The sequence below is a fragment of the Frankia torreyi genome (genome assembly GCF_000948395.1).
GTDB classification, from domain to species: domain Bacteria; phylum Actinomycetota; class Actinomycetes; order Frankiales; family Frankiaceae; genus Frankia; species Frankia torreyi.
This window is the reverse complement of record NZ_JYFN01000004.1, coordinates 57,672-115,342: the sequence shown is the minus strand read 5'-3', so window position 1 is coordinate 115,342 and position 57,671 is coordinate 57,672. Positions and strand designations below refer to the sequence as shown.

44 protein-coding genes and 5 pseudogenes (2 of these 49 cut by a window edge) are annotated in these 57,671 nt (G+C 74.3%); 19 read left to right on the top strand and 30 right to left on the bottom strand.

The window, feature by feature from the left end; genetic code table 11:
• From FF36_RS04015 to mraZ, 6 genes are all read right to left on the bottom strand, one after another.
• On the bottom strand, nucleotides 1-191 hold the 5' portion of the coding sequence (locus tag FF36_RS04015; protein ID WP_044883601.1) for a UDP-N-acetylmuramoyl-tripeptide--D-alanyl-D-alanine ligase. Its footprint begins 1,213 nt before the window's first position; the window shows 191 of its 1,404 coding nt (coding positions 1-191); the start codon lies at nucleotides 189-191; its stop codon lies beyond the left edge, outside the window.
• Entirely contained in the window at nucleotides 188-1,777 is a 1,590-nt protein-coding gene (locus FF36_RS04010) for a UDP-N-acetylmuramoyl-L-alanyl-D-glutamate--2,6-diaminopimelate ligase (RefSeq protein ID WP_370657159.1), read from the bottom strand. The genes FF36_RS04015 and FF36_RS04010 overlap by 4 nt, the downstream gene beginning before the upstream one ends.
• 136 nt (nucleotides 1,778-1,913) lie before the next feature.
• On the bottom strand, nucleotides 1,914-4,136 hold the full coding sequence (locus tag FF36_RS04005; protein WP_044883599.1) for a peptidoglycan D,D-transpeptidase FtsI family protein: 2,223 nt from the start codon (nucleotides 4,134-4,136) through the stop codon (nucleotides 1,914-1,916).
• Nucleotides 4,133-5,047 (bottom strand): cell division protein FtsL, encoded by a 915-nt coding sequence (ftsL, locus tag FF36_RS31375; protein ID WP_052680934.1) that lies wholly within the window; start codon nucleotides 5,045-5,047, stop codon nucleotides 4,133-4,135. The genes FF36_RS04005 and ftsL overlap by 4 nt, the downstream gene beginning before the upstream one ends.
• A complete protein-coding gene (rsmH, locus tag FF36_RS03995; RefSeq protein WP_044883598.1) occupies nucleotides 5,044-6,021 on the bottom strand; it encodes a 16S rRNA (cytosine(1402)-N(4))-methyltransferase RsmH in 978 nt (325 codons plus the stop codon). Before rsmH ends, ftsL begins: the two co-directional genes overlap by 4 nt.
• Before the next feature lie 265 nt (nucleotides 6,022-6,286).
• Entirely contained in the window at nucleotides 6,287-6,718 is a 432-nt protein-coding gene (mraZ, locus tag FF36_RS03990; RefSeq protein ID WP_044883597.1) for a division/cell wall cluster transcriptional repressor MraZ, read from the bottom strand.
• Nucleotides 6,719-7,165: 447 nt separating this feature from the next.
• Between mraZ and FF36_RS03985 the strand changes: the two are divergent.
• From FF36_RS03985 to FF36_RS03975, 3 genes and pseudogenes are all read left to right on the top strand, one after another.
• A pseudogene (locus tag FF36_RS03985) lies at nucleotides 7,166-8,113 on the top strand (AAA family ATPase); the annotation flags it as partial.
• 89 nt (nucleotides 8,114-8,202) lie between these two features.
• Entirely contained in the window at nucleotides 8,203-9,546 is a 1,344-nt protein-coding gene (locus FF36_RS03980) for a DUF58 domain-containing protein (protein ID WP_044883595.1), read from the top strand.
• Nucleotides 9,543-12,191, top strand: a complete 2,649-nt coding sequence (locus tag FF36_RS03975; protein WP_044883681.1) for a transglutaminase TgpA family protein — start codon at nucleotides 9,543-9,545, stop codon at nucleotides 12,189-12,191. Before FF36_RS03980 ends, FF36_RS03975 begins: the two co-directional genes overlap by 4 nt.
• Before the next feature lie 33 nt (nucleotides 12,192-12,224).
• Here FF36_RS03975 and FF36_RS03970 read toward each other — a convergent pair whose 3' ends face one another.
• The 10 genes and pseudogenes from FF36_RS03970 to FF36_RS03935 form a co-directional block, all read right to left on the bottom strand.
• On the bottom strand, nucleotides 12,225-12,632 hold the full coding sequence (locus FF36_RS03970) for a DUF3040 domain-containing protein (protein ID WP_044883594.1): 408 nt from the start codon (nucleotides 12,630-12,632) through the stop codon (nucleotides 12,225-12,227).
• Nucleotides 12,633-12,800: 168 nt separating this feature from the next.
• Nucleotides 12,801-13,896, bottom strand: a pseudogene (gene dinB, locus FF36_RS03965) (DNA polymerase IV); the annotation flags it as partial.
• 15 nt (nucleotides 13,897-13,911) lie between these two features.
• Nucleotides 13,912-14,021 (bottom strand): Y-family DNA polymerase (locus FF36_RS37050; protein ID WP_255354251.1); only part of this gene is annotated, 110 nt, incomplete at its 3' end.
• The gene (locus FF36_RS03960) at nucleotides 14,011-14,901 is read right to left on the bottom strand and encodes a methyltransferase domain-containing protein (protein WP_236705562.1); all 891 of its coding nucleotides are present in this window, start codon (nucleotides 14,899-14,901) and stop codon (nucleotides 14,011-14,013) included. The genes FF36_RS37050 and FF36_RS03960, both read right to left, overlap by 11 nt.
• A gap of 53 nt (nucleotides 14,902-14,954) precedes the next feature.
• Complete coding sequence (locus FF36_RS35335; RefSeq protein WP_157866929.1) at nucleotides 14,955-15,122, bottom strand: hypothetical protein; 168 nt, start codon at nucleotides 15,120-15,122, stop codon at nucleotides 14,955-14,957.
• A gap of 90 nt (nucleotides 15,123-15,212) precedes the next feature.
• On the bottom strand, nucleotides 15,213-15,875 hold the full coding sequence (locus tag FF36_RS03955; RefSeq protein ID WP_236705561.1) for a helix-hairpin-helix domain-containing protein: 663 nt from the start codon (nucleotides 15,873-15,875) through the stop codon (nucleotides 15,213-15,215).
• Complete coding sequence (locus FF36_RS03950) at nucleotides 15,872-17,134, bottom strand: RNA-guided endonuclease InsQ/TnpB family protein (RefSeq protein ID WP_044883591.1); 1,263 nt, start codon at nucleotides 17,132-17,134, stop codon at nucleotides 15,872-15,874. Before FF36_RS03950 ends, FF36_RS03955 begins: the two co-directional genes overlap by 4 nt.
• An 8-nt stretch (nucleotides 17,135-17,142) precedes the next feature.
• Nucleotides 17,143-17,931 carry a PHP domain-containing protein gene (locus tag FF36_RS37045; RefSeq protein ID WP_044883590.1) on the bottom strand — a complete coding sequence of 263 codons (789 nt, stop codon included), beginning with the start codon at nucleotides 17,929-17,931 and terminating at the stop codon, nucleotides 17,143-17,145.
• Nucleotides 17,932-17,937: 6 nt separating this feature from the next.
• The gene (locus tag FF36_RS03940) at nucleotides 17,938-18,510 is read right to left on the bottom strand and encodes an SAV_6107 family HEPN domain-containing protein (protein ID WP_173667240.1); all 573 of its coding nucleotides are present in this window, start codon (nucleotides 18,508-18,510) and stop codon (nucleotides 17,938-17,940) included.
• Between the two features lie 65 nt (nucleotides 18,511-18,575).
• On the bottom strand, nucleotides 18,576-19,361 hold the full coding sequence (locus FF36_RS03935; RefSeq protein WP_044883588.1) for a hypothetical protein: 786 nt from the start codon (nucleotides 19,359-19,361) through the stop codon (nucleotides 18,576-18,578).
• A 285-nt stretch (nucleotides 19,362-19,646) separates the two neighbouring features.
• Between FF36_RS03935 and FF36_RS03930 the strand changes: the two genes are divergently transcribed.
• The 7 genes from FF36_RS03930 to FF36_RS03900 all read left to right on the top strand — a co-directional run bounded on the left by FF36_RS03930 (nucleotide 19,647) and on the right by FF36_RS03900 (nucleotide 31,716).
• Nucleotides 19,647-23,612, top strand: a complete 3,966-nt coding sequence (locus FF36_RS03930) for a BTAD domain-containing putative transcriptional regulator (RefSeq protein ID WP_044883587.1) — start codon at nucleotides 19,647-19,649, stop codon at nucleotides 23,610-23,612.
• 5 nt (nucleotides 23,613-23,617) lie between these two features.
• Nucleotides 23,618-24,415, top strand: coding sequence for a spheroidene monooxygenase (locus FF36_RS03925; protein WP_082121658.1), 798 nt, complete (start codon nucleotides 23,618-23,620; stop codon nucleotides 24,413-24,415).
• A gap of 292 nt (nucleotides 24,416-24,707) precedes the next feature.
• Complete coding sequence (locus FF36_RS03920; RefSeq protein ID WP_242422278.1) at nucleotides 24,708-27,371, top strand: FAD-dependent oxidoreductase; 2,664 nt, start codon at nucleotides 24,708-24,710, stop codon at nucleotides 27,369-27,371.
• 206 nt (nucleotides 27,372-27,577) lie between these two features.
• Complete coding sequence (locus tag FF36_RS03915) at nucleotides 27,578-28,165, top strand: GNAT family N-acetyltransferase (RefSeq protein WP_044883679.1); 588 nt, start codon at nucleotides 27,578-27,580, stop codon at nucleotides 28,163-28,165.
• Nucleotides 28,162-29,019 carry a bisanhydrobacterioruberin hydratase CruF gene (gene cruF / locus FF36_RS03910; protein WP_242418215.1) on the top strand — a complete coding sequence of 286 codons (858 nt, stop codon included), beginning with the start codon at nucleotides 28,162-28,164 and terminating at the stop codon, nucleotides 29,017-29,019. Before FF36_RS03915 ends, cruF begins: the two co-directional genes overlap by 4 nt.
• Nucleotides 29,020-29,024: 5 nt before the next feature.
• On the top strand, nucleotides 29,025-30,176 hold the full coding sequence (locus FF36_RS03905; protein ID WP_242418216.1) for a glycosyltransferase family 2 protein: 1,152 nt from the start codon (nucleotides 29,025-29,027) through the stop codon (nucleotides 30,174-30,176).
• A 10-nt stretch (nucleotides 30,177-30,186) separates the two neighbouring features.
• A complete protein-coding gene (locus FF36_RS03900) occupies nucleotides 30,187-31,716 on the top strand; it encodes a phytoene desaturase family protein (RefSeq protein ID WP_044883676.1) in 1,530 nt (509 codons plus the stop codon).
• A gap of 28 nt (nucleotides 31,717-31,744) precedes the next feature.
• On the opposite strand, the gene FF36_RS03895 is transcribed toward FF36_RS03900, so the two are convergent.
• A complete protein-coding gene (locus tag FF36_RS03895) occupies nucleotides 31,745-32,368 on the bottom strand; it encodes a molybdopterin-binding protein (RefSeq protein ID WP_220386538.1) in 624 nt (207 codons plus the stop codon).
• A 525-nt stretch (nucleotides 32,369-32,893) separates the two neighbouring features.
• Nucleotides 32,894-33,592, bottom strand: coding sequence for a CDP-alcohol phosphatidyltransferase family protein (locus tag FF36_RS03890; RefSeq protein WP_044883584.1), 699 nt, complete (start codon nucleotides 33,590-33,592; stop codon nucleotides 32,894-32,896).
• 142 nt (nucleotides 33,593-33,734) lie between these two features.
• Here FF36_RS03890 and FF36_RS37040 point away from each other — a divergent pair.
• A pseudogene (locus FF36_RS37040) lies at nucleotides 33,735-33,935 on the top strand (hypothetical protein); the annotation flags it as partial.
• Nucleotides 33,936-34,029: 94 nt separating this feature from the next.
• On the opposite strand, the gene metF reads toward FF36_RS37040, so the two are convergent.
• Both metF and FF36_RS03875 read right to left on the bottom strand, forming a co-directional pair.
• On the bottom strand, nucleotides 34,030-34,926 hold the full coding sequence (gene metF, locus FF36_RS03880) for a methylenetetrahydrofolate reductase [NAD(P)H] (protein WP_044883582.1): 897 nt from the start codon (nucleotides 34,924-34,926) through the stop codon (nucleotides 34,030-34,032).
• A 111-nt stretch (nucleotides 34,927-35,037) separates the two neighbouring features.
• Complete coding sequence (locus tag FF36_RS03875) at nucleotides 35,038-35,751, bottom strand: DUF4097 family beta strand repeat-containing protein (RefSeq protein WP_044883581.1); 714 nt, start codon at nucleotides 35,749-35,751, stop codon at nucleotides 35,038-35,040.
• 2 nt (nucleotides 35,752-35,753) lie between these two features.
• Between FF36_RS03875 and FF36_RS03870 the strand changes: the two genes are divergently transcribed.
• The 6 genes from FF36_RS03870 (at nucleotide 35,754) to FF36_RS03845 (ending at nucleotide 44,187) form a co-directional block, all read left to right on the top strand.
• Complete coding sequence (locus tag FF36_RS03870; protein ID WP_044883580.1) at nucleotides 35,754-36,878, top strand: polyprenyl synthetase family protein; 1,125 nt, start codon at nucleotides 35,754-35,756, stop codon at nucleotides 36,876-36,878.
• Nucleotides 36,879-36,940: 62 nt separating this feature from the next.
• Nucleotides 36,941-38,467: a phytoene desaturase family protein gene (crtI, locus tag FF36_RS03865; RefSeq protein WP_044883579.1), complete on the top strand. Its 1,527-nt coding sequence runs from the start codon at nucleotides 36,941-36,943 to the stop codon at nucleotides 38,465-38,467.
• Nucleotides 38,468-38,566: 99 nt separating this feature from the next.
• Nucleotides 38,567-39,682 carry an AAA family ATPase gene (locus tag FF36_RS03860; RefSeq protein ID WP_044883578.1) on the top strand — a complete coding sequence of 372 codons (1,116 nt, stop codon included), beginning with the start codon at nucleotides 38,567-38,569 and terminating at the stop codon, nucleotides 39,680-39,682.
• A complete protein-coding gene (locus FF36_RS03855; RefSeq protein WP_044883577.1) occupies nucleotides 39,679-40,689 on the top strand; it encodes a DUF58 domain-containing protein in 1,011 nt (336 codons plus the stop codon). The genes FF36_RS03860 and FF36_RS03855 overlap by 4 nt, the downstream gene beginning before the upstream one ends.
• Nucleotides 40,686-41,645: a VWA domain-containing protein gene (locus FF36_RS03850; protein WP_044883576.1), complete on the top strand. Its 960-nt coding sequence runs from the start codon at nucleotides 40,686-40,688 to the stop codon at nucleotides 41,643-41,645. The genes FF36_RS03855 and FF36_RS03850 overlap by 4 nt, the downstream gene beginning before the upstream one ends.
• A gap of 1,546 nt (nucleotides 41,646-43,191) precedes the next feature.
• Nucleotides 43,192-44,187: a phytoene/squalene synthase family protein gene (locus tag FF36_RS03845; RefSeq protein WP_095212015.1), complete on the top strand. Its 996-nt coding sequence runs from the start codon at nucleotides 43,192-43,194 to the stop codon at nucleotides 44,185-44,187.
• Here FF36_RS03845 and serS read toward each other — a convergent pair.
• On the bottom strand, nucleotides 44,160-45,422 hold the full coding sequence (gene serS / locus FF36_RS03840; protein ID WP_044883575.1) for a serine--tRNA ligase: 1,263 nt from the start codon (nucleotides 45,420-45,422) through the stop codon (nucleotides 44,160-44,162). The genes FF36_RS03845 and serS overlap by 28 nt on opposite strands.
• Nucleotides 45,423-45,680: 258 nt before the next feature.
• Here serS and FF36_RS03835 point away from each other — a divergent pair, with 258 nt between their 5' ends.
• Nucleotides 45,681-46,529, top strand: a complete 849-nt coding sequence (locus FF36_RS03835; protein WP_044883574.1) for a peptidylprolyl isomerase — start codon at nucleotides 45,681-45,683, stop codon at nucleotides 46,527-46,529.
• A gap of 28 nt (nucleotides 46,530-46,557) precedes the next feature.
• Here FF36_RS03835 and FF36_RS03830 read toward each other — a convergent pair whose 3' ends face one another.
• On the bottom strand, nucleotides 46,558-48,354 hold the full coding sequence (locus FF36_RS03830; protein ID WP_044883573.1) for a DEAD/DEAH box helicase: 1,797 nt from the start codon (nucleotides 48,352-48,354) through the stop codon (nucleotides 46,558-46,560).
• A 168-nt stretch (nucleotides 48,355-48,522) separates the two neighbouring features.
• On the opposite strand from FF36_RS03830, the gene FF36_RS03825 reads away from it, so the two are divergent.
• Complete coding sequence (locus tag FF36_RS03825; protein WP_044883572.1) at nucleotides 48,523-50,031, top strand: helix-turn-helix domain-containing protein; 1,509 nt, start codon at nucleotides 48,523-48,525, stop codon at nucleotides 50,029-50,031.
• 82 nt (nucleotides 50,032-50,113) lie between these two features.
• On the opposite strand, the gene cutA is transcribed toward FF36_RS03825, so the two are convergent.
• The 8 genes and pseudogenes from cutA to secF form a co-directional block, all read right to left on the bottom strand.
• Complete coding sequence (gene cutA / locus FF36_RS03820) at nucleotides 50,114-50,443, bottom strand: divalent-cation tolerance protein CutA (protein WP_044883673.1); 330 nt, start codon at nucleotides 50,441-50,443, stop codon at nucleotides 50,114-50,116.
• 362 nt (nucleotides 50,444-50,805) lie between these two features.
• Nucleotides 50,806-51,075, bottom strand: a complete 270-nt coding sequence (locus FF36_RS37035) for an ACT domain-containing protein (RefSeq protein WP_479686775.1) — start codon at nucleotides 51,073-51,075, stop codon at nucleotides 50,806-50,808.
• Between the two features lie 11 nt (nucleotides 51,076-51,086).
• Nucleotides 51,087-51,631 (bottom strand): annotated as a pseudogene (locus tag FF36_RS37030) (RelA/SpoT family protein); the annotation flags it as partial.
• Nucleotide 51,632: 1 nt separating this feature from the next.
• Nucleotides 51,633-53,082 (bottom strand): RelA/SpoT family protein (locus FF36_RS37025; RefSeq protein ID WP_242422276.1); only part of this gene is annotated, 1,450 nt, incomplete at its 3' end.
• A 19-nt stretch (nucleotides 53,083-53,101) separates the two neighbouring features.
• Nucleotides 53,102-55,696, bottom strand: coding sequence for a RelA/SpoT family protein (locus FF36_RS03810; RefSeq protein WP_044883570.1), 2,595 nt, complete (start codon nucleotides 55,694-55,696; stop codon nucleotides 53,102-53,104).
• A gap of 82 nt (nucleotides 55,697-55,778) precedes the next feature.
• Entirely contained in the window at nucleotides 55,779-56,348 is a 570-nt protein-coding gene (locus FF36_RS03805) for an adenine phosphoribosyltransferase (protein WP_044883569.1), read from the bottom strand.
• Nucleotides 56,349-56,441: 93 nt separating this feature from the next.
• Nucleotides 56,442-57,028 (bottom strand): annotated as a pseudogene (locus FF36_RS37020) (protein translocase subunit SecF); the annotation flags it as partial.
• 1 nt (nucleotide 57,029) lies between these two features.
• Nucleotides 57,030-57,671, bottom strand: part of the annotated coding region (gene secF, locus FF36_RS37015) for a protein translocase subunit SecF (RefSeq protein WP_242422274.1) (this coding region is incomplete at its 3' end). The annotated region continues 33 nt past the right edge of the window; 642 of its 675 annotated nt are in view.

Here is a 57,671-nt window from a genome sequence, read left to right as displayed (position 1 = left end):
CCCGCGGCCACCGCCGCGGCGGCGAAGTCGTGCCCGTCGGAGCGGGCGCCGACCAGGGCGACGAACAGCGTGCCGGGGCCGACCTGGCGGGAGTCCACGGCAACGGCGCCGACCACGGCGGCCGGGTCGGGGACCGCGTCGAGGCGTCCGCCGGTCGCCGCGGCGACCTCGGCGAGGGTCAGCGGGATCATCCGCGCGCCGCCGCGTCCAGCGCCGCCCGCAGCACCGCCCGGTCGTCGAACGGGGTCACCAGCCCGGCCTGCTCCTGCCCGGACTCGTGCCCCTTGCCGGCGACGACGACGGCGTCCTGCGGGCCGGCGGCGGCGACGGCCGCGGCGATCGCGGCGGCCCGGTCCGGCTCGACCAGCACCCGGCCCGCCGCGCGCGCGGTGGCCGGCACCCCGGCGAGCATCGCGGCGATGATGTCCGCCGGGTCCTCCGAGCGCGGGTTGTCGTTGGTGAGGATCGCGAGGTCGGCGAGCGTGGCGGCGGCGGCGCCCATGAGCGGGCGCTTGCCGCGGTCACGATCCCCGCCGCAGCCGAGCACGATGATGATCCTGCCCTTCACCAGGGGACGGACGGTCGCCAGCAGCGTCGTGACCGCGTCCGGGGTGTGCGCGAAGTCGACCAGGGCCAGGAACGGCTGGCCGGCATCGACCCGCTCCATCCGTCCCGGCACGCCGGGCAGCGAACCGATCCCGGCGGCCGCGACGGCCGGATCCACCCCGACCGCCACGAGCAGCGCCAGCGCGCCCAGCGCGTTGGCGATGTTGAACAGCCCGGGCAGCGGGACGGACAGCTCCACCCGCTCGCCGCCCGGCCCGGCGGCCAGCAGTTCGCTGCCGGTGGGGCCGGCGGTGATGTCGCGGGCCGTCCAGTCGGCGGGGCCGTCGACGGCGAAGGTGACCGCGTCCGGGCGGCGGGCCGCCAGCCGCCGGCCCCACTCGTCGCCCACGCCGATCACCGCGGCCGCCGCCCGGCCGGGCGTGAACAGCGACGCCTTCGCCTCGAAGTAGTCCGCCATCGTGGGGTGGAAGTCGAGATGGTCCTGGCTGAGATTGGTGAACAGCGCCCCGGCGAAGTGCAGCGCGTCCGCCCGGTGCTGGGCCAGCGCGTGGCTGGAGACCTCCATGGTGGCGGCGTCCACGCCCCGTTCGACCATGGTCGCCAGCAGCGCCTGCAGGTCGCTGGCCTCCGGGGTGGTGTGGACGCTGGCCAGGCGGTCCCCGGCGATGCGGGTCTCCACCGTGCCGACCAGCCCGGTGGTGTGGCCCGCCGCGCGCAGCCCGGCGTCGAGGAGGAACGCGGTCGTCGTCTTGCCGTTGGTCCCGGTGACGCCGAGCAGGCGCAGCGCCGCCGACGGGTCGCCGTGGACGCGGGCCGCCACCGGGGCGAGGTCGCGGCGCGGGTCCGCGCTGACGAGCACCGGCAGCGCGGCCGCCGGCCCGCCCGCGGCGGCGATCCGCCGCGCGCCCTCGGCGTCGGTGAGCACCGCCACCGCGCCGCGGGCGATCGCGGCGGCGGCGAAGTCGGCCCCGTGCACGTGCGCGCCCGGCAGCGCCGCGTAGAGGTCGCCGGGCGCCACCCGGCGGGAGTCGTGGGTGACGCCGCGCACCACCGCGTCCAGGCCGGGTCCGGCGGGCGCCGCGGCGTCCGGACCAGGGCCGACGGGCGGCGGGGCCGGCGGGAGTGGGAGTTCCGCGGCCGTGAGCACCGCGCGCAGATCAGCCAGGCCGCACGCCGTCGGGGCGGCCGGTCGGGGTGCCGGTGGGGTCACGCTGACGACCTTAGTGGGAGCAAGCTCGGCCATCGGCAGGGGCGCCCGGGCTTGGCGGTGGTCCACCGAATGCCGCAGGTGGACCGGTCCCGCGCGGCTTGTCCAGCTCTCCGAGTTCCTTGTTGCGATTCCAGTGCTACTTGTCCAGATCGAGGACGAGCGGCGACGGCTTCGTCGTCGGCTGCGGCACGCCGAGGGTGGTCAGGGCGAAGCTCATCACACCCTGGAACACCGGCGCGGCGACCTGCCCGCCGAAATACCCCTTCTTCGGGTTGTCCAGGACGACCTCGACGACGACCTTCGGGTCGTCGGCCGGCGCGAAGCCGATGAACGACGAGGTGTAGCCCTCGTATCCGCCGTGCACCGGGTCCGGCCGGTACGCCGTGCCGGTCTTGCCGGCCACCCGGTAGCCGGGGACCTCGGCGAGCGGCGCGGTGCCCTCGTTCGTCGCGACCGTCTCCAGCATCCGGCTCAGCGTCGCCGCGGTCTGCGCGCTGATCACCCGCTGGCCGGGGGGATGGGGGGTGACCTGGACGGTCCCGTCCGGGCCGGTGACGGCGTCGACAAGCCGGGGGGTGACCCGCACGCCGCCGTTGGCGACGGTGGCGTAGACCGACGCCATCTGCAGCGCCGTCGCCGACATGCCCTGCCCGTAGGAGATGGTCGCGGCCTGGCTGCCCGACCAGTCCTTCGCCGGTGGCAGCAGGCCGGTGCCCTCGCCGGGAAAGCCCAGCCCCGTCTTCGCGCCGAGACCGAAGGCGCGAAGCGCCTGCTCCAACGCCGGCCGGCCGACCCGCTCGGCGATCTCCACGGTGCCGATGTTGCTGGAGCGGGCCAGGACCCCGGCGGTGGTCAGATGCTCGACGCCATGCTCCTCGGAGTCCTTGATGCGCACCCCGCCGCGGATGATGGATGGCGGGATGGTCAGCGGCGTCTCCGAGGTGATGAGCCCGCGGTCGAGCGCGGCGGCCATCGTGATCACCTTGTTGACGCTGCCGGGCTCGTAGGCGTCCCGGGTCGAGCGGTTACCCAACGCCGGCTGGTCCCGCGGAGTGATGTTGCGCGGGTCGAACTCGGGCGCGTCGGCCATCGCGAGGACGTCCCCGGTGCGGGGGTCCATCACCACGACCGTGCCGCCGTCGGCCTCGGAGGATCGCACCGCGTTGGCGATGGCCTGCTGGGCGTTCCACTGGATGTCACGGTCGAGGGTGAGCCGCAGCGCCGAGCCGGGGACGGAATCGCGTTGCCGGCCGTGTCCGGAGGGGATCTCGATGCCCTCCGGGTTGGCCTCCAGCACGCGCTGGCCGTCGGTTCCCCGCAGCACCTTGTCGTACTCGAGCTCGAGGCCGCCGGCGCCTTCCAGCACGTCCCCGTCGCCGCGCCGCATGAACCCGACGACGTTGGCCGCCAGCGGACCGGCCGGGTAGGTGCGGCCGCGTTCCTCGGTGATACCGATGCCGTGCAGCTCCAGGGCGCTGACCTTCTTCGCGACGTCGGGGTTCAGTCCGCGGGCGAGGTAGACGAACTTGATGTGCCTGGTCGGGTCCGTCAGCAGCTTCGTCAGCCTGGCCGCGCTGTCGTCGAGCACGGGGGCGAGCTTCGCGGCGGTCGCGCCGATGTCCCTGACGTTCGTCGGGTTCGCGTAGACCGCGCGCAGCTCGACGTGCTGGGCGAGGGTGTGGCCGGACCGGTCGGTGATGGCGCCGCGCACCGCGGGCAGCACGATCGTGCGCAGCCGCTCCTTCTCGGCCTGCGCCGCGTAGGTCGACGCGGAGAAGCCCTGGAGCTGGGTCAGTCGCAGCGCGAGAATGCCGAGCAGCGCGCACATGAACACGATCGTCACCCGCAGCCGCCGCCGCGGGCTGCTCAGCCGGTAGTTGCGCCGGACCGGGGGACGCGGTGGCCGGCGGCCACCGCCGGCCCGCCCGCTGCGGCCCCGGCCGGGCGCAACGGCACCGTCGTAGTCGTAGGCACCGTCGTAGTCGTAGGCACCGTCGTAGTCGACGGCCTCGTCATAGCCAGCGGCGTCGGCGTAGTCGCCAGCACCGTGGTCGCGGTAGCGGCCGTCGTGCCCGCGGGCGCCACCCGCCCGGCCTCGTCCCCGGGTGCCCCCCCGGGCCGTGCCGCTCCCGCCCCGACGCGCCCGCGGATGCTCCTGCGCACCGCGGGGCCGGGCGGCCCGCTGGCCCGACCTGCTGGGCGGGCGACCCGGATCGTCGTGATCCCGGTCGTCCGCCGGGCCCCGAGCCGTGTCATCATCGCGGCGCAACCGGCCGCCGTGCACGGAGGCCGGCGGCGGTGTCACCAGCCGTAGCCGTCCGCGCCCGCGCCGGGGTGAGCCGGAGAGGGCGGAGCTCACTGCGCGGGCCCACCCCGGTCAGCGCCGGCCGTGCCGGTCGAGGTCGCCGTGCCCGACTGCGCCCCGGCGCCCAGCCCGCTGCCGCCCGTGCCCGGGACCGGCGCGGTCCCCGAAGCCGGCTGCTGCGATCCCACTGCGGCGCCGGCCGCCGCGCCGCTCGTGCCGGCCGCGGTGGCGCCCGCGGCGCCGGGCACGGTCGTCTCCGCGCCGATGGCAGCGCCCGCGGTCCCGGTGGTGCTGGCGGCGGTGCCCGCGGCACCGGCGGTAGCCGCGCCGGTGCCGGCAACCGCCGTCGTGCCCGTCCCGGACCCGGCTGCGCCCGTCCCGGACCGGGCTGTGCCCGCGCCGGCCGGAGGCTGCTGGCCCGCCGGTGCGGGCACGATCACCAGGACCGAACCGCTGCCCGGCTCCCGGGACAGCACCCGCGCGCCCGGCGGCAGTGGGGTACCCGGCGCGAGGTACTCGGGCACCCCGCCGGGCACCATGCCGAAGCGGCTCGCCTGGGCGGCCAGCGCTGCCGGGTCGGAGAGCTGGTCGGCCCGCACCGCGAGCGACTGTTCTTCGTCCGCCAGGGCGGAAGCCCGGTTACGCAAGGTGTTCTCCTGGAACGAGTTCTCCATCAGCGCGAGGTTGAGCCCCAGCAGACCCAGCAGGCCGGCGCCGAGCATGACCAGCAGCAGGACGACGAACGGCCCCTTGCGAGCCCCCGTCGGGGCCGGGCGAACCACCGTGAGCCGCGTCCGGGCGGGGGCCCGCCGCAGCGGGGGGTCGAGGATCGGAGCCGTCGCCGCGGCGGTGCGCACCGCCGCGGCACCCGGCACCCGGGCCGCGCGGGCGCCGGGGGGCGGGCCACCGGCGCGGCCGGCGCCGCCCCGCCCCGCCCGGGAAAGCGGCTGCGCGGGAGCGGTCACGATGCACCTCCGGTGGTGGGCTGGGCACGGTCCGGGTTCGGAGCCGTGCGTTCGGCGGCCCGCAACCGCACGGACGCCGCCCGCGGGTTGTCGGCCTTCTCGACCTCGCTCGCCGGTTCCGCGCCACGGGTAAGCCAGCGCAACCGCGGCTCGGCGCCGGCCGGCACCACGGGCATGTCCGGCGGCACCAGCGTCTCCGCGTAGCCGCGCAGCTCCCGCTTGACCAGCCGGTCCTCGAGGGAGTGGTAGGACAGCACGACGAGCCGGCCGCCGACGGCCAGCGCGTCGAAGGCGGCGGGCAACGCCCGGGCGAGCACGTCCAGCTCGGAGTTGACCTCGATGCGCAGTGCCTGGAAGGTGCGCTTGGCCGGATTGCCGCCGGTGCGTCGCGCCGGCGCCGGGATGGCGTCGCGGACGAGGTCGACCAGCCGCGCCGAGGTGGTGAACGGCTCGACGGCGCGGGCCCGGACGACCGACTCCGCGATGCGGCGGGCGAACCGCTCCTCGCCGTAGTCCCGCAGGATCCGCGCCAGCTCGGCGGCGTCATAGGTGTTGAGGACCTCGGCGGCCGTCCGGCCGCGGGTGGCGTCCATCCGCATGTCCAGCGGCGCGTCCCGCGAGTAGGCGAACCCGCGCGCGTCGGTGTCGAGCTGCAGCGACGAGACCCCGAGGTCGAACAGGACCCCCTGGACCCGCGCGGATCCGAACCCGGCGAGGACCGTGCCGATCTCGTCGTAGACGGCATGGACGAGCCGCACCCGCTCGGGTGCGAGTGCTCGCAACCGCTCACCGCTGTGCGTCAGGGCGTCGAGATCGCGGTCGAGACCGACGACCCGGACCTCGGGGAAGGCGACGAGCAGGGCCGCGGCGTGCCCGCCGAGCCCCACCGTGGCGTCCACCACCACGGCTCCCGGCCTGCTCAGGGCCGGGGCCAACAGTTCCAGTACGCGGTCGGTCAGCACAGGCGTGTGCATGGCGTTCAGCGCTGAGCCTCCCTCGACCGCTCGTGGACCTCGTCTTCAGATGTGCTGACGGGCTAGTCCGGTACGGCGGCATCCCGAGCAGGACGCACGGGCACCGCCGGTGCGGCGGAATCCGCACGCGGGACCGCCGGGTGTGGCCAACCCCGTACGCTCCCCGCCGTGCCGGCCGCCGGGGAAGGGGCGGCCGGAGAGGCGGGTGCGGGCGTGGGCCGGAACACATGTTCCGGGCATCCGGATCGTGAGATCCCAGGGCAGCTCAGATAACTCCGGGCAGGACCTCCTCGGACAGCTCGGCGAAGCTCTCCTCCTGGCTTTCCAGGTAGGCCTGCCAGCGCTGGGCGTCCCAGATCTCGACCCGGGTGTTCGCCCCGTTGACGACGCAGTCGCGCGTCAGCCCCGCGTAGGTGCGCAACGGGGTGGGAATGGTGATCCGCCCCTGCCGGTCCGGCGCGTCGTCAGCAGCCGAGGAGAAGAACACCCGGCTGTAGTCACGCAGCGCCTTCGCCGTGACCGGGGCGGTGCGCAGGGACTCGCTGATCCGGGTGAACTCCGCCATCGGGAAGACGTACAGGCATCGTTCCTGCCCTTTCGTGATCACAAGCCCCCCCTCCAACTCGTCGCGGAACTTCGCGGGCAGAGTCAGCCGCCCTTTGTCATCCAGCCGTGGTGTGTGGCTGCCGAGAAACACCGGCAACCTCCCTGCCGCTGCGGGGAAGACAGCGCCAGATCACCCCGCGACGGTCAACCGTTAGCTCCTGCCCCCCACTGCGCGCCACTCTACTCCACTGCCCCCCACCCGACACCCCCTCAACACCCCGCGCCACCCCACCGAAACCACTCCGACATCAGGCGCGCGTGATGCCCAGACAAGGACTGGTATAAACCCGCAGAAATTGGTAGGAAAGTCCCCTAACTGCGAGGGTCGAACGGCTCCCCCCCCACGCGCCGACCGGGGCTCGGCGGGNGGGGGGCCCGCTACCTGGTACCCCCACCCGCCGGCCCGGTCTCGCGCAGGTTTCCTTGACCACGGTGGCCTGCACGGCCGCTGTGGATGTCACACTCGGGAGGGGGACGGGTTTCGTCGGGGCCGGCTCCGCGCAGCCCGAAAGCCCGACGCCCGGAGGGGGGCCAACTAGTGGTGACCGACCCAGGTCTGCTCCACTGGCGTGACCCGGTGGCCGACATCGGCCACCTTGCCGAGATCGCCGACCGGGTCCGGGCGCGCGTCGAGACGGTCATCGACGGCAAGTCCGAGGCGATCACCACGGCGCTGGTGGTCCTCCTCTCCGAGGGTCACCTGCTCATCGAGGACGTCCCCGGGGTGGGCAAGACCATGCTCGCCAAGGCCCTCGCCCGTTCCATCGACGCCCGGGTGCGGCGCATCCAGTTCACTCCCGACCTGCTGCCCAGCGACGTCACCGGCGTCAGCGTCTACAACCAGGGCACGCGGGACTTCGAGTTCCGCCCCGGCCCGGTGTTCGCCAACATCGTCGTCGGCGACGAGATCAACCGGGCCGAACCCAAGGCGCAGTCCGCCCTGCTGGAATGTATGGAGGAGCATCAGGTCACCGTCGACGGGGTCACCTATCGGCTGGAGTCGCCGTTCATGGTCATCGCGACCCAGAACCCGGTGGAGATGGAGGGCACCCGGGCGCTGCCCGAGGCGCAGCGGGACCGCTTCACCGCGCGCATCTCCATGGGCTATCCCTCCCCCGCCGCCGAGATGGCGATGCTCGACAACCACGGCAACGCCAACCCTCTGACGGGCATCACCCCGGTCACCGACGCCGCCGAGATCGCTCGACTGATCTCCCTGGTGCGCACCGTGCACGTGTCTCCCGAGGTGCGGCACTACATCGTCGACCTCGTCGGCGGGACCCGGGTGCATCCGGAGATCGCGCTCGGAGCGTCTCCCCGGGCGGCGCTGCACCTCATCCGGGCCGCGCGCGCCCGCGCCGCGCTGGACCAGCGCGCCTTCGTCCTGCCCGACGACGTGCAGGAGATGGCCATCCCGGTGATGGCGCACCGCCTGCTGCTACACCCGGAGATCATGCTCTCCGGCGAGCCCGGCACCGAGGTCGCCNCCCGGATTCTGACCGAGGTCCTGCACCGGATCCCCATTCCCCGGCCCGGCACGGCACGCCCGGCCCGGCACGGCCGTTAGAGATCCGTGTGCGGGACTTCGTCGCGGCGCTGCGCGGCCTGACGGTCCGCGGCCGGTCCTTTCTCGCCGCGGGGGCGGCCTGCGCCGTGTCCGCGATCATCCTCGGCGAGCAGGACCTGCTGCGCATCGGGCTGCTCGTCGCGAGCCTGCCGGTGCTCGCGGCGGCGGTCGTCTGCCGCACCCGCTACCGGCTGTCCTGCACGCGCCGGCTCGAACCGCGCCGGGTCACCGCGGGCGACCGGGTCAGCGTGCGCATCCAGTTGGAGAACGTCAGCCGCTCGCCGTCGTCGGTGCTGCTGGTGGAGGACACGACCGGCTCCGGTCTGGGCGGCGGCGCCCGCTTCGTGCTCGACCGGATCGAGCCCGGCGGCAGCCGTGACCTCTCCTATGCCCTGCGCGCGTCGGTCCGCGGCCGCTACCAGATCGGGCCGATGGCGATCCGGCTCGGCGATCCGTTCGGGCTCTGCGAGCTGTCCCGCAGCTTCCGCAGCATCGACGAGCTGATCGTCGCGCCCGCCGTCGAGCGGCTCCCGCCGGCCCGGCCGGGCGCCTCGGCCAGTGTGAGCGCCGAGCTGCGCCGGGCCACCGGCCTCGTCGGCGAGGACGAGACGACCACCCGGCCGTACCGGTCCGGCGACGACCTGCGCAAGGTGCACTGGAAGACGACGGCCCGCAGCGGCGAGCTGATGGTTCGACGCGAGGAGCACCCGCAGATCGGCGCCGCGGCGATCCTGCTCGACACCCGGATGCGGGCCTGGCCGGACTCCGGCCCCTCATCGGCGTTCGAATGGGCGGTCAGCGCCGTCGGCGGGATCGGGCTCCACCTGGTCCGCGGCGGCTACCGGGTCCGGCTGCTCACCGACCGGGGGCAGGTCACGACCGCGGCCGGCGCGACCGTCTCCGGACTGCTCGACGAGCTGGCCACGCTCGCCCCGGTCGACGCCGAGTCACTGCACCCGGCCCTCGCCGCGCTGCGCCGCCCCGGCGGCGACCGGGGCGGCCTGCTTGTCGCCGTGCTCGGCCACACGGAGCCTGCCCAGCTCACGACGCTGGCCGCCGCGCGCTCACACCGTGCCCCCGCCATCGCCGTCCTCGTCGACGTGACGAGCTGGCACCCCCACCCGGCGGCCACCGCCGACCTCGCGACGGCGCGGACGGCGCTGACCCGCGCCGGCTGGGCGGTCCTCGTCGCACGGCAGGGCATGAGTCTCGCCTCGGTGTGGCCGCGGGTGACGGCGCTGGCGGGCCAGCGGGGATTCGCCGGCGCCCGCCCCGCGGACGATCGTGGGGGCGGCGGGCCGGCCTCGGCGACCCGGGCCGCGGGCCAGCCCCCGCGCCGGGCGGCCCGGTGACCGTCCGCCCGGTTTCCACCGTCGTCGCCGCAGCCGCCTGCCTGCTGTCCACCAGCGCGCTGTCCCGGCTGTTCGACGGGACGCTGTGGTGGATGCGGCCCGTCGTGATCGCGGTCGTCGTCGCGGTGGCGACCGCGACGCTCGGCAGGTTGCTGCGGCTGCCGGTCGCGGCCGCCATCCTGCTCAGCCTCGCCGGGCTCGTCGGCACCGTGACCGTGCTGTGCGCCCGGGGGACGGCGCTGCTCGGGGTGGTGCCGACCGCCGGGACGGTGCGGACGCTGCGCGCGCTCATCGCCGACGGCAGTTCGGACATCTCCCGGCTGGCGGCGCCGGTGCCGCACCGGCCGGGGCTGGTGGTCCTGACCGTCGTCGGCATCTACCTCGTCGTCATGGTCGTCGATCTGATCGTGGTGACGTTGGACCGCCCGGCCCTCGGCGGGCTGCCCCTGCTGGCCCTGTACGCGGTGTCCGCGGCGATCCTGCCCGGCGGCGTCGGCACCGTTCCGTTCCTGCTGGGGGCGGCGAGCTTCGTCGCGCTGTTGCTGCTGGACGGTCGGTTGGCGTTCGGCCGGTGGGGCCGGACGGTGTCCGACGCCGGCCGGGGGCGCGGCGAGCGCGAGGCGTTCGGCGGCCGGCTCACCGTGAACGCGCTCGGGGTGGCGCTCGCCGCGCTGCTCGTCGCCGTCGCGGTGCCGCTCGGCCTGCCGTCGCTGGACGGCGAGGGGCTGGTGTCGCGCAAGGGCGGCTACGGCGCCGGAGACGGGCCGAGCTCGGCCAGCGTCGTACAGCCGATCGTCTCGGTGAGCCAGCAGTTGCACGCCAGCAAGCAGGTGCCCCTGTTCAGCGTGCGCTCGCAGACCCCGCGGTATCTGCGGCTGACGGCGTTGGAGAACTTCGACGGGCAGTTGTTCACCCTGCGGGCGCTCAACGCCACCCGGGACAACCGGGTCAGCGAGGGTCTACCGAAGCCGCGCCTCGGCGGCACCACGGCGCAGGTCAGCGCGGACATCGCCGTCACCACCCGGTTCAAGGAGCTCTACCTGCCGGTCCCGGGCATCCCCACCAAGATCAAGGGGCTTACCGGCGACTGGCGGCTGGCGGCCCCGACCGGCACGATCTTCTCCACCCGGACCTCGACCGCGGGCGTGCGCTACCAGGTCGACGCGACCGTGCCGAACCCGACCCGGGCCGAGCTGGCGGCCGCGACCGGGCCGGCCCCCGCCGAGCTGGCCGTGGACACCGCGCTGCCGGACAACCTCGACCCCCGCCTGCGCCAGCTCGTCGAATCGATCACCCACAACGCGCGCACCCCCTACGAGAAGGTGTACGCGATCCAGCAGCACCTGCGCGGGCCGCTGTTCACCTACGACCTGGCAGGCGCGCCGACCACCCAGGAAGGCGCCCTCGCCGAGTTCCTCTTCGAGTCGCACCGGGGGTACTGCGAGCAGTTCGCCTCCGCGATGACCGTCCTGGTGCGGATGCTCGGCCTCCCCGCCCGGGTCGCCATCGGTTTCGTGCCCGGCGAGCAGCAGGCGGATGGCAGCTACCTGATCACGAACCGGCAGGCGCACGCCTGGCCCGAGGTGTGGTTCCCCTCGGTCGGCTGGGTGAGCTTCGAGCCGACCCGCCGCTCGGACGGGGCGACGGCGGCGCCCTCGTACGCGCCCGCCGGCATCGACGATCCGGACGGGGCGGCCGCGCCGCCCGGCGAACAGAGCGCGTCCGGTGCCCAGCCGCTGCCCGCACCGGTGCAGGTTCCGATGCCCAGCGCCGGGGCGAACCCCGACGACCCGACCGCGACGCACCCCCCGACCGCGGGCGAGGACACCGACACCTCCCCCGGCATCCCTGCCTGGGTGATCTGGCTGTGCGCGACCGTTCCGCCCGTGGCGGCCCTGCTGGCCACCCCGGCGATCATCCGGTTCCGGCGGCGGCGGGCCCGGCTACGACACGGCCGACCCGACGACACCGCCGGCGCCGGCGCCGGCGGCGGTCCGGCCGGCCGGACCGGCGCGCAGGGCGTCGACCAGGTGCACGATGCCTGGGCGGAGCTGCTCGACGTCGCCTCCGACCTCGGCATCACGATCCGGGTCAGCGACTCGCCGCGGGCCGGGGTCGCCCGGCTGACCGCCTACCTCGACGCCGAGCCCGCGTCCGCGTCCGCGCGGCAGGCCGAGCCGGCGGCCGACCGGCAGGCCGATGCCACCGCGGCGGCGCAGGCTAATTCCCAAACCGACCCGACGCCGGCCGTCCCGTCGTACCCCCAGGCCCGCGAGGCGCTGGCCCGGCTGGCGGCCGCGGAGGAGCGGGCCCGATACGCGCCCCCGGAACTCGCCGCCCCGCCGCCGCACGCCGAGGTGAGGCGGGACGTCGCCACCGCCTCCGGGACGCTCTGGTCGGTCGCCCCGCGAACCCGCCGGATCATGGCGCGCCTTGCGCCGCCGTCGGTGTTCCGCCGCCGTGAGCCGGACGAACCGGGCCGCGATCGCGCCGGCCGGATCCGCCGGTACCTGCGGCGGCACCCCACGGACACCGGACCAGGCCGCTCCGGCGGCGGGCCGCAGCCCGCGGCGGTGAACGATGCCGAGGCCCGTGTCCCGGAGCCGGCGCACAGCGGCGGATCAGCGCCGCCGGACGGCCCCTGAGATCGCCCGGACGACGGGGAGATTCCGCGCCTGCTAGGACCGGTCTTCCCAGCGGCGCCGCCAGCGTTCCTCGACCCGTTCCATGAAGGGCGCCTTCGTCCGGGATCGTCCCTTCGACCGGCCTCGGCCGCCGGGCCGGCGGCCGCCCGTGTCGCGCCCGCTGATGCGACGCAGGTCGGCGGCCCCGCGCAGCGCGGCGAACAGCATCATCAGGAACCCGAGGATGCCGAGGATGACGGTGAGCGGCACCCGGTTGAGCACCACGCCGACCACCAGGACGGCGAGCCCCAGCAGGAAGACCACCGCACTGCGGCGCACCCGGCGCAGCAGGTACGTGCGGGGGTCTGTCGACCGCACGGTGCTGGCGAACTTCGGGTCATCCTCAACGAGAGCGCGCTCGATCTGCTCCAGAAGGCGCTGCTCGTTCTCCGAGAGCGGCATCGACGCTCCTCCCACGACCTACAGGCCCGGCAGACGGAACCTGACAACCAAGAATAGGCATGCGCGGGCGGGTGCGGTAGGCAACCCGTCATGCCGGTTGGAACCGAGCCAATCACCTCACGTGTCCCGTGCCCGAAGCAGCACCGTTCATGCCGGGACACGCTGTCGTCACGGTGGGCCCGGTGAGGGCCCCTCGGGCCGGTCGAGCAGGGCCGCCGGACCCACCGCACCCGCGCCGAACCGGTCACGCGCCCGGTCGGCGACCCGGTCCAGCTCCGCCCAGCCGTCGGGCCGCTCCCCGAGCAGTAGCTGCCTGCTGCCGCCGCCCGCGTCGACGAGGTTGCCGGCCCGCACCCCCAGCAGGCGCACGGCCATGACCTCGGCGCCGGCAACCCGGCCGCCCCCGAGCAGGCCCAGATCCGTCACCAGGTCCGTCGCGGTGGAGTAGATCGCCTGGGACACGTCGGTGCCATCACGCAGCGTGCGGGCGCGGGTCACGGTCCGGAAGTCGCCGTAGCGCACCTTGACCGAGATGGTCCGGGCGCGCCGGTCCCGGTGCCGGAGCTGGCCGGCCACCCGTCCGGACAGGCGCAGCAGCTCCCGAGCGAGCGCCGCCGGCTCGGTGATGTCGGTGGCGAAGGTGCGTTCGGCGCCGACGGTGACCTCCGTGGTGGCGGGATCCACCCGCCGCTCGTCGATCCCCCACGACAGCCGGTGCAGGTGGGCTCCGGCGGTGTCCCCGAGCGCCCGGCGCAGCGTGTCCACCGGGGTGTTCGCAATGTCCCCGATCGTGCGCAGCCCCAGCCGGGTCAGGGTGGCCTCCGCCCGCGGGCCGACGCCCCACAGTGCCCCGGTCGGCAGCGGATGCAGGAAGGCGAGTACCTCGTCGGGGGCGATGACCGCCAGCCCGTCCGGCTTGCACCGGGTCGAGGCGATCTTGGCGACGAACATCGACGGCGCGACGCCGACAGAGCAGGTGAGGTCCTGCTCGGTCGCCACCCGCCGGCGGATGTCCGCGGCGATCCGCGGCGCCGACCCGAACAGCGCCCGCGCGCCGGCGACGTCGAGGAACGCCTCGTCGACCGACAGCGGCGCGACCAGCGGGGTGACGTCCCGGAAGATCTTCATGATCTCGATCGAGGCCGCCCGGTACGCGGCATGGTCGGGCGCAACCACCGCCGCGGTGGGGCACAGGCGCAGCGCCCGCGCCATCGGCATCGCGCTGCGGAGCCCGTACGCCCGGGCCTCGTAGGTCGCCGACAGCNCCNCCCCGCGCTCNCCCCCCGCCACGATCAGGGGCCGGCCACGGAGCTCGGGCCGGCGGCGCAGCTCCACCGAGGCGAAGAAGGCGTCCATGTCGACGTGCAGGATCGTGCTCTCAGCGCGCATGGGGACCCGTGCCGCCCGGGCTGCGGGCAAGGACGTGGAGCTGCGCCGCCAACGCCCGGAACGGCTCGCGCCCGGCGGCCGCAAGCTCCAGACGCAGCAGCCGCCGCGTCGCCAGGGCGTCGGGCAGGCGCTCCCCCGGCACCAGATCCGCGAAGATCCGCACCCCGTGGACGTCGAGCACCTCCGCCCCCGCGGCCTGGACCAGCGCGACGGCCTCCGCGGTGGTGAACCGCCGAGGCACCCGACCAACCGCCGGCTCCCTGGCCGCCGACGAGCTGTGATCAGCCCCGGACGGCCGGTGCGCGGGGGGCATGTCCTCGACGAGTGCCGCGAGGGCCGCTTCGAACTGCCCGGCCAGCGCACGGGCGAGGACCGCGGCGGCGAGACCGGCCACGACGACGCTGAGCGCACCACCCGGCCGCAGCACCCCCAGCGCCTGCGCGAGTGCGCTCTGCGGGTCGTCCACGATCTCCAGCACCGAATGGCACAGCAGCAGGTCGGCCTGCCCGGCGCCGACGATGCCGGTCAGGTCACGCAGGTCTCCCTGGATCGAGGTGACCCGCCCGCCGAGCCCCTGCTCGGCGACGCGCCGGCGCAGGGCGGCCAGCGCGTCGGGCGAGGGGTCCACCACGACGACCGGATAGCCGGCGGCCGCGATCGGCACGGCGAAACCGCCGCTGCCGCCGCCGGCGTCGACGACGAGCGGCCGGCGCGCCCCCACCATCGGCTCACCCGGTGCCCCCGTCCCGGCCCCCGTCCCAGCCGCCGTTGCCTGGTCGACCGGGGCCAGGGGGGCCGGGCGGGGCAGGACGGCCCACAGACCGTGCCAGATCGCGGCCTGCCGCAGATCGCCGCCGGTGACATGGTCGACCATCGACATCGCCTCCTCCTCCCGGCCGCCCGCCCTGGTTGCCCCGGTCGGGCGCGGGCGGGTCAGCGGCCCACGACGAGGCCGATGGCGACGCCGACCGCGAGCCCGCCGACCGACAGTCCCAGGATCCGTAGCACCCAGGCGTTGCGGCGGGCCACGGCGGACGGCACGACCCGGCGCGCCCCCCGGTGCGCGCCGTGGTGCCGGAGCCCGGAACCGGTGAGAGCCATCGATGATCACCTGCTTCGTCACGCGCAGCACCCCAAGAGATAACCGATAGTGAACGACGGCTACGCTGCGCGCAACAGCGGGCCGGCGGATCATCGGAAGTCCCGAGAGCGGGAGGCGACGGCGACCGGCAGCGGCCACATCCGCTCGGCGATCACGTTGGTCACCCCTTCGGCCCGTTCGAGGCGACCGTGGACGACGAGGGCCACCGCCGTGCGGGCCACCACCCGATGACGCGTCCAGACGCCGGGCGAGCAGATCACGTTCACCAGGCCCGTCTCGTCCTCCAGGTTGACGAAGGTCGTGCCGCCTGCCGTCGCAGGCCGTTGACGATGGGTGACGATCCCGGCGACCAGGACCCGCCGGCCCGCCTCGGCGTCGCGCAGACCCGATGCCGCCGTCACCCCCCGGGCGGCGAGCCGCTCCCGGAGGAACCGGGTGGGGTAGCCCTCGGTCGTGATCCCCGTCGCCCAGAGGTCGGCCACGGACTCCTCGAGATCGGCCATGTCGGCGTAAGGGCCGCCCGCCGCCCGCGTCTCGACGATGCGGCGGGCCAGGCTCTCCCCCACCCGCCGGACCCCGGACAGGCCGAGTCGGACCCGCGGTTGCGCGCCGACCAGGCTGGCCCCGACCGCGGAGGCGTTGACGTCCGGCCGCAGCACCTCGACGCCGTGGCGGCGGGCGCCGGCGACCAGGCTCTGCGGCGATTGACTTCCTCCCCCTCGTGAACGAGGGGGATTCCCGGTGGCGGTCATGCCGCCTCCCCGGATGGTTGACGCTTCACCGTCCCCGGCAACCCGGAGATCTCCACGTCCATGGACGACAGTCCAGCCGCCCTGATGTTCAGACTTGCATTGATATCCGCGTTCCCCGACCAGCCACACGACGTGCACAGGAATGTTGCCTGGTCGGGGCGGGACGCCCGGTCGACGACCCCGCAGACGTGGCAGCGCTGCGACGTGTACGGCGCCGGTACCTTCACCAGCACCCCACCCTCCCAGGCCGTCTTATAGGCGAGATGCGCGCCGATGCGTCCCCATGCGGCGTTCAGAACCGACCGGTTCAGCCCGGCTTTCTGCCGCACCTGCCGCCCGGGGTTCTCGACGGCGCCCCGGGCCGAGCGGGTCATGTTCCCGACCCGTAGATCCTCGATCACGACCAGCCCGAACTCCCGACTGATCCCGGTTGTCACCTTGTGTGCCCAGTCGTCGCGGCGGCGTTTGGTTCTCGCGCGCACCCTGGCGATCTGGTCGTACGTCCTGGTCAGCCGGTTCGACGTCGCCGCGCCACGAGCCCGGGCCCGGCGCTGCCGGGCTGCTTTCCGCTCCAGGCGAAGCAGACGGCCCGCCTCACCCACGGACAGCAGCACCGGCAGATCCCGAAACGACCCATCCGACAGGGCCAGGGTCCGCGTCACCCCCCGGTCCACCCCGACCACCGGGCCGCCATGCGGCTCCGGCCGCACATCAGGGGTTTCGATCCGGAACACCACATGCCAGCCGTTCACCTCGCGGACCAGCCGGGCACCCGTCAACCGGCCCGGCACCCCACGAGACACCCCGGGAAGCGGCCGCGTCCACCGAAACCGCACCCGACCAACCCCGGGAACAGACAACACACCCCACCGGCGACTGCGTCGGATCACCTGCAGCCCACTCGCCTGCGGCACATCCACCGCCAGGCGGGCACGACGCCGAAACCTGAAACGCGGCGGACGAGCCAACCCCGCATAGCAACGCTTCCACGCAGCCTGATACTGCTTCAACACCTGCTGACACGCCTGCGCGGGCAGAAGCGAAAGCCACTCGAACCCCTCCGGCGGGCTCTTCCGCGCTTCCCGCATCTGCCGGTCGACCGCAGCCAACGGCAACGCCGAACGGCGATGCTCCCGACACATAATGTGCCATTCATGTAACAGATTCCACAGCCCCCGCGCCGCATGACCCTGCCCGTCCAGCTTCCCCACCTGACCCACCTCCGGGTATAAGCGGGCGACATGAACAAGTCGGGCCATGGCTCATTCTACCCGAATTCACGGCGATTCATCTTCCGCCTGAAGGCGGAAGCCCTCTTGCCGCCCCTGGTAGCCGGGGAAGCGGCCATCGCCGCCGCCAACCGGGCCGCGCCGGGCGCAGCGTAGTGGACGTTGCCGGTCGCCACCAGGGGCAGCCGCGCGGCGCGGGCCAGCTCGGCCAGAGCATCGTTGCGGGCCGAGTCCAGCGGATGGGCATGATCGGCGAGCTCCACCGCCACGTTCCCCCGGCCGAACAGCTCCGCCAGCTCCGCGAGGGCGGCCCCGGCGTCGGCGGGACCGGAGCGGGCCAGGGCCCGGGGAACCGTGCCCTTGCGGCATCCGGTGAGCACCTGCCAGTGCCCGCCGGCCGCCCGGGCGCAGGCCTCGGGCTCGGCCACCAGCCGGCCCTTCTCCCCGCTGGCCAGGTGGGCATCGGACAGCAGCCGGGCCAGCCGCCGGTAGCCCTCCGGATCGCGGGCGAGAACGAGCAGATGGTCGCCGCCGGGATCGGTCTCCCCCGCGCGGGGCGCCCGCGCCCCGAGCGAGATCTCCGCTCCGAACACGGTCCGCAGTCCCACCTCCCGGGCCGCCTCCGCGAAGCGGACGACGCCGTAGAGCCCGTCGTGGTCGGTGAACGCGAGCGCCGACAGCCCCAGCCGCACCGCCTCCTCCACGAGGTCCTCCGGCTGGCTCGCGCCGTCGAGAAAGCTGAACGCGGAATGACAGTGCAGCTCGGCGTAGGGGACCGTCGAGGCCGGGGCATCCCGTCCCCGGCTGCCTCCCGCCGGGCCGGCCACGGCCGGCTAACCCCGCCGCGGCGGGACGGCCGCGACTGCCACGACATCGGCGGGACCGGTGCCGGCGAGCACCGGCTGGGACGGCAGCCCCAGCGCACCCTCGACGACGCCGATGAACTGGTCGACCTGACGGATCAGATCGTCGGCCTCCCGCCGCCCCACCACGTTCAGGCCGGCCTCGGCGGCCGCCCGCCGACCGGCGCCCGCCGCGAAGAAGTCCGCCCAGTCGACGAGCTCGGGGGCCACCCGCACGAGCAGGCACCAGGCGCTGACCGGCCGGCCCCGCCGGCCCGGCCGGGGCCGCGCCCGGTCCGCCAGCACGGCGGCGGCGGCCCGCAGGGCGGCGAGATGGGCCAGGGCATACCGCTCCCCGGCCCGGGGGGCGTACTCCGCTTCTCCGAGACCGCGCCGGGCGGCGGCGAGCAGCTCGTCCCGGGAGCGGTGGGGCAGCCCCGCCGCGGGCAGGAGGGCCCGTCCGGGTGGGCTGCTGGATGCTCCGTGCCCGGCGGACGCACCCTCCACCCCGACGGCTCCGCCCGCGGGGCCCGCGCCGCTGACAGGTCGACTCACGACGGCCATGACACCCTCCCGGTGTCGAACACAGGTTCGAATACCTGGAAGGTAGCCCCCCGCCGGCCGGCCCGTCAAACACCCAGCTCTCGAACACGCGAGCGAGCCGGCACGACGGTGCTGGTCTCGAGCAGCCGCAGGAACCAGGCCAGCACGAGCAGCGCCACCACGTCGGGCACCCAGCCCAGGCGCGGGTCCGGGACATCCCCCCGATGGGTATCCCCCGGACCCGCGTCCGACGCCCGGACCACCCGGGTGACCTCCGGGGCGAGCAGGTCGGGGTGGGCCACGACGAGCGCCGTCCCGTCCAGCGCGAACCGGATGATGTTGACCTCGCGGTGCCCCACCAGGCCGCTGGCGAACGCGCCGCGGGTCGGCGTGAGCCACCGCAGCACGCAGCCGTCCGCCAGGCGCACCCGGCCGCCCGCCCGGTCGGCCGCGAAGGACGCGACCGGCACCCGCCCCATCGGCTCGACGAGCCGCACGCCCTGGCCGTCGAGATCCAGCTCCAGGACGAACGGGCGCCGGGCGGCCATCAGCTCGACCCGCCCCCGCGACGCCCAGTCGGCGAGCACCGCCTGCTCGTCGGTCTCGACCCACACCTGCCGGACCGCGCTGCACCGGCTCGCCGCGGTGACCTGGAAGACCACCTCGTGCGGCAGACCGCCGGCGCGCCGGGGAAGGGCCTCCGCCCCGGCGCCGACCTCCGGCAACGGCCGCGTGCAGGTCACGGGCTGTCCCGGCCGTCCCGACCGTCCCGCGACCGCCTCGGCCCGCGTCCCCGACGCCGCCGCCGGGGACGGCGCCCGCCCCGGCGCCCCGGGCCGTCGCGACAGGATCCTCGTCACCGCGATCGCCATGATCCCGACACCTCCTACCGTCGGCCGACTGCCGACGGTCCGTCATCCTCGGTTCTCGTCGATCCGGAGTGCACACCTGCGGTGTCAATGAGAGGTGCACGCACGGTCACCGCAGACGTTGAGCGGTCGTTGACAGATCCCGTGCGCCGCGCCGGGATCACCGCGGGTGCGGTCCTGACGCGGAACCGACAGCGCCCGCGGGGGTCCGATGGTTGCCGCCGGCTCCCCCTCGGGCGCACGCTGCGATAAACAGACATCACCCCGGGGCCATGACGAGAGGACCTGATGCCCGACCGCGACAGCCTGCAGTTCGCCATCCTGGGTCCGCTGGAGGTCACCGCGGCCGGGACACCCGTCTCGCTGGGCGGCGCCCAGCGCAAGGTCCTGATGACCGTCCTGCTGCTCGAGGCCGGCAAGGCCGTGCCGATCCCCCGGCTGATGGAGGTGATCTGGGGCGACTCGCCGCCGGAGGGGGCGCTGCGCACGCTGCGCACCCACATCAGCGAGCTGCGGCGGGTGATGGGGGACGACAAGCCGCCGCGGATGCTGCCGCGCAAGGGCGCGGGCTACCTGCTCGACGTGCGGGCGGAGCAGATCGACGTCGAGCGGGCGCGGCGGCTGCTGGCGCAGGGCCGGCGAGCGGTGGACGACGGCGACCCGGTGAGCGCGATCGCCCCGCTGCAGGAGGCCCAGTCGCTGTGGCGGGGGCCGCCGCTGGTCGACGTCGCGGACCATCCGTTCGCGCACGGCTACGCGGAGGCGCTCACCGAGCTCCAGCTCGACGTGGCCAAGACGCGGATCGCCGCCGACCTGTCCCTGGGCCGGCACCGAGAGGTCATCGGCGACCTGCGGATGCTGGTCGCCCGCCATCCGCACGACGACGGCCTGCGCCGGGAGCTGGTCGTCGCCTTCTACCGGGACGGCCGGACCGAGGACGCCGCCCGAGCCTGCCGGGACGGTCTGGAGGCCCTGCACGAGCTCGGGCTGGACTCCCCGATGCTGCGCCGGCTGCAGGAGGACGTGCTGCGCGGGGCGCCGGATCTCGCCTGGGCGCCGCCGCGCTCGCTGGGTCGCCCCGCCCAGGTCGCGCCCACCGGCTCCGGCGGCCACCAGCTCCCGCCGGACACTCCGGAGTACACCGGGCGGGACACCATCCAGGCCCGGGCGCACGCCGTGCTCACCGATCAGGTGGCCCTGGCCCGGGGCACCGTCACTGCGGCCTTCGCCGGCAAGGCGGGCGCCGGCAAGACGGCACTGGCCGTGCACATCGCGCACCGCATCCGCGCCGGGTTCACCGACGCGCTGTACGTGGACCTGCGCGGCACCAGCGAGCCGCTGGAGCCGACGCGGGTGCTCGCCCGGTTCGTCCAGGCGCTCGGGGTCAGCCGGGCCGCGGTCCCCACCGACCCGGACGACCTGGCGGAGATGTACCGGGAGCTGCTCGCCACCCGCAAGGTGCTGATCATCCTGGACAACGCGGCGGGTGAGGCACAGCTACGTCCGCTGATGCCGACGAGCCCGGGCTGCGCCGTGCTCATCACCAGCCGGTCGCGGCTGCACGGGCTCACCGTGCCGTACTGGATGGTCGACGTCCTCATCCCCAGCGACGCGGTGGAGCTGCTGGCCAAGGTGGTCGGGGCGGCGCGGATCGAGGCCGAGCCCGAGGCGGCGCGCGACATCGTCGGCCTGTGCGGGTACCTGCCGCTGGCGATCCAGATCGCCGGGCGCAAGCTGGCCGCGCACCCGCACTGGCGGCTGGCGCGCCTGGCCGGCCGGCTCGCCAACGAGCGGGACCGGTTGTCCTGGCTGGAGGTCGGCGACCTGGAGATCCGGGCCAGCTTCTCGCTGAGCTACGAAGGTCGGCCGGCCGACGAGCAGCGTGCCTTCCGGCTGCTGTCGCTGCCCGCGGTCAACGACTTCGCGCCGTGGGCCGCGGCGGCCGTGCTCGACGTCGATCTGGACGAGGCCGAGGACGTCGTCGACCGCCTCGCCGACGCGCAACTGCTGGAGCGGCGCGGCGTCGACGCGACCGGCACGGAGCGCTACCGGTTCCACGACCTGCTGCGGGTGTTCGCCCGGGAGCGGGAGACCGGCGTCGGGACGGCGATCGGCCAGCCCGCGTCGACGGCGCCGAGCGCCCACCCGGGGTCCGCGGACGGGGAGCGGGCGGGGGACGGCCACGACGCGCGGTCCCCGGCGGCCGCGCCCGAAGGTGGCGCCGCCGCCGGCGGCGGCGACGGGCACGGCGCCCTCGACGCTGCGAAACCCGATGATCCGCCGATGTTGTCCGGTGAACACCGAGCGGCGCTGAGCCGACTGTTGTACGCCTATCAGGTGATGCTGCGTGAGGCGGTCGACACCTTCAGCCCCGGGCGCGTCCGGACCCTGTCCGCCGACGGGCCGGACGCCGGCTTCGCCGCGCAGGCCGCCGCCCGGTTCGCCCGCGCGGACCTCGCCGAGGTCGTCCGCCAGCCGCTGGTCTGGTTCGGCGGGGAACGCTCGAACCTGCTGGCCCTGGTCGAGCAGGCGCAGGCGGCCGGGCTCGACCAGCCGACCTGGCTGCTCGCCGTCGAGGCGGCGGAGTTCTACGCGTTCGCTGCGCACTGGAGCGACTGGGCGCGCACCCATGTCCTGGGCCTGGCCGCCGCCCGCCGCACGGGGCACCGCCTCGCCGAGGCCGAGCTGCTCACCAGCCTCGGGGAGCGGGAGATCGTCCTGACGTTCGAGGAGGCGTTCTGGCGGTTGGACGCCGCCGGAGCCGACCCCGACGGCGAGCCCGCGGTGGCGGTCACCCAGGGTGCGCTCGAGCGCCTGGCGCTGGCCACGGAACGTTTCGCCCGGGCTCGGGAGATCTTCGCCGGCTTCGGTGCGGAGCTGGGCGAGGCGCGGGCCGTGCGCGGGCTCGCCGACGCCTGCCGCGGCCGCGGCGAGTTCGCCGCGGCACTGGCCCACTTCGAGACCTGCCTGGGGACGATGCGGCGGACCGGGGCCCGCCGCCTCGAGGCGGAGACGCTGGTCGCCCTCGCCATGACCCACGGCGACCGCAGGGAACTCGCCGACGGCATCACCTGCCTGACGATGAGCCTGTCGATCGCCCGGGAGCTCGCCAACCTGCCGCTGGAGGCGCAGGCCCAGCGGCGGCTGGGCGATCTCTACCGCTACCGGGAGCGCCCCGAACAGGCGCTGGCGGCCTACAACGAGAGCCTGCCGCTGCTGGCCGAGCTGCCCGATCCGCTGTGGGAGCCGCGCGTGCTGGTCCGCCGCGGTGACATCCTCGCTCAGCTCGACGACCATCCCGCGGCCCGGCGTTCCTGGCAGCAGGGCATCACGCTGCTACGCCAGCAGGGCTCCCCGGAGCTGGCCGCCGCCGAGGATCGGCTGACCGCACCGGTGACCACCGAGCCGACCCAGTTCACCGGCGGCCGGCTGCTCGGCGCCTTCGAACCGGCCTACTTCATCGCCCGGGTCGCCGCCTCGCGGCGCAGCGTGCGGTTACTGAACACGTGGACGGACCTGGTCGCCGCGCCGCACCGGGACGCCTTCACCGACGCGGTGCTGGCGGCGATCGACGCCGGGGCGATCGTCCAGATCCTGCTGCTCGACCCGGACTCGCCGGCCGCGGCGGCGCGGACGGCCGACCTGTCGCACCGCATCGACGTACCCGCCGAGATCCGGGCGAACCTGCTGGTCCTGGACGGGCTGCGGGAACGGCTCACCCCGGTCCTGCGTCCCCGCCTCGCCGTGCGGCTCTACGCAGAGCAGCCGCTGACGACCTACCACCGCTGGGACTCCGGCGCGCTCGTGTCGAGCTTCCCCGTCGGCTACTCCTCGGCCGCCGCGACCCAGCACGAGGCGACGATCTCCTCGACCCTCGTCCAGTTCGTCGAGCAGCACTTCGAACGGCTGTGGAGCCCGGCGGGCAGCGCCGCCCTGGACGACTACCTGCGCGTGCCGTTGCAGGTCCTCCGGTCGGACGCCGACCCGGTCGACGTGCGCGCCGAGTTCGTCCGGCTCGACGGGGCGGTGTACATCGCCTCCCCGGAGCTGGCCGCCCTGCTGCGCCGCAGCGGCCCGGACGGCCTGGTCGCGGCGGTGGCGGGCAACGGCCGGCACGCGCTGTCCGGCATCGGCCGCGGCCGGGTGGTTCCGCTGCGCGACGACGTCGGCGCCGGAGTTGTGGCGACGGCCTTCACGCAGAAGTACGGGGCCGCGCGCGACGGCCTGCTGCGACTGTCCTCGGTGCGGAGTTGAACGCGATGAGAACTGCGGTCCCGATGAACCCGGCCAACCCTGCCGCCCTGCTGGTGACCGTCGACTTCTGGCGGGTCCCCCGCCGCCGGATAGGCCACGCCCTGGCCCGGGTCGCCGCCGACCGCTCCGCGCTGCGGCACGTCCCCGGGCTGACGTTCGTCAAGCTGCTCGGCACCGGCTCGGCGAGCAGCCTCGGCCTGCGTGGCGCCGACCCCTGCCAGTGGGCGATGGTCGCCGTCTGGGAGACGCCGTCGGCGGCGCGGTCGTTCGAGCGGTCCGCACAGGTGCGGGCCTGGTCGGTGCTGGCCGAGGAACGGTGGCGCATCGACCTGCACCCGCTGTCCTCGCGCGGGCGGTGGTCGCGGCAGGAGCCGTTCGGCGACCCCACGGCCACGGCCGCGCCGACCGCCACCGCCACGGGCACGAAGGTGGCGGTGATCACCCGGGCCCGGGTCGCCCCCCGGCACACGCTCACCTTCCGCCGGGCGGTCCCACCGGTGGTCGCGGACCTCGCTCAGGCCGAGGGGCTGCTGTTCGCGGCCGGGATCGGCGAGGCACCGATCGGGCTGAAGGGGACGTTCAGCCTCTGGCAGGACGCGGCGTCGCTGCGCCGGTTCGCCTACGGCCGGCCGGCGCACAGCGAGGTCGTCCGCCGCACCCCCGAGGTCGGCTGGTACAGCGAGGAGCTGTTCGCGCGGTTCGCGGTGCTCGGCTCCCGCGGCACGCTCGGCGGACGCGATCCGCTGCTGGCCCTGCTCCCCGATCCGACGTTGGCAGGCCCCCCGACGTTGACGACTCGTTGAAGGTCCCGTGCCGGCCTGGCGCCCCGGGCCGGCAACGGATTCGGCGGTTTGACAACCCGTTGACGGACGTCCGCCACGGTGGGGAGGTCCGGCGGCGAACCGGATGAGGCAGCCCGACGAACCGGATGAAGCGAACCGCATGCCGATGCCCCGTGACCAGGCACGTGCCCAGGTGTCCGCAGGCCAGGCACCCTCCGAAGCGACACCCCGCGGTCCAGGACCGCACCCCCCGGTTGTGCGCAGGTCCACCCCCCACCGCCGGATACTGATCGCCACGGCGGTGGGCGCCCGCGTGGCGGACCTGGTCACTCGGGCCGGCAGCGCGGTCCTGCGCCCGGAGCTGGCCGCCCGCCCGGCCGAACTCGCCGACGCGCTGGTCGAGCTGCGCCCGCACACGCTGGTCGTCGGCGCGAACGCGGTCGACGCCACCACCCTGCGACGATGGGCCGCAGCGGTCCGCGCGGGCGGTCCGGTCCCCGCGGGCGGTCCGGTCCCCGCGGGCGGTCCGGTCCCCGCGGGCGGTCCGGTCCCCGGGGGCTCAGCGCGGTCCGACGCCGACCGCGAGCTCCTGCTCGTCCGCCGCGGCACCTCGCTGGCCGCCGTCGACACCGCCGCTGCCGCCCGGCTACGGATCGAGGTGCGCAACACCCCGGAGGTCAACGCCCGCCACGTCGCCCGGTTCATGGTCGACCGGCTGTTCGACCCCGCCGGCGGCGGGGCGGCGTCGCTCGCTCGGGAGCAACCCTCCGCTCGGGAGCAACCCTCCGCCCGAGAGCAGCCCCCTGCCCGAGCGCAGCCCCTCGCCCGAGCGCAGGAGTCACGGCGGCCGGGCATCCTCGGGCTGCTCGGCGCCGGCAACATCAACGGACGGGTGGCCCGGGACGGCGCGGCGCGGGGCTGGCGCCTGGTCGTGCACTCCCCCTCCCTCGTCGCCGATCCCGCGTCGGTAGGCGCCTGGGCGCGCCACCACCGGCTGCCCGCCGACCGGGTGCGGATCGCCCGCACCGTGGAGGAGCTCCTCGAGGCCGCCGACGTGGTCGCCGTCGCCGCGCCGCTCGTCCACGCCGGGCCGTGGGCGACCGTCGGCATGATCGACGAGCGGGAACTCAAGGCGTTCACGGGCGAACGGATCATCTCGGTCAGCGAGCCCGAGGTGTTCGCCCAGCGCGCCCTGCTCGACGCCTACGACCGGCGTGATCTCACGGTCGTCCTGGACAACGCCCCCCGGCTGCTCGCCCCGGTGCGGGAGCTGCTGGCCGCGCGGATCGACGGTGACGGCGGCGCCCTGCGCCCCGGGTTCACCCTGTGCTCCGCGGCGATGCGCTCCGACGCCTGCGACGACGACCTGGATCAGGCCATGCTCGCCGTGGTCGGCCGGGCGGACCTGGACGAGCTGACCGGCGCCGACCTGCTCGGACCACAACTCGATCATCCCGGCGCGGGCCGGGGCACCGACCGCCGAGTCGACGAGGACCCGGCACCTGACGATCCCGCCGCGGACGGCCACGGCGTGGTGGTCGTCGGCGGCGGGATCGTCGGACTCACCGTCGCGCTGTTGCTGCGGCTGCGGGGGTATCGCCGGATCCGGGTGCTCGATGCTGCGCCGGCGGATCGCGCGGATCCGGACCGGCAGGGCACGACGTTCGGGGGGGCCAACGCGCGGCACCTGTCGGCGACCGAGACCCTGCCCCCGACGGACGCGGGCCGGGCCGGCATCCTCGAGCGCGGCCCGGCGGACGGCGGCTGGCGGCTGCGCGACCCCGCCTCCCTGAGCGCGGCCGAGCTCGCCTGGTCAGAGGCGCTCGACCGGGGCACCGACCGGCCGGGCCTGCACGCGACGACCCAGGAGCTGGTGATCGCTCTCAACCGGCTGGGGCTGCGCGGCTGGGAGCGCCTGTTCGCCGTCGACGGCGCGGGCTGGCTGGCCGGCCTGCGCCGGGACGCCCGGCTGGCCCGGATCTACCTCGGTGCCGCCGACCTCGCCGCGGGCGAACGGCTTCAGCGCGCGGCCGACACCGGCGCCGTCCGCCTGCCCGGTGAGGCGCTGGCCCGGGACTGGCCGGGCCTGGGCACCTCGGTGCCGCTGCCAAGCGGCGTGCGGGAGATCGCGGGCGCGGTCGAGGTGGACGGCTACGCCGTCAACATCCACGATCTGGCGACGGCGCTGGCCAGCCGGCTCACCGACCTCGGCGTCGAGGTGCGCGCCGGCGTCCGGGTGCGCGGGCTCGACCCCGGCCGCGGCCCCGGCACGAACAGCGCCGCCTGGGCCGGGAGCGGCCCGGCCGGGCGGCCGGAACCGGCGGGGCAACCAGAACCGGCGGTGCGGCTGCGTCTCGACGACGGCTCGGTGCTGCCGGCGGATCACGTCGTGATCACCACCGGGGGCCGTGACCTGGACCGGCTGCTCGGCGCCGCCTGGCCCGGGGCCGGCGCGGTGGCGCATCTGCTCGGCCTGTCGCTGACCCTGCCGAACCCCGGGCTGCGCCGCCCAGCGAAGATCCACGCCGGCGATCCCCTCGGCGTGATCAACGTCTCCCTGTCCCCCGACGGCACGTTCATCCACGTCAGTGGCGGCTTCGGCTACCTGGGCCTGGCCGAGCGCCAGTCCGCGGCGGCGGGGATCGCGGGGCTGCGGGACGTCGCCGAACGGGCCATCGCCGGCCTGTTTCCGGCGCTGCAGCGGGCCGACGGCAGCCCTGACGTGCGCGACGTGCGCGTATGCGAACGTCCGACCACCCCCGACGGACTCCCCCTCGTCACCGCACTACCGGGCCACGCCGGCCGGGTCCTGGTGGCCGCGGGGACGAACGCGGGCGGCGCGGTGCAGGCGCCGGCCGTCGCCCTCCTGGTCGCGGACCTGCTCGACGACGCTCCCCGCTGCGCGGGCCTCGCGATGGCGGCCGACCGGATCGGCCTCCCACACATCCCGGAAAAAATGCTCTGCGCATCAGAGTAATGACGTTACGTGGCAGGCACTCCCGTCGCCCGGCGCGCCCCGCAACTGGCGCGTTATCGTCGAGCAACGTGTTGGTGTGCCCCGACCTCCTGGCTCGCCAGACCCGTTCGCGGGACCAGGTCGACGCGCCGAGGGACGGACAGGAGGCGACGCCGGTGACCGACGGGGACGGGGACGTGAGCGTGGTCCGCTGGCCGCCCAGCCGCATGCGGGCCCGGCTCGACGATGTGATCGCCGTCTACAAGGCCGCGTTCCTCGATCACCACGAGGCCGACCCCGTCCGGGCCGCCCGGGACCGGGCCCTGCACGCGCGTCGCCACTTCGACCGCCGTGACCTGCTCGCCGTCGCCGCCGTCACCCCCGACGACACCCTCGTCGGCATCACCTACGCGCTGCCCGGCCAGCCCGGCCAGTGGTGGCACGACGTCGTCGTGGACGCGCTTGCGGCGGCCTCGGCAGCCACGGCGGCGCACTGGCTCGACGACTGCCTCGAGATCGTCGAGCTGCACGTGCTGCCCTCCTACCAGGGCCGCACGATCGGCCGTCAGTTGCTGCGGGAGCTGCTGCGGGACGTCCCGCAGCGGACCGCGGCGCTGTCCGCGCTTGAACCCGCCGGCAGCCGGGCACGCCGGTTGTATGCCAGCGAGGGATTCGTCCCGCTGCTGTCGGACTTCCAGTTCCCCGGGACGCTCACCCCCTACGCGGTGCTCGGCAAGGAGCTGCGGGGTCCGTCGGCCGCCAGCCCCGCCGGCGAGCTCGCCGGCGACGCCGACCAGCCGGAACCCGTGCGGTGACCCTCCGCGGCCCGGCGTCCACGGCGCTCGGGTCGGCCCGGCCCGTACGCCGGAGCATCCCCGGCAAACCGCCCGGGCACCGGGCACCGGTCTGGGGATGGATTCCCGCGCTGGCCACGGTGGCGGTGCAGATCCCCTACCCGCTCGTCGGCGGTGCCGGGCGCAGCGCGCTGGCCGTCGCGACGGTCCTGCTCTTCTTTGCCGCGTCGACGGCGCACGCCCTGGCCACCCGCGGTCCGCTCTGGACCGCCGGCTTCCTCGCCGTGACCGTCGGTGGGGGGCTCGCCGTGGAGACGGTCGGGGTTCACACCGGCGTCCCGTTCGGCCGCTATGACTATGCCGGCTCGCTCGGCCCCCGCCTGTGCGGCGTCGCCGTCGTGGTGCCGCTGGCCTGGGCGATGATGGCCTATCCCACCTACGTCCTGGTACGGCGGCACCGGCGCGCCCCGGTCCGCGCCGCCGTGCTCGGCGGCCTGGTGCTGGCCACCTGGGATCTGTTCCTCGACCCTCAGATGGTCACCGCCGGGCACTGGCACTGGCTCGGCGGCGGTCCGGCGCTCAACGGGATCCCGCTGACGAACTTCCTCGGCTGGCTGCTGGTCGGCACCATCATGACCGCGACCCTGCTCGCGCTGCCCGACCCGACGCGCCGTGCCCACCGCGACGAGCGCATCCCGCTGGCCCTGCTGGCCTGGACCTACCTGTCGTCGGTGCTGGCGAACCTCGTCTTCTTCGGTGAGCCCGGCGTCGCGGTCACCGGCGGGGTCGCGATGGGAGCGGTGCTGGCCGTGGCGCTGCGGCCCTGGCGCGCCGACCGCAGAGCGGACGATCCCGGGCGGTGGGGGTGGCGGTGACGGCGGTGCGAGCCGGAGCGGCGGTGCGAGCCGGAGTGGTGCGGACGGCGGCGTTGGCGTCCATGGGTATCGCGGCGCACGCGGCGGTGAACGCCCGGCTGCTGCGTGTGGCGCCGCCGGCCCGGCCGGTGCCGGAGCGGGTGTCCGTGATCCTGCCGGTCCGAGACGAGGCCGCCCGCCTGGACGGCTGTCTGGCGGCCCTGCTGGCCGCGCGGGACGTGCCCGAGCTGGAGATCGTCGTCTACGACGACGCCTCCACCGACGCCACCGGGCGGATCCTGGCCGGCTGGGCGCGGCGCGACGGGCGGATCGTCCCGCTGCGCGGCGCCGGCCCACCGCCCGGCTGGCTGGGCAAGCCGTACGCCTGCGCCGGGGCCGCGGCCGCCGCGACCGGCACCGTGCTGGTCTTCGTCGACGCCGACGTGATCATCGCCGCCGACGGGCTGGCCCGGGCCGTTGCGCTGCTGCGCGACAGCGGGCTGGACCTGGTCTCGCCGTATCCGCGCCAGGTCGCGGCGAGCCCGGCGGAGCGGCTCGTCCAGCCGCTGCTGACCTGGTCATGGCTGGCCCTGCTGCCGCTGCGCGCGGCCGAGCGGTCCCCGCGGCCGTCGCTGGCCGCGGCCGGCGGCCAGTTCCTGTGCGTGGACGCGGCGGCGTACCGCCGGGCCGGGGGGCACGCCGGGGTCCGCGACCAGATCCTCGAGGACATCGCCCTGCTGCGGGCCGTGAAGCGCTTCGGGGGGCGCGGGGTGATCGTCGACGGCACCTCCCTGGCGACCAACCGGATGTATGTCGGCTGGGCCGAGCTGCGCGACGGCTACGCCAAGTCGTTGGCCGCCGCCGGCGGCAGCCCGGCGGCCAGCGCCGCGCAGGTCGGCCTGCTGTGGTGGCTGTTCGTCCTGCCTGCCGCCGCGGCGGCGCGCGGCTCCCGCGCCGGACTGGCCGGCTACCTCGCCGGGGTCGCCGGCCGGGTGGTCGCCGCCCGGCGCACCGGGGGGCGGAGCTGGCCGGACGCCGCCGCCCATCCGGTCTCGGTCGGCCTGCTGGGATACCTGACGGCGCTGTCGTGGTGGCGGCGGCGGCGTGGCACCGCGGCCTGGAAGGGCCGACCGGTCACGGCACCCCCGCGGCGGCGCGGCCCGCGGGCCGGCTCGTAGAGTCGACGCCGTGGCCCGGGTGGTAGTGATCGGCGCCGGGGTGGGCGGGCTCGCCGCCGCGGCCCGCCTGGCCGCCGCGGGGCATGATGTCACCGTCTGCGAGCAGTCGTCGCGGATCGGCGGGAAGCTCGGCTGGTACGAGCGGGACGGCTACGGCTTCGACACCGGGCCGTCCCTGCTGACCATGCCCGCCGTGTTCGAGGATCTGTTCGCCGCGACCGGCGGGCCGTTGCGCGCCGAGCTGGACCTTCGCCGCCTCGACCCGATCGCCTCCTACCGGTTCGCCGACGGCACGACGCTGGCCGCGCACGCGGACGACGACGCCTTCGCCGCCGAGCTCGACGAACGCCTCGGCGGCGGCGCCGGCGGTGACTGGCGGCACCTGGCCGACCGGGCCGCGCGGATCTTCGACGCCGCCGAGGAGCCGTTCCTGTCCAGCCCGGTGCGCGCCGCCGGGCTCGCCCGGCTGGCCTGGGCCTCACCCGGAGACGTCGCGGCGGTCGCCCCCGGCCGCAGCCTGCGCGGCCTGGGCCGCAGCTACCTGCGCGACCCGCGCCTGCGGATGGTGCTGGACCGCTACGCGACCTACTCCGGCTCCGATCCCCGGCGCGCCCCGGCCGCCCTGGTGTCGGTGGTGCACGCCGAACGCCGCTTCGGCGGCTGGTACGTGCCGGGCGGGCTGCGCCGGCTCGGCGAGGCGATCGCGCGGCGCGCCGAGGACCGCGGGGCCCGGATCCTGGTCGACACCCGGGTGCTGAAAGTGACCCGCACGCCCGGTGGCCGGGTCGACGGGGTGCGACTCGCCGACGGCCTCCTGCTGCCCGCCGACGTCGTCGTCGCGAACGTCGACGCGGCATCGCTCTACGGCCGGCAGGCGCACGGCCTGCCGGTGGACGGCCGGCTGGTGGACGACCGGACCGGGCGGCGCCACGTCCGGCGGGCCACCCCGTCGATGTCCGGGTTCGTGCTGCTGCTGGCCCTGTCCGGCGGCACGCCGGGGCTGGGCCACCACACGGTCACCTTCCCGGCGGACTACGACGGCGAGTTCGACGCGGTGTTCGGCGGGCGCCTTGCCGACGACCCGGCGGTCTACATCGCCGCCCCGGCGGACCCGGCCTGCGCGCCGCCGGGCGGCGAGGCATGGTTCGTCCTCGTCAACGCCGCGCCGCACGCCGCAGCACACGCCCCGGCGGCGGGGCGGCCCGGCGCACGCGGGCTGGACTGGGACAAGCCCGGCCTGGCGGACGGGTATGCCCGGCACATCCTGGACATTCTCGCCGCCCGCGGGTTCGACGTGCGGTCCCGACTGCGGTGGTACGAGACGATCACCCCGGCGGACCTGGAGCGGCGCACCAGCTCGGTGGGGGGGTCGATCTACGGCGGGTCGTCGAACGGAGCCCGGGCGGCGTTCCTGCGGCCGCCGAACGCCGCCCGGGTGCCGGGGCTGTTCCTCGTCGGCGGGTCCACCCACCCGGGCGGCGGCCTGCCGCTGGTCGTACTGTCCGCCGGCATCGTCGCCGGGCTCGTCGGGCCGGCCTGACCGCCCCGACTCACCCGGCGCCCGCGGCCTACAACCCGGCGCGGACCAGCGTCACCGAAGTGACGCCGGAGACGTACCGGCCGCCCTTGGTGTCGCCGGGAGCGGTCAGCCGGGGTCCCTCCTTCGCCAGCGACACGCCGTCCTGGGTGACGGCGAGCAGCGCCTCGGTGCCGGCGAAGCCGGGGTCGATCTCGCCCCACGAGACGACCGACTCGTAGCCGTCGCTGGCGTGGACGACCGCGGCGTAGCGCAGCGCGTCGTTCTTCACGTCGCTGCGGAACGCCGGCTTCGCCGCCTGCAGGACGTCGTAGAGCAGGGGGCCGGTGTAGGTGTGGGTCTGCGGGCCCGCCCCGCTCTGGAAGGTCACCGTCTGGGTGTGCTGCGGGTACTTCGCGGCGAGGTCGGCGACGGTCAGCAGTTGCGGGTGCGCGATCCGACCGAGGAACAGCACCTGACCCGGCGGCAGAGTGGGAACGGGATGCGGGATCGCCTTGGCCGGCGCCGCAGCCGGGGTGGCAGCCGGGGTGGCAGCCGGGGTGGCAGCCTCGGCCCGCCAGGTCGGCAGCAGGCTGACGACGAGGATCGCGGCCAGGGCCAGAACGATCGCGACGACACGCGGACGGGACATTCTGCGGGCGAGGTACGACACCATTTCCCCGAATCTTTCGTGGCTACGGAGTCCGCCGGTCACGCGGCCGCGGCCCGCGGCCGATCGGCGACTGTGTGGATGGCCAGATCGTAGCGATGAATCCGCAGATCTGGGCAGAAAACCAAGAAGAATCCGCGAATGCGGATCATCTTGCCGGTTTCTCGCGCGTCCGCCTGCAGCGGTCCGGCCCTGTTCGGCCGCAGGCGGGACGGCGACCACCACCGGAAGGGACGAAGGAGCAACCCACGGTCAACCGCGACCGCCCAGATCTTCCGAGCCCCGCCGGTCGGACGACAGTCAAAACCGTCCGCACACTGAACAGATCTCCCGCATACGGTCTGCGCCCACGCGACCGCGGACTCAGGCGCCGCTCGGGCAAGAAGAAATGGACGGGGATCGGTACGGGCCGAGGAGCCGCCCGCACGCGAGGCCCAGTTCCTTAGGGATCACCATGATTGTCAGAGTCGGGACCGCACCTGGGTTAGCCGACGACTACCTGAAGTCAATGAGCGACGCGGAATCACCCGGCTAGTCACGGGGTGGGGGCGCGCCCAGCAGTGCGGCACGCAACGTCACCAGGAGCTGGCCGAGGCCGACCACGCACACCGCGAACGTCGCGCCCGCCGCCACCGTCCCGGCGAAACGGGCCAGGTCAGGGATGATGCCGGCCCCCGCCAGTCCGAACGCGGCGATGATGAGCCGCGTCGGCCGCTCGCCGACCGTCACGACGCCGATCTCTCCGAAGCCGGCGTTGCCGGCTCGCGCCCGGGTGTACTCCAGCAGCCCCAGTGCGCACCCGGCGGCGACGAGCAGACCGCCCGGCGCCCCGACGTACCACAGAGCGACCAGGTACAGCGCGTCGCCGCAGCGGTCGGCGACCGAGTCCAGCACGTAGCCCCAGGCACTCGCCCGATCGGTCAGCACGGCCACGGCTCCATCGAGGCTGTCGGCCACGCCTCCGAGCAGCATCACCACCACCGCCAGCAACGGCCAGCGGCCCCCGGCAGCGGCGGCCGGCAGCGCGAGCACCGTGACCGCCACCCCCGCCGCGGTCACCGCCGACGGCGGCACCCGGCGGGCGGCCAGCGGGCTCGCGGCCCGGTGGACCAACGTCAGCCAGGCACGCACCAGCCACAGCCCGCCCAGCGGGTCGTAGCCGCCGTGCAGGGCCGACCAGCGCGCGAGATAGGTGTCGCGGTCGGGTACCGGGGTGCGCACACCATCCATCGTGCCCGGGACATCCACCGTGCCCGGGACATCATCATGCCCGGGACGTAGAGTCGCGTGGACTGCCACCGCGGGCCACGGCCACGTCGGCCGGTGGGAGCGGACGGACGAGGCCAGGCCGGCCCCGCCAGGCGGGAGTGACGTGACCGAGCAGGTAAGCGGCGTGGTGGAGAGCCTCGACGACCTCGACCCGCGGGTGGTCTTCGCCCCCCACCGCCATCAGGTGATCCTCGCGGTGCGGATCACTCCGGTCTTCAACACCCTCGACCTCGGCCTCGTGGCGGCGGTGATCGACACCGCCAACCAGGCCGGGTTCGCGCTGGTGCGCGAGCAGACCTTCCGCNACGAATGGCTGCTGTGCGTGTTCGACGCCTACGACGACATCGAGTAGGCGCGGCCCGGCCGCCGGGCGGCACCGGCGGGGATGCGGCGCCCGCCTACCGGACCGCCTCGAAGATCTCCCGCGTGACGCTGGACCGGTTGAGGGTGATGAAGTGCAGGCCGGGCGCCCCGCCGTCGAGCAGGCGGCGGGACAGCTCCGTCGCCACCTCGAGGCCGACCGCCCGCACCGCCGCCGGGTCGTCCGCGACGGCCTGCAGTCGGGCGGCCAGCACGGGCGGGAAGGCGGCGCCGGACAACTGCGCCATCCGGACTATCTGGGCCACGTTCGTCACCGGCATGATCCCGGGAATGATCGGCTTGTCGCAGCCCAGCGCGCGGACCCGCTCGACCAGCCGGAAGTAGTCGTCGGCACCGAAGAAGAACTGGGTGATGGCGTAGTCGGCCCCGGCGTCGAACTTGCCCACCAGGTACCGGGCGTCGGTGTCGAAGTCGGGCGAGCGGGGGTGCTTGTCCGGGAAGGCCGCCACCCCGACGCAGAAGTCCCCCACCGACTTCACCAGCCGCACGAGCTCGTCGGCGTGCTCCAGGCCCTGCGGGTGGGCCGTCCAGGTGCCCTGCGGGTCGCCGGGCGGGTCGCCGCGCAGCGCGATCACGTTGCGCACGCCCGCGCCCGCATAGTTGCCGATCACCTGACGCAGCTCGGCGACGGAGTGGTTGACCGCGGTGAGGTGGGCGATCGGCGTGAGGGTGGTGTCGGTGGCGATCCGCTCGGTCACCCGGATCGTGCCCTCACGGGTCGAGCCGCCGGCGCCGTAGGTCACCGACACGAAGGAGGGGCGCAGCGCCTCGATCCGGCGCAGAGCGGTCCACAGGTGACGCTCGCCCTCGGGCGTCCGGGGCGGGAAGAACTCGAACGAGAACGAGGGACGTCCGGAGGCGAGAAACTCCCCCATCGTCGCCGGTTTCGCGCTCACACTCCGAACCGCCGTCATGCGACGAGAGTAGACCGGCGCGGACCTCGGCCGGGGACGTACCCCCGGGCCGGAAACACGCGTGACCGCCACGCGACATCAACGGACAGCATCAGGAACCTACGGGCAGCATCAGATCGGCAGCGGCCCCAGCGGGGCGGTCAGGCCGATGCGAACCCGGCCGGCGACGGTGCGGGCCACCACCCGCCGCGTGGCCCCCGGCGTCGGTGGCAGCGCCACGTCGACCGCGCTGGGATCGCCCGTCTCGACCTCCACCGCGTACCCGCCGTCGGGGAGCATGACCGTCAGAAGACCCGACTCGGTGTGCGCATGGACGGCGTCCGGCGGCTGGTCGAAGTGCAGGTTGACGTCCCCGCCCCGGCTGCGGGCGGCGACCGGGCCGGCGCCGAGCTCGCGGCCGGCGATCGTGCCGTCGCGGGTGACCAGCGACAGCTCCCCGCGCACGCCCCACAGGGTGATCTCGCCGGCGAGCACCTCGGCCCGCACCCGGGTGCCGGGCGGCACGGCCAGCCTGACCCGCACGTCGCTGCGCCGCCCGTCGACCCGCAACACCGACCCGGCGGTGGTCACCGCGGGGCTCGACCGGCCGGGCCGGCGCCGCACCGTGAGGTCGACACGCACGTCCGAGCGATCACGTTCGGCGACCTCGACCCGGCCCGCGGCCACCATGACCTCGACGGCGTCTATACCGTCGACGGTGTGAACCAGCTCGGCGGGTGGCATCCGCAACAGGGACAGACCGCCCACCGCGGCGGCCAGCAGCACGATGGCGATCACCAGGATGGCGGTGTCGAACACGGGCACACCGCACGGTACCCCGGTCACCGATGACCGATGTCCGGCCGCGGGTCTCCGCCGTGCTGCGCCGGTTCGCCGACGCTCGGGGGGCGGCGCTGCGCGACATCGACGCCGATCTCGACCCGTTCGTCCGAATCGCCGAGGACGTGCTGCTCAGCGAGGGCAAGCGGGTGCGGCCCGCGTTCTGCTACTGGGGCTGGCGGGGTGCCGGCGGGCCGGACTGCGACGAGATCGTGACGGCCGCCGCATCCCTGGAGGTGCTACACGCCTGTGCGCTGGTGCACGACGACGTGATGGACGGCTCGGAACTGCGTCGCGGTGAGCCGAGCGCCCATCGCCGCCTGACCGGGATGCACCGCCGGGCCCGGCTCGGCGGCGATCCGGAAACCTTCGGCCGCTCGGCGGCGATCCTGCTCGGCGACCTGTTCCTGACCTGGGCGGACGATCTGCTGATGGCCAGCGGGCTGACTCCCGGCGCCCTGGCGCGGGCCTGGCCGACGTACGCGCGGATGCGCGGCGAGCTCGTCGCCGGCCAGTACCTCGATCTCGCCAGCCAGGTGGGCGCCGCGACCAGCCAGGTGGGCGCCGAGAGCGCCGAGACCAGCCAGGCAGGCGCCGAGCGGCCGAGCACCGGGCCGCCGCGCGGCCTCGATCCGGCGCGGGTCGCGCGGATCGCCCGGTACAAGACCGCCGGCTACACGGTGGTCCGACCGTTGCAGCTCGGCGCCCTGCTTGCCGGGACCCGCCCCGGCCTGCTGGAGACCTACGCGGCGTTCGGTCACCCGCTTGGTGAGGCGTTCCAGCTCCGCGACGACATCCTCGGGGTGTTCGGCGACCCGGCGGTGACCGGCAAGCCCGCCGGGCAGGACCTGCGCGACGGCCGGCCCAACGGGCTGCTCGCGCTGGCCCTGCGCCAGGCGCGGCCGGCGGCGGCAGCCCGGCTGCGCGACCTCGTCGGTCGGCCGACACGACCCGGCGCGGTCGAGGAGGCGCGCGAGCTGATTGCCGCCAGCGGCGCGCCGGCCGCGGCCGAAGAGCGGATCGCCGCGCGCACCGCGCAGGCCCTGGCCGTCCTGGAACGCTTCGACCTCGACGACACCACCCGCGGCGCACTGGTGGAGCTCGCGACCGCGGCCACGGTGCGGGCACAGTGACGCGTACGACCGGGCCAGTCGTGTACGACCGGGGAGAGCTGGAGAGAGGGGGCGGGCGCCGGATGCGCACGGTGGAGGGCCCGACGGATCACGTCGTCATCGTCGGTGCGGGATTTGCGGGGCTGTCGGCCGCGCTGCGCCTGGTGGGGGCCGGGCGGCGAGTGACGGTGCTGGAGCGCGAGGCGGTGCCGGGCGGCCGGGCGGGGCTGCTCACCCTCGGCGGCTACCGGTTCGACACCGGCCCGACCGTGCTGACCATGCCCGAGCTGATCGCCGACGCGTTGGACTGCGTCGGGGAGGATCTCGACCGCTGGCTGACGCTGACCCGGCTTGACCCGATGTACCGGGGGTTCTTCGCCGACGGCTCGTCGCTGGACGTGCGCGCCGACCCGGCCGACACCGCGGCGGAGATCCGGGCGCTGTGCGGCCCGGCGGAGGCCGCCGGCTTCGAGCGGTTCGTCACCCTGGTCACGGCGATGTACCGCGCGCAGGTACGGCATTTCATCGACGCCCAGGTGGACTCGCCGCTGTCGCTGCTGCGCCCGCAGCTCGCCCGGCTCGCGGCGCTGGGCGGCTTCCGCCGGCTCGACACGGTCGTCGGCCGCCACCTGCGCGACCCGCGGACCCGGCGAATGTTCTCCTTCCAGGCGATGTACGCCGGGCTCGCCCCGCACGACGCGCTCGCCCTCTATGCCGTCATCTCGTACATGGACTCCGTCGCCGGGGTGTACCACCCGACGGGCGGCATGCACGCCGTCGCCGAGGCGATGACCGCCGCGGCGGTCAAGCACGGAGTGACCGTGCGCTACGAGACGACGGTGAGTCGGGTGGAGGTGCGCGGCGGTCGGGCGGTGGCGGTGCACACCACCGCCGGCGAGCGCATCGGCGCGGACGTGGTGGTCCTCAACCCGGACCTGCCGATCGCCTACGCCGAGCTGCTGCCGCCGGCGGCGGCGCCGGCCCGGCTGCGCCGGCTGCGCTACTCGCCGTCGTGCTTCCTGCTGCTGGCCGGCGCGCGGGTGGAGTATCCGCACGCGGCGCACCACACCATCCATTTCGGCCAGGCCTGGCGGCGGACGTTCACGGAGATCATCGACCGCGGCGAGCTGATGAGCGACCCGTCGTTTCTCGTCACCACCCCGTCACGCAGCGAACCGGCGATGGCGCCGGCCGGCGGGCACGCCTACTACGTGCTGTTCCCGACGCCGAACCTCACCGCGCCGCTGGACTGGTCGGTGCTGCGCTCGCGCTACCGCGACGAGGTCGTCGCCACCTGCGAGCGGCGTGGCTACGCCGGATTCGGCGCCGCCATCGAGGTGGAGCAGGTGACCACCCCGGCCGATTGGCGGGCCCGCGGGATGGCGGCGGGCGCGCCGTTCGCCGCCGCCCACACCTTCCGCCAGACCGGCCCGTTCCGCCCGGCGAACATGGCGCCCGGGCTGGCGAACGTGGTGTTCGCCGGCAGCGGCACCCGGCCCGGCGTCGGCGTGCCGATGGTGCTCATCTCGGGACGACTGGCGGCGGAGCGGATCCTCGGCGCCGATCGCGGTTACCGCTCGCGTGCGCTGCGCGCCGCAGCCCCGGCCTGAACCGAAAGTTCCTGAACAGGGGCTTAGAAGACGCTTGCAACCGAGCCGTGCCGAGTCCGTTGGCGCCCGATTCCGCGCCGGGGCTGGGAGAATACCGGCATGGACGATGGGCAGAGCCCGGCCGGCCTCGCCGCCCCGGACACCACCTCGGACGCGGCGCTGCTCGAGCGCGCCCTGTTCGAGATCAAAAAAGTGATCGTCGGGCAGGACCGCATGGTCGAGCGCATGCTCGTCGCGCTGCTCGCCCGCGGGCACTGCCTGCTCGAGGGCGTGCCCGGGGTGGCCAAGACGCTGGCGGTGCAGACCCTGGCCACCGTGGTCGGCGGCTCGTTCGTCCGGATCCAGTTCACCAACGACCTCGTGCCCTCGGACATCGTGGGCGCCCGCATCTACCGGGCCAGCCAGGAGGCGTTCGACGTCGAGCTCGGGCCGGTCTTCGCCAACTTCGTACTGGCCGACGAGATCAACCGCGCGCCCGCGAAGGTGCAGTCGGCGCTGCTGGAGGTCATGTCGGAGAAGCAGGTCTCGCTCGGCGGAGCCACCCACCGGCTACCCCGGCCGTTCCTGGTGCTCGCCACCCAGAACCCGATCGAGTCCGAGGGCGTCTACCCGCTGCCCGAGGCCCAGCGCGACCGGTTCCTTATGAAGGTCAACGTGCCCTACCCCAGCCCCACCGAGGAGCTGGAGATCGTCCGGCGGATGGGCGTGTCGCCGCCGGTCCCCGAGCGCGTCCTGGGCCCGAAGGTGCTGGAGCGGCTGCAGGCGCGGGCCGACAACGTGTTCGTCCACCACGCCATCACCGAGTTCGCGGTGCGGCTGGTGCTCGCCACCCGGGCGCCGGCCGAGGCGGGGCTGCCGGAACTGGCCGGCCACCTCGCCTACGGCGCCTCGCCGCGGGCCTCCCTCGGCCTGGTCGCCGCCGCCAGGGCGCTCGGCCTGCTACGCGGGCGCGACTACGTGGTGCCGGACGACGTGGTCGCCGTCGCCATGGACGTGCTGCCGCACCGGCTGGTGCTGTCCTACGAGGCGCTGGCCGAGGGGCTGACCGCGGACGCGATCGCCGCCCGCATCCTGGAGACCATCCAGCAGCCGCAGGTGGCGCCACGCCAGCAGGCCCCCTACCCCACCGGGCCCGTCGGGCCGAACACCGGCGGCTGGGGAACCAACCCGCGCTCGGGCTTCCCCGAATACCTCGACCGGGGCCCGATCTCATGACGCCGGACGCGGGCCGCCCCAGCCCGGTCGCCGCCACGCCGGCCGGCGACCCGGCGGTGGAGCGGACGCTGCGCCGCCTGGAACTCACCGTGCTGCGCCGCCTCGACGGGATGCTGCTCGGCGACCATCTGGGCCTGCTACCCGGCCAGGGCAGCGAGAAGGCGGAGAGCCGCGAGTACTCCATCGGCGACGACGTGCGCCGCATGGACTGGGCCGTCACCGCCCGCACCACCGTCCCCCACGTCCACGACCTCATCGCCGACCGGGAGCTGGAGACCTGGGCCCTCGTCGACCTCAGCGCCAGCAGCGAGTTCGGCACCGGCGCGTGGGAGAAGCGGGACCTCGCGGTCGCCGCCACCGCCGCGGTCGGTTTCCTCACCGCTCGCACCGGCAACCGGATGGGTGCGGTGGCGCTCACCCAGGCCGGCACGCGGCTCATCCCGGCCCGGCCGGGTCGCGACGGCCTGCGGGCGCTGCTGCGCACCCTGCTCACGCTGCCCCGCGCCGCACACGACCGGCCGCGCCGCCGGCCCGACCCGGCGGCTGCCACCGACCTCGCCGCCGCCGTGCAGGGCCTGCTGCGCCCGCCGCGCCGGCGCGGCCTCGCCGTCGTCATCTCCGACTTCCAGTCCACGGACCTCGGCTGGGAACGCCCGCTGCGCGTGGTCGCCGCCCGCCACCAGGTGCTCGCGATCGAGATCGTCGACCCGCTGGAGCTGGCCCTGCCCGCCGTCGGCCTGCTGCCCGTCGTCGACGCCGAGACCGGGGCGATGCTGGAGGTGCCCACCTCGTCGCGGAAGTTCCGGGAACGGTACGCCGCGGCCGCCGCGGCGCACCGCCGGGAGGTGTCGCTCGCCCTACGCCGCGTCGGCGCCGACCACCTCGTCCTGCGCACCGACTCGGACTGGCTCGTCGACATCGTCCGCTTCGCCTCCGCGAACCGGCGCGGCCGCGGCGCCGGGCGGCGCGCGCCGGTCGGCCGACCCGCCCGGGCGGGTACCCGGTGAGCTTCCTCGCCGGCCACTGGCTGTGGCTGTACCTGCTCGTCGCCGCGCTGCTCGTCGCCTACATCGTCGTCTCCGCGCGGCGGCGCGTGTACGCGGCCCGCCTGTCGTCCACCTCGGTGCTGGCATCGGTGCTGCCGCGGCGCCCGCAGTGGTGGCGCCGCCACGTCCCGGCCGCGCTGCTGCTGCTCACCCTCGCCGGCCTGGTGTTCTCGCTGGCCCGGCCGGCCCGCGCCGAGCGGGTTCCGCGGGAACGCGCGACGATCATCCTCGCCATCGACGTGTCGAACTCGATGGCCGCCACCGACATCGCCCCGAACCGGTTGGAGGCGGCCAAGCAGGGCGCCGAGGCGTTCGTCGACCAGCTCCCGCCGCGCATCAACCTGGGCCTGGTCTCCTTCGCCGGCAGCGCGACGGTGCTCGTGCCCGCCTCCACCGACCGCGAGTCGGTCCGCGCCGGCATCCGCGGCCTGCAGCTCGGCCCGGCGACGGCCATCGGTGAGGGGATCTTCGCCTCGCTGCAGGCCATCAACACCGCCGGCAAGCGATTCTCCGACGCCGGGCAGAGCCCGCCACCCGCAGCCATCGTCCTGCTCTCCGACGGCGAGACCACTCGCGGCCGGCCGAACACGCAGGCCACCGATGCCGCCCGGCAGGCGCACATCCCCGTCGACACCATCGCCTACGGCACCAGCGACGGCACGCTCGATGTCGGCGGTCAGGAGGTGCCCGTCCCGGTCAACGAGCAGGCCCTCAACGAGATCGCCGACCAGACCGAGGGCTCCTACCACCGGGCCGCCACCGGCGACGAGCTGCGCTCGGTCTACAAGGGCCTGGGCAGCTCCATCGGCTACCGCACCGAGTACCGCGAGATCACCACCTGGTTCCTGGGCCTCTCCCTCGCGCTGGGCTTCCTCGCCGCGGCGAGCTCGCTCGCCTTCGCCTCCCGTCTGCCATAACCATCCCCACCGGCCGGATTGCGGCGGGGTCGATGTGGCGGGTGGCGTGGGCGAGGGTCCCTGCCGGCTCGGGTCCGGGCAGGACCGGTGGTGCTGCGACAAGGACGCGGCCGTCGACAGTCCGCGCGGTGACGGTCCCGTCCGCGTCCCGGCCCAGGCTGATGTCGTCGTCGTGCACCGCCCGGTGATGGGTGGAACAGAGCAGCAGCAGCCGGTCGATGTCGGTACCACCCCCGCGGCCCCACCAGGTGAGGTGGTGCAGGTGCAACCAGCGGGTGTGACCGCACCCCGGGTACTGGCAGCGCCCCTGGTCACGCAGGTAGACCGCCACGCCCCGACCCCCACCCGCGCCACCCCGACCGGCTCCTCAGTCCCACCCGCGGTACCTTCCTGCGGGTCCGCCGTGTTGCTGCTGGTGGGAGTGGGTTGAGTGGTGAGGTGCACGGTCAGGGTGTGACCAGGGTGCATCAGCCCCGGGGCGGGCCGGTCGAGGAACCCGTCGGCCAGCGCGACCAGCGCGTCGGCGTCACGCCGCCGATCCCGTGCGATCACGACCTTCTCCCCGTCCGCGGGCACCCCACCCTCGTCGCCCGTGCCGGTGCCTGCTGGGAGACTGTCGCCGGCCAGGGAGGTGGTGTCCTCGAGACTGGCCCGGGCGGCGTCCAACGCGGCAATCAGCCGGGCGCCCTCGTCCGGGGACAGGACCGCACGCAGACACAGCATGCCGTCGCCGTCGAACGTCCAGGCCACTCGCCGTGCGGCCCGCCGGACCTTCGGATCACCATTGGCCTGCCGGTAGGAACGGACGAGCCGCTCCACCTGACCGGCCGAGCAGCGTCGGGCACGGGCCAGCCACAGCTCCTCAGTGGCGGGCTCGGCGACCCGGGTCACCGCCCGCACCTTCGCATACGACACCGTGCCCGCCGCGAACGCCGCCCGAAGGACCGGAAGACCCTCCAACGCCCGCGCCGTCGCCACCTGCTCCCGCGCCGTGCGCAGGCCGATACCGCACCGCCAGGCCAGCCAGTGCGCACACGACCCCATCCCGACCCCCGACCAGCCACCCCGACGGTCGAACGCCGCCACCGCCAACAGCCAGCCACAGCTCGCCGCGGCGATCCGCCCCGCCCACCGGCAGATCGCCTCCTCCACCTCCCCCAACGATGCGACCTCCACATCCACCCCGATCAGCGCGCACGCATCAGACGAGGCAGAGGGGACAGGCGGAGGGGGAGGGAATGCAGACGCTGTACTCATCAGGATCACCGGGCCAGAGGTGTCATCGATCAACGGACACGACGATCGTCCCACCCACCACCGACAAAAACCCAACACAAGATCATCCGCGGTGAGGGGCGACGCGGCCACGGCGGTGCAGCCGGAACCCCACCCGAACCCAGAATATGATCATGGTGTTCCGCGGAACAGCCCACGCGCCACCGCCCGGAGCAGAACCCCGCCCCGACCCGGCACGCGCAATCATGATGTTCGGAGATCCAGGACCAGGGGCCCAGGGCCCACCGTCAGTACCGTTAGGCTGAGCGCCGTGGGGGAGCTCGACGCGGCCGGAATCACCGATCCCCGATTGCGCGCGTCGTATGCGCGGGCCCGCGCCCTCAACGCCGCCCACGGGCGCACGTACTACCTGGCGACCCTGCTGCTGCCGCCATGGAAACGGGCGCACGTGCACGCCCTGTACGGCTTCGCCCGCCACGCCGACGACATCGTCGACGACCTCGACTCGGCGCTGACCGGCGACGAGCGGGCCATCCAACTGCAGGCCTGGAGTGCCCGGTTCCTCGCCGCGCTGCGCGACGGCGTGCCCGCCCACGCCGTCGACGCCCAGATCGCCGGTGGGACGGGTGCGGGTGGGGCTGCCGGTGAGGTGTCGGTGCTGCCGGCGGTCGTCGACACGATCCATCGCTTCGCCCTCGACCCCGGCCACTTCGCCGCGTTCCTGTCCTCGATGGCGATGGACCTGACCGTCACCGGGTACGCGACGTGGGAGGACCTGCTGGTCTACATGCACGGCTCGGCCGCGGTCATCGGCCTGCAGATGGTGCCGCTACTCGAACCGGTCGACGACAGCGCGCTGCCCTACGCACGCGACCTCGGCCTCGCCTTCCAGCACGCCAACTTCATCCGTGACGTCGGGGAGGACCTGCGCCGCGGGCGGGTGTACCTGCCGCAGACGTCGCTGGCGCTGTTCGGCGTCACCCGGGAGCACCTGGCCGCCGGGGTCGTCGACGGGCCGGTTCGCCGGCTCCTGGCGTTCGAGATCAGCCGGGCCCGGGAGCTGTTCCGCGCGGCCCAGCCCGGCATCCGGCTGCTGCACCCCACCTCGCGGGACTGCATGCGCACCGCGTTCGTGCTCTACCGGGAGATCCTCGACGAGGTGGAGCGAGCCGACTACCGGGTGCTGGAACGCCGGGTGGCCGTCGGGCTGCCGCGACGCCTCGCGGTGGCCGGGCCGGCCCTGGTCCGGGCCGCGCGGGCGCGCCGCCGCGGCGGCGCTCAGATCAGCTCGCGGCCGCCCAGGTAGGGCCGCAGCACCTCGGGGATGCGCACCGCGCCGTCCGCGGTCTGGAAGTTCTCCAGCAGCGCCGCCAGCAGCCGGGGGGTGGCCACCGCGGTGTTGTTCAGCGTGTGGGCGAAGCGGATCGTGCCGTCGGTGTCGCGGTAGCGCAGGTTCGCCCGGCGAGCCTGCCAGTCGTGCAGCGTGGAGCAGCTGTGCGTCTCCCGGAAACGGCCCAGCGACGGAAACCACGTGTTGATGTCGTTCATCCGGAACTTGCCGACGCCCATGTCCCCGGTGGCGCACTCGACGACCTCGTAGCACAGCCCGAGGTCGGACAGGATGCGCTCGGCGGTGGCGAGCAGCTCGGCGTGCCAGCGCGCCGACTCGGCCTCGTCGGCGGCGCAGAGCACGAACTGCTCGACCTTCTCGAACTGGTGCACCCGCAGCAGGCCGCGGACGTCCCGGCTGGCGCTGCCGATCTCCCGGCGGAAGCACGGCGAGATCCCGGCGTAGCGGATCGGCAGCCGGGCGGCGTCGAGGATCTCCCCCGCATGCAGGCCCACGAGGGCCACCTCGGCCGTTCCGGCCAGGTACAGGTCGTCCTCGGGGATCGCGTAGATCTCCTCCCGGGCCTTCGGCAGCATCCCCGTGCCGATCAGCGGCTCCTCGCGGACGAGCGCGGGGACCGCCACCGGGGTGAACTCCCGGCCGCGCAGCAGGTCCAGCGCGTACGAGTGCACCGCCCGTTCCAGCATCACCATGTCGCCGACGAGGGCGTAGGCCCGCTCGCCGGCGACCTTGCGGGCGCGGGCGAACTCGGCCCAGCCGCGCTTCTCGGCGAGCTCGGTGTGGTCGAGCGGGGTGAAGTCGAACTCCGGGGGCGTGCCGACGGTGCGCAGCACCACGTTGGCCGCCTCGTCCGGCCCCACCGGCGCCCCCGACCAGGGGATGTTCGGCGTCAGCAGCATCAGCTCGGCCAATCGCGCGCCCGTGCGGGCAAGCTGCTCGCGCAGGTCCCGCAGCTGGCGGTCGAACGCCTCGTGCTCGACCCGCAGCTCGGCCCGGCGTGCCTCGTCGGCCTTGGCGAACTGCTTGGCGAAGCTCTTGCGCCGGGCCTGCGCCCCGTCCACCTCGAACTGCAGCTTGCGATTGTCCTGGTCGAGTTGGAGCAGTTCGTCGACGTCCAGGTCAATACCCTTGACCGCGACCGCGTCCCTCACGGCCTGCGGATTCTCGCGGATAAAACGCTTATCGAGCATGAATCGCGTCAGCCCCTGATCGGTACCGCACCTCACCTTGCGGCAACGCTACCAGCCACCGCCGACGCTTCCGGCGCACAGCGGGCGCACAGGCGGCTTCGGCATGCTCGCCACAGGTGCGCTGCCCCAGGTGCGCTGCCCAGCCGAGCACCGCCGAACGGTTACGGTGCACAGACCACATGTGTCCGCCGCCGCGGGACGGACGGGACGCATCAGCGAAGAACCTGCCAGGTTCGGGATGTGAGGAGGCCGGCGACGGTGGCCAGTTCCAAGGAGCGACGGCAGCGCGAGCTCGCCGAGGCCCGAGCGGCCCGGCAGACGCAGCGGCGGCGGGTCGCCCACCGCCGCCGCCAGCAGCGGCTCGCGATCGTGGCCGGCTTCGTGACGATCGTGGTCGCCGCGTCGGCGATCGCCGCGATCCTGCTCACCGGTAAGGACGACAAGTCCGACGTCACCGCCGCCAACGCGGCCAGCACCGCGGCCCCCAGCGCCGCCGCGGCGGCCACCAGCAAGGTCGGCACCTGCACGTACACCGCCAACGGGGAGACCCCCGCCCGCGGCGCCACCCTGCCGAAACCGGCCGCCACCGTCGACACCTCCCCGGCCACCATGACCATCACCACCGACGCCGGGACGCTGACGGCGAGCCTGGACGCGCAGAAGGCGCCGTGCACCGTCCACGCCCTGCGCACCCTCGCCGATGCCAAGTACTACGACAACACGCTCTGCCATCGGCAGACCGGCGGTGCTGAGGCGGGCATCTCCGTGCTGCAGTGCGGCGACCCGACAGGCACCGGCAGCGGCAGCCCCGGCTACGGATACGCCAACGAGAACACCGAGGGCGTCACCTACGACCGCGGCGTGCTCGCGATGGCGCACAGCTCCGCGCCGAACAGCAACGGCAGCCAGTTCTTCATCAACTACGCCGACCCGACGCAGCAGGGGGCGGCGGCGCTGGCCGGCGGCTACACCGTCTTCGGAAAGATCACCACGGGGCTGGACGTCCTCGACAAGCTCACCAAGCCCGGCGTGCAGGGCGGCGGTTCCGACGGCGCCCCGGCCAGCAAGGCGAAGATCCTGTCGATCGCCATCTCGCAGGGCGGCTGACGCAGCGGCTGGGCCGGCCGGGCAGCCGTCAGCCGGCCCAGCGGCGGATCGTGTCGATCCGGGCCTGCAACTGCGCGGCGCTGGCCTGCCCGCTCGGCGGGCCGCCACAGGCCCGACGCAGCTCGGCGTGGATCATCCCGTGCGGCTTGCCGGTGCGGTGGAAGTGCGCCCCGACCAGCCGGTTGAGCTCCTTGCGCAGCTCGGCGATGACCTCGTGGACCGGGCGGGTCGTCGACTGCGCGCCGTCGCGGGCCGCGGGCACCTCGGGCTGCTCGCCCGCCCGGGCAGCGGCGCCGCGCCGCGCGGCCGCCTGCGCGGCGGCCTGTTGCGCGGCCTCCCGCTGGCGCAGCAGGGTCGCGACCTGGTCCGGCTCCAGCAGACCCGGCAGGCCGAGGAAGTCCTCCTCCGCCGCCGAGCCGGGCGCCGCGGGGGTGCCGAACTCGCCGCCATCGAAGATCACCCGATCGAGATGGGCCGAGGAGCCCAGCGCCGTGAACAGCGTGTCCGGCTGGTCGGGGGTGTCCTTGCGCCGGTTGGCGTCGCGCAGCGCCTCGTCGTCGAAGGCGTCCGGGTCGCGCGGCTGCTTCTCCAGCGCGTGGTCGCGCTGGACCTCCATCTCCCCGGCGAGGGCGAGCAGGGTGGGCACACTCGGCAGGAACACCGAGGCGGTCTCGCCCCGACCCCGCCCCCGGACGAACCGGCCGACGGCCTGGGCGAAGAACAGCGGCGTCGAGGCCGAGGTCGCGTAGACCCCGACGGCGAGGCGGGGCACGTCGACGCCCTCGCTCACCATCCGCACGGCCACCATCCACCGGTCCGCGGACTGGCGGAAGTTCGCGATCTTCGCCGACGCGGTCGGGTCGTCGGACAGGATGAGCACCGGCGACGTGCCGGTGATCCGGGCAAGCAGCCCCGCGTACGCCCTCGCGGCGGCGTGGTCGGTGGCGATGACCAGCCCGGCCGCGTCAGGCATGCCGCCGGCGCGCACCTGGGACAGCCTGGTGTCCGCCGAGGCGAGCACGGCCGGCATCCAGTCTCCGCCCGGGTCCAGGGCGGTGCGCCAGGCGGCGGCGGTCTGCTCGCCGGTCAGCGGTTCGCCGAGCCGGGCCGACAGCTCGGCGCCGGCGCTGGTCCGCCAGGACATCTCGCCGGAGTAGGCGAGGAAGAGCACCGGTCGCACGACGCCGTCACGCAGGGCCTCGGCGTAGCCGTAGGAGGAGTCGGCGATGCTGCGCAGCACGCCGTCGGGTCCCGGCAGGTAGGTGACAAAAGGGATCGGGTTGACGTCGGAGCGGAACGGCGTCCCGGTCAGGGCGAGGCGCCGCGCCGCGGGGGTGAACGCCTCCCGGGTCGCCTCGCCCCAGGACAGCGCGTCGCCCGCGTGGTGGATCTCGTCGAGGATGACCAGCGTGCGCCGGGCGGCGGTCCGCGCCCGGTGCAGCGCCGGGTGGGCCGCGACCTGGGCGTAGGTCACCGCGACGCCGGTGTAGTCGGACGACGTCGCGCCGGCGGAGTTGCGGAAGTCCGGGTCGAGGTCCACCCCGACCTCGGCGGCGGCGGCCGCCCACTGCCGCTTGAGATGCTCGGTGGGCGCGACGACCGTGATCCGGCTGATCTCGCCGGTGCCCAGCAGGTCATTGGCGACCTGCAGAGCGAAGGTGGTCTTGCCGGCGCCCGGCGTCGCCACCGCGAGGAAGTCCCGGCCCCCGGACGACGAGCGGGACCGGTAGACGTCGAGGGCCGCCCGCTGCCACGCGCGCAGCGGACGGGTCGGGGCACCGGATCCGGGCGGTCGAGGACGTCGGTCGAGGGGTCCGGCTCTCACGCCCTCACTCTAGAAGGCGGCGCCCGTTAGCGGAACGCAGGCCACCCGCGCGCCGGGAAGACCACATTTTTGCCCTAGCTGGTCTCCAAGGGACCACAGTGACTATGACCGTCTTATCTCACAGAGGGTTAAGCTCCAGGAGTCAACCGATTGACTTCGGAGGCCCCGATGCAGCTCACGACCGGTCCCTCGGCAGCTTCCCGGGCACCTGCAGCCTCCGGACCATCACCTGACGTGTCGAAGCCCAACCGCGCCCCCGCGACCCGCACCCCGAACGCCCGGCTACGGCTGAGCCGGGAGGAGCGGGGCTGGTCCCAGGAACGCCTCGCCACCGAGATCCGGCGCTTCTCCGTCATCCACGAGGGCCGCGAGGCCGGGGTGACCGGAAACATGATCTGTAAGTGGGAGAAGGGCGACAAGAAACCGAGCCTGCGTTATCAGCGGCTGTTGCGAGCTCTATTCGGTCGGTCCTCGGTGGAACTGGGTTTCGTCGACGACGAGACGCTTCCCTCCGCTGCCGGAGCAATGCGAAGCGGAATGGGTCGGGGTATCACCCCGGCCGCGCCCGGCGGTCCGCAGCAGGTCGGCCACGAGGTGGTCCCCGGTGGCACGTTGGTCCTGCAGGCGGACGCCGACGTGATCGACCCGAATGGTATTTCCGTGGAACGGCGCGACTTTCTGCGGCTCTTCGCCGCGGCGGGCGGTGTCGCGGTGGTGCCGATCGCCGCGGCCTCGGACACCCCGCCCTGGGAGCGGCTGTCGGCGGCGCTGCGGCGCCGGGCGAGCGTCACCCCGGAGCTCGCCGAGGAGCTGGGGCAGCGCACCGCGGGCCTGTACGGCCTGGAGGAGCGCGTTCCCGCCCGGGTCCTCATGCAACGGGTCACCGATCACCTGGGACGGCTCACCCAGCTGCTGGAGTCGACGGGCCGCACGCCGGTGCGCCGCGACCTCACCTCCACCGCCGGCGAGACCGCGGCGCTGGCGGGCTGGCTGGCCTTCGACATGAACGACCTGCCCGCCGCGGTGGCGTACTACCGGGTGGCCATCGAGGCCGCCCGCGAGGCCGACGACAACGCGCTGTGGGCGTGCGTGCTCGGCTACGAGAGCTATCAGACCGCCAGCCAGGGCCGCCACGACCAGGCGTGCGTGCTGCTCGGCGAGGCCCAGCGACGGGCGGCGACGGGCAGCACCGTCATGACCCGGGCGTGGCTGGCCGCCCGGGAGGCCGAGGAGCAGGCTGCGCGGGGCGAGGGCCGGGCGGCGCTGGCCGCACTCGACCGCGCGCAGGAGGCCTTCGAGCGGGGCGAAAGCGACGGCGACCGGGTCTGGACCCAGTTCTTCGACCGGGGTCGGCTGGACGGGCTCAAGGTCACCACCTACACCCGGCTGCGCCGCCCGGCGGCAGCCTACGCGGCGGCCACCGAGGCCCTGCGGGCCACGGCGCCGGGTGCCACGAAGAAGCGGTCGCTGCTGATGAGCGACATCGCCGAGGTCCACATCCAGCGTCGGGAGATCGAGGCGGCCTGCCACTTCGCCGCCGAGGCGCTGTCGATCGTGGCCCAGACGGACTTCTCCCTGGGCCTGGCCCGCGTCCGGCGGACCCGCGAGCACCTACGGCCCTGGCAGCACACCCAGGCCGTACGGGACCTCGACGACCAGCTACGGGCGCTGGCCTGAGCGGGGACTCCTCCGACGACGCCGCCGGCATGACGTCCGGTCGCCGCCCCGGCCCCGCCAGAGTCGGGGCGGCGACCGGACGTCAGCTCCGCACAGCGGGCGCGGTCTCCGCACTGATCCACTGCAGATAGTCGGCGTGGCCCGCCACTATCGGCGTGGCAATGATCTCGGGATTCTCGTACGGGTGCAGGACGACCAGCCGCTCGCGTAGCTCGTCGAATCGCTCGGTGGTGGTTTTCCCTAGACAGAGCCATTCCTCGGCCTGCTCGATCTCGCCCTTCCAGCGGTAGATGCTGCTCATCGGGCCGATCACCTGGAAACAAGCGACCAGGCGAGCCTCCACGAGCGCACGGCCGATACGCTCGGCGCCTTCCCGGGAGTCGATACTCACGATGACCTGAAGGTGACCCACGCGCACTCCCATCTGGAAACGAGGGATACGCGAGATACTCTACATCGATCAGTGGCGGTCGCCGTTGAATTTACGGCGCCCGGAAGGGTGGCGGCTATTCCCTCGGCGACAATCCACCCTTATCGGCCCGGATGGGGCAGTTTTAGGCACCTTCCGTTTACCAGCGGTGGATGCGGAGGGCACTTTCCGGGGTGGAATCGCCACGCTGTGCGGCGGCGCCGATGGCGGTTCTTGCCGACCGGCCCCTTTCGGCGGTCGGACCGGCGGGTCGTGCCCGTACGGGGTTGCCCGACCCGGCGGCGGCGTGGGTCAGGTGCCAGCGCGAATCAGGTGGCGACTGCGGGTCAGGTGGCGACTGCGGGTCAGGTGGCGGCGCGGGCGGCCGGGTCGGCGGTCGGCGACGCCTGGGTCTGGCATACGCGGTAGCAGTCGTACACGCCCCCCACCCGGCGGACCGCCGAGAGCACGCTGTCGAGCTGCTCGGGCCCGGTGACCTCGATGGTGAAGCGGGCGTGGGCGACGCGGTCCTCGGAGGTGGTCGTCGACGCGGCCCGGACCGACACCGACGTCTCGGACAGGATCTCGGTGATGTCGGCCAACAGCCCGTAACGGTCGAACGCCTCGACCGCGATCTCGGCGGGGNAAATCTTGACATCGGGCGCGGACCAGGCCACCACCATGACCCGTTCCCGGTCGGCGCGCGCCTCGGTGGCGTTGCCGCACTCGCGGCGGTGGAGCGAGACCGCGCTGCCATGGGTCGTGAAGCCGACGACGGCGTCACCGGGCAGCGGCAGGCAACATCGGGCCAGCCGGACGGGCATGCTCGCGCCCGACCCGTCGTCGGCCACGGCGGCGAGGCTGGGTACGCCGCGCCGGGCCAGGTGCCGCGCCGGTGCCGCGGAGGTCCCACTCGGACCGCCCGCGATGTCCCCGGCCGAGCCGCCGTGGGCGCCGGCGCCCGTCCCGGCCGGCCGCCCCGGCTGCTCCGGTCCCTCGGACAGGCCCGGGCCGGCAGCGGCGTCACGACGCTGCCGGGCGAGCCGGCGGCGGATGCGCACGCGGGCCCGCGACGTCTTCACAAACCGCAGCCAGTCCTCCGACGGACCGGCGCCGGGCAGGTTGGAGGTCAGGATCTCGACGACGTCGCCGTTGCGCAGCCGGGTGTGCAACGGGACAAGCCGGCCGTTGNCCCGGGCGCCGATCGCCCGGTGACCGATGTCGGTGTGCACGGCGTAGGCGACGTCGACGGGCGACGACCGGGGTGGCAGGGCGATCATCCGCCCCTTGGGGGTGAAGGCCAGCACCTCGTCGGAGTCCAGATCGGAGGACAGCGACTCCAGGAACTCGTCGGAGTCGATCGTGTCCTCCTGCCAGTCCAGCAGGCTGTGCAGCCAGGACAGGCCCTCCAGCCGGGCGCCGTCGGCGCCCGGGCCGACCGGGCGCGCGACGATGCCGGTCTCCGCCAGCCGGTGCATCGCCAGGGTCCGGATCTGGATGTCGATGCTGCGCCCGGAATCGTCGACGACGGTGGTGTGCAGCGACTGGTACATGTTGAACTTCGGCGTCGCCACGAAGTCCCGCAGCCGGCCCGGCACCGGGCGCCACAGCGCGTGGATCACCCCGAGGGCGGCGTAGCAGTCGGTCACCTCGTCGACGAGGACGAGGACTCGGACGATGTCGGTGTAGTCCTGCGGGGCGCGGGCCCGCTCCTGCCCCCGCTTGTAGATCGAGAACAGGTGGCTGGCGCGGACGGAGACCTCGCTGTCGATGCGGGCGCCCGCCAGGCCCGCCCGCAGCCGCGCGACCAGGCCCGCCAGCGAACCCGACGCCTGCTCCGCGGCGGTGAACTCGTCCACGATCCGGGCGGTGCGCGCGTGCTCGGCCGGATGGAGCACGGCGAACGCCCGGTCCTCCAGCTCACGCTTGATCACGCTGACGCCCAGCCGGTGGGCCAGCGGCGCCAGGATCTCCAGCGTGACCCGGGAGATCTTCACTCGTTTGGGCGGGGACATGAAGTCGAGCGTGCGCATGTTGTGCAGCCGGTCGGCGATCTTGATAACGAGCACCCGGTAGTCCCGGGCGAGCGCCACGATCAGCTTGCGCAGCGTCTCGGCCTCGGCCGCCTCACCGAAGCGCATCTTGTCCAGCTTGGTGACCCCGTCGACGAGGTTGGCGACCTCGCCGCCGAACTCCTCGGCGACCGAGTCGAGGGTGTAGCCGGTGTCCTCGACGGTGTCGTGAAGCAGGGCCGCGATCAGCGTGGTCGTGTCCACGCCGAGTTCGGCGAGCGCCTCGGTGACGGCGAGCGGGTGGCTGATGTACGGGTCGCCGCTGCGGCGCATCTGGCCGGCGTGCAACCGCTCGGCGACCCCGTAGGCGTGCACGAGCGCGCCGATGTCGGCCCGCGGGTGGTAGTCGCGGTGGGCCTCCACGATGTCCCGCAGCTCGGGGGGCACCTGCGACATGCGCGGCGTGGCCATCCGGCGGGCCAGGTGCGCCAGGCGCACGCTCGCCTGCCGCGCCGCCGACAGGGCCCGGGAGGCGTCGTCGGAGGAGTCGCCCCGCGCGTCGGCCCGGGACAGCGCCGGGGTCAGTCCGCCGCCCGCCGGCAGACCCGCACCTACGGTCTCAGCATCCACGGCGCCCCCCTTTGTCCCGCTAGACCTGTACGCCTGAGGTGACGCGAAAACAGTCGTAGACCCCGTCGATGGACCGCACGGCACTCAGGATGTGCCCGAGATGCTTGGCATCCCCCATCTCGAAGGTGAAGCGGCTGACCGCGACGGAGTCCCTGGTGGTGGCCACCGACGCGGACAGGATGTTCACGTGCCGGTCGGAGAGCACCCGGGTGACGTCCGAGAGCAGCTTGGTCCGATCCTGTGCCTCGACCTGGATCACGACGAGGAACACCGAACCCGACGACGGCGCCCACTCGACCTCGACGAGCCGGTCGTGCGGCCCGCCGCGCAGCCCGGTGAGGTTGGAGCAGTCGGTCCGGTGGACGGACACGCCCTTGCCCCGGGTGACGAAGCCGGCGATGTCGTCGCCGGGCATCGGGGTGCAGCAGCGCGCGAGCTTCGTCCACACGTCCGGCGCCCCGGTGACCAGCACACCCGGCTCCCCGGTGGAGCGGCGCAGCGTGCGGATCGGCAGCTCGGTCTCGCCGGCGTCCTCCTCGGCGCCCTCGGGGCCACCGAGCGCCACGAGCAGCTTCGAGACGACCGCCGGGGCGCTGACGTGGTTCTCCCCCACCGCCGCGTACAGCGCGGCGACGTCGGCGTAGCGCAGGTCCTTGGCCAGGTTGAGCAGCGCGTCGCCGCTCATCAGCCGGGACAGCGGCAGCCCATGGCGACGCATGGCCCGGCCGATCGCGTCGCGGCCGGCGACGATCGCGTCCTCGCGGCGCTCGCGGGCGTGCCACTGGCGGATCTTCGCCCGGGCCCGCGACGAGCGGACGAACATCAGCCAGTCCTCGCTGGGGCCCGCCGAGTGCGCCCGCGAGGTGAAGACCTCGACGGTGTCGCCGTTGTCGAGCTCGGTGTCCAACGCCGCGAGCCGGCCGTTGATCCGGGCGCCGACGCAGTGATGACCGACGTCGGTGTGCACCGCGTAGGCGAAGTCTACCGACGTCGACCCCGCGGGCAGCGGGATGACGTCGCCCTTCGGGGTGAACACGAAGACCTCGTCGGTCTCCGCGGCGAAGCGCAGGCTGTCGAGGAACTCCCCCGGGTCGGCGGTCTCGCGCTGCCAGTCCAGGACCTGGCGCAGCCAGCTCATGAGGTCCGGCTCGGGACTGCCGCGGCGCCGCGCGGACCGGCCGCCGCCGTCGACCACCCCCGCTGACGGGCGGGCCGCGACGCCGTCCTCCTTGTACTTCCAGTGCGCGGCGATGCCGTACTCGGCTCGGTTGTGCATCGCGTGCGTGCGGATCTGCAGCTCGACCGGCTTGCCCTCGGGACCGATGACCGTCGTGTGCAACGACTGGTACATGTTGAACTTGGGCATCGCGATGTAGTCCTTGAACCGGCCGGGGATCGGCTTCCAGTTCGCGTGGACGGTGCCCAGGGTGGCGTAGCAGTCGCGGACCGAGTCGACGAGGACGCGGATGCCGACCAGGTCGTAGATGTCGTCGAACGACCGGCCGCGCACGACCATCTTCTGGTAGATCGAGTAGTAGTGCTTGGGTCGGCCGGAGACGACCGCGCGGATCCGGGCGTCGCGCAGGCCGGCCTGCACCTGGCCGATCACCTCCGCGAGGTAGACGTCGCGGCTGGGCGCCCGGTCGGCGACGAGGCGGACGATCTCGTCGTAGCGCTTCGGGTACAGCGCGGCGAACGCGAGGTCCTCCAGCTCCCACTTCAGCGAGTTCATCCCGAGCCGATGGGCGAGCGGGGCGTAGACCTCCAGCGTCTCGCGTGCCTTGCGCTCCTGCTTGTGCTCGGGCAGGAAACGCAGGGTGCGCATGTTGTGCAGCCGGTCGGCGAGCTTGACGACCAGCGCCCGCGGGTCGCGGGCCATCGCGACGACCATCCGGCGGATCGTCTCCGCCTGCGCCGCCTGCGCCGCCTCGCCGACCTTGACCCGGTTGAGCTTGCTGACGGCGTCGACGATGAGGGCGATCTGGTCGCCGAAGGTCTCCCGGATCGCCTCGGCGGACAGGGAGGTCTCCTCCAACGTGTCGTGCAGCAGGGCCGCGGACAGCGTCGGGGTGTCCATCCCGAGATCGGCGAGGATGCTCGCCACGGCGATCGGGTGGGTGATGTAAGGGTGGCCGGAGAAGCGCACCTGGCCGGCGTGCGCGGCGTCGGCGACCTCGAAGGCCTGCTGGACCTGGTCGATGTCGGCCCGCGGGTGGTTCGCGAGCAGGCCGCGCAGCACCGGATCGAGGGCCGAGGAGGGGGTGGCCCGGTGCGTCGAGAGGCGCGACAGGCGCCCGCGCACCCGGCGCGGCAGGGGTGGCGACTCGTGGCCGAGCCGGGGAACGACCGGCGAGCCGTCATCCGCCGGCGCGGCCGCCGGCGGCGGCCCGGTCTGCCCGGCCGGTACCCGGGCCGGGGCCTCGGCGGCTCCCCGCGTCTCCCGGCTCGCGGGCTGCGGGCCGGCCGGCTCGCGGACGGCCTGGTCACGGGGGGTGGATCCGCGGTCCGGGCCAGACGGGGCAGGACGCGCACCATCGCCCGCCGACCGTGGCTCCCTCGAGGGAGCCACGGCGGGCGACGACGCTCCGGTGGTCACCGGCGCTGCCTCTGGCACGGGCCGCTCCTGCGTGAGGACTAGACACCGAGCCTAACGCCGCGCCGCGCGGAAGCCTTCCGCAGCCCCGGCCGAGGGGAGGTCAAATCGTCAGAAGTGGGACGACATCCAACGGAGCGACCCGTTCCCGCCCGGGCAGGAACGACAGCTCCATGAGGACCGTGAGGCCCACCACCTCGGCCCCCACGCCGGCCAGCAGCCCGTGCGCGGCAGCCGCCGTGCCGCCGGTCGCCAGCACGTCGTCGACCAGCAGCACCCGCTCGTCCGGGCGCACCGCGTCGGCGTGGATCTCGATGGTGGCGGTGCCGTACTCCAGGTCGTAGGTCGCGCTGCGGACCGGGCCCGGCAGCTTGCCCTGCTTGCGAATGGGCACCAGGCCGGCGCCGAGCCGGTCGGCGACCGGCGCGGCCAGCAGGAAGCCACGGGCCTCGATCCCCGCGATCGTGGTCGCGCCGCGCTGGCGGGCGATGTCCACCAGGGCCCCGATCACCACGCCGAACGCGGCGGGCGTGGCGAGCAGCGGGGTGATGTCCTTGAACACCACCCCGGGCTGCGGCCAGTCCTGGATGTCCCGGATGTGGCCACGCAACACGTCGGCGGCCGCGTCGCTCGTGGCGGGCCGTCCGAGTGCCGCCTCGTCGATGCTCGTCATCGTCCTGCTCATCCCACTTTCAGGGCTAGTCCGCCAGATCCGTCTCCGGGCGCCGCAGGGCACAGGTACACAGGTGTGCGCCTGACGCCCGGCTCACCGACGCTTCTTACCGCTCGGCCGCCCCCGCCGGCCGGGTTTGCGGCCTCCGGCGCGTCGCGCGGCACCCGCCGTGGGGGGTCGCCGACCGGGCCCGCCGAGGCCCGCCCCGGCGGGAACCGGTTCGCGGGCACCGGGCCCGCCCGGCCGACCGACCGGGTCGTCCGGGTCGTCCGGCCGTGCAGCCGCGCCCGCGGCGAGGGCCGCCACCTCCCCCGATGCCGTCTCCCCCGGCGCCGACGAGCCGACCGGCGCCCCCGGGCCGGCCGAGGCCGACGCGGCGGCGCGCGCGCGCTTGCCCCGTTCCCGGGCGACCCGGGCGTCGAGGGCCTGCACCGCCGACTCACCCCGCTTGAGGTCGACCAGCAGGGGCGTGGCGAAGAACAACGACGAATAGGTGCCGGAGGCGATCCCGACGAACTGGGCGAGCGCGAGGTCCTTCAGCGTGCCCGCGCCCAGCAGCCCGGCGCCGACGAACAGCAGCGACGCCACCGGGATGAGGGCGATGAGCGACGTGTTGAGCGAACGGACCAGCGTCTCGTTCAGCGCGTCGTTCGTCGCCTCGGCATAGGTGCGGCGGTGGGNGGNCGCCATCCCCGCGGTGTTCTCCCGCACCCGGTCGAACACCACCACCGTGTCATAGAGCGAGAAGCCGAGGATGGTCAGCACGGCGATCACCGTCGACGGCGTCACCTCGAACCCGACGAGGGAGTAGACGCCCATGGTGACGACGAGGTCGTGGATGAGCGCGGCCATCGCGGCCACCGCCATCTTCCACTCGAAGCGCACCGACAGGTAGATCATCACGAGCACCAGGAAGACGACCAGGCCCTGGACGGCCTTCTTGGTGATCGTCGAGCCCCACGAGGAGCCGACCGTCGACACGGCGATGTCGCGGTCCGGGTTGGCCACCGAGAAACGCTTGGCCAGCGCGTCCGTCAGCTTGTCGGTCTGGGCGTCGGACAGGGTGGGGGTCTGCACCCGGAACTGCTTGGAGGTCTCGAGCTGCTGGACCACGCCGTCCGCCGGGTCGATGCCGACGCTGGAGAGGGTCTCCTCGACCTGTTGGACGGTGCCGCCATGGCTGGGGAGCTGGAAGACCGCGCCACCGGAGAACTCGATGCCCAGGGTGAAGCCACGGAAGATCATGCTCACCGCGCAGATCGCGATGATGACGCCGGAGATCGCGTACCAGACCCGGCGGCGGCCGACGAAGTCGACGTGGAA

Bases quoted from the DNA above. Each gene is read 5' to 3' on its own strand.
- rsmH (WP_044883598.1), bottom strand. From the start codon at position 6,021: ATGCACACGCCTGTGCTGACCGACCGCGTACTGGAACTGTTGGCCCCG.
- FF36_RS03970 (WP_044883594.1), bottom strand. From the start codon at position 12,632: ATGCCGCTCTCGGAGAACGAGCAGCGCCTTCTGGAGCAGATCGAGCGC.
- FF36_RS03960 (WP_236705562.1), bottom strand. From the start codon at position 14,901: ATGTCGATGGTCGACCATGTCACCGGCGGCGATCTGCGGCAGGCCGCG.
- FF36_RS35335 (WP_157866929.1), bottom strand. From the start codon at position 15,122: ATGGCTCTCACCGGTTCCGGGCTCCGGCACCACGGCGCGCACCGGGGG.
- FF36_RS03955 (WP_236705561.1), bottom strand. From the start codon at position 15,875: ATGACCGCCACCGGGAATCCCCCTCGTTCACGAGGGGGAGGAAGTCAA.
- FF36_RS03950 (WP_044883591.1), bottom strand. From the start codon at position 17,134: ATGGCCCGACTTGTTCATGTCGCCCGCTTATACCCGGAGGTGGGTCAG.
- FF36_RS03940 (WP_173667240.1), bottom strand. From the start codon at position 18,510: ATGGCCGTCGTGAGTCGACCTGTCAGCGGCGCGGGCCCCGCGGGCGGA.
- FF36_RS03935 (WP_044883588.1), bottom strand. From the start codon at position 19,361: ATGGCGATCGCGGTGACGAGGATCCTGTCGCGACGGCCCGGGGCGCCG.
- FF36_RS03930 (WP_044883587.1), top strand. From the start codon at position 19,647: ATGCCCGACCGCGACAGCCTGCAGTTCGCCATCCTGGGTCCGCTGGAG.
- FF36_RS03925 (WP_082121658.1), top strand. From the start codon at position 23,618: ATGAGAACTGCGGTCCCGATGAACCCGGCCAACCCTGCCGCCCTGCTG.
- FF36_RS03915 (WP_044883679.1), top strand. From the start codon at position 27,578: ATGCGGGCCCGGCTCGACGATGTGATCGCCGTCTACAAGGCCGCGTTC.
- FF36_RS03895 (WP_220386538.1), bottom strand. From the start codon at position 32,368: ATGGTGTCGTACCTCGCCCGCAGAATGTCCCGTCCGCGTGTCGTCGCG.
- FF36_RS03890 (WP_044883584.1), bottom strand. From the start codon at position 33,592: ATGGATGGTGTGCGCACCCCGGTACCCGACCGCGACACCTATCTCGCG.
- metF (WP_044883582.1), bottom strand. From the start codon at position 34,926: ATGACGGCGGTTCGGAGTGTGAGCGCGAAACCGGCGACGATGGGGGAG.
- FF36_RS03870 (WP_044883580.1), top strand. From the start codon at position 35,754: ATGACCGATGTCCGGCCGCGGGTCTCCGCCGTGCTGCGCCGGTTCGCC.
- crtI (WP_044883579.1), top strand. From the start codon at position 36,941: ATGCGCACGGTGGAGGGCCCGACGGATCACGTCGTCATCGTCGGTGCG.
- FF36_RS03860 (WP_044883578.1), top strand. From the start codon at position 38,567: ATGGACGATGGGCAGAGCCCGGCCGGCCTCGCCGCCCCGGACACCACC.
- FF36_RS03855 (WP_044883577.1), top strand. From the start codon at position 39,679: ATGACGCCGGACGCGGGCCGCCCCAGCCCGGTCGCCGCCACGCCGGCC.
- serS (WP_044883575.1), bottom strand. From the start codon at position 45,422: ATGCTCGATAAGCGTTTTATCCGCGAGAATCCGCAGGCCGTGAGGGAC.
- FF36_RS03825 (WP_044883572.1), top strand. From the start codon at position 48,523: ATGCAGCTCACGACCGGTCCCTCGGCAGCTTCCCGGGCACCTGCAGCC.
- FF36_RS03805 (WP_044883569.1), bottom strand. From the start codon at position 56,348: ATGACGAGCATCGACGAGGCGGCACTCGGACGGCCCGCCACGAGCGAC.